Raw genomic sequence first — 57,671 nt, forward strand, 5'->3', positions numbered from 1 at the left:
TCTATGGGCTTCATCGTCCTCCCAGGACGTGCTTGCCTTTGCGGGGCCTGACATTCGGGATGCCCGATTCCATCTATGGCATCTATGCCATCAAAGACGACGCATGATGGAGACCAGAATGGCTACGGCGCCCAATGATGCCCTGATTGTCCTATGTCCGGCTTGCGCAACGGCGAACCGGTTGCCCCGCGAAAGGCTGGCCAAGGGCGGAACCTGCGGCCGATGCAAACGCCCCCTATTCTCTGGGGAGCCCGTCAAACTGACTGCAGGTAATTTCGACGCGCATGCCGCGCGGTCCGATATTCCCCTGCTCGTCGATTTCTGGGCGAGCTGGTGTGGTCCCTGTCGTCAGATGGCCCCCGCCTTCAGCGCCGCAGCCGGACAACTCGAACCCTATATGCGCCTTGGGAAACTCGATACCGAGGCGCATCAGGCGATCGCGGATCGCTATGCCATCCGGTCCATTCCCACGATGATCCTGTTTCGGGGCGGCCGCGAGATTGCGCGGCAATCGGGCGCTATGCCGCAACAGGCCATCGTTGCATGGGCGCGCGAGGCGGCACGACCGACGTGAGCCGTAAGTCCGCAGCCCACCCGTCAACGCCCGATGGCCGTTATTTTGTCGTGCGCGGCCGCCTATGGCGGCTGGCCAATCCCGCGTTGGACGAAGACGTTCGCGCTGCCCTGGTATCGGATCTGATGCAGGCGCGTAGAGCCGTGCGCGACGCCCGTAAAAACGGCGATGTATCGGCCGAGCGTGAAGCGCATGCGGCGGTGGACATTACCAAACGCGGACTTGGCGAGCGTGGCCCAGTCTGGTGGACTGATGGCGCACCTGACTATAATCGCCATATGGCGCGCAATACGCCCTATGCTGACTGGTTTGCAGCCCTCGACTGACGCGCCTTGCGCACCGGCTTGTCGGCCAGCTTAATCCAAACCGGAGCATGGTCGCTCGTCTTTTCCCATCCGCGCGGCGCTGTGTCGACCTGCGCCCATTCAAGCCTGCTCCGTGCCTTTGCGTTGAGCAGAATATGGTCGATCCGAAGGCCTGCGTTGCGCCCGAACGCCCCACGCCAATATTTCCAGAAGGTGTAGATGGTCTCATCGGGGTGCATTTCGCGCAGAGCATCGCTCCATCCCTGCTCCAGCAGATGGCGATAGGCTTCCCTCACCTCCGGCGCGAAGAGCGCATCGTCTCGCCACTGCTCGGGCGCATAAACATCCAGATCGGTTGGCATGACGTTGAAGTCCCCGGCGACCACAACCGGCGCATCGAGATCGACGAGCGAGGCAAGGTGATCATGAAGCCGCTCGAACCAGCGCAATTTGAAGTCGAACTTGGGTCCAGGGCGTGGATTGCCGTTGGGCAGATAAAGACCAGCCACCAGAACCCCGGCAACCGCCGCTTCGATGTAGCGGCTTTGCGTGTCGTCCGGATCGCCCGGCAGCCTGCGGCGCGTCTCGTGAATTTCACCGACCCGGCTCAGGATCGCAACCCCGTTCCACTGGCTTTGCCCGTGCCAGACCGCGTCATATCCCGCGTCGCGGATCGCTGTTTCAGGAAATTTATCCTGAGGCGCCTTCAATTCCTGGAGACAGACGATGTCAGGTGCGGCTTCGCCCAGCCATCGCAGCAGGACAGGCAGACGCCCGTTGATCCCGTTCACATTATAGGTCGCGATCTTCATCGTTGCGTTGACCTAGCTGGCGCGGGAGAGGCATGGGAATGGTTATAAGTCATGGATGATCCACACACTCTGCGATCAGCCTGGCGCGTCGAGCGCCAACAAATCCTGTTCCTCTGGATGGCGATCAAAATAGCCGGCGACGAATTCGCATAGCGGCACGACCTTCAATCCGTTCTCCCGCACGTCCGCCAACGCGCCGGCGATCAGCTTGCTGGCAATGCCTTGCCCTTCGAGCGCGTCAGGAACTTGCGTGTGCGTGAAGATCAATGCGCCATCGCGCCGTTCATAGGCCGCAATAGCCGTGCCACCATCGACCTTGAGTTCATAGCGGCTCTCGCCTTCATTATCGCGGACGTCCTGCGTCTCAGCCATGGTCGGTTCCTTTCTTTCGGGTCATATGCATCGGCGATTTTCGCAGAGCCGGTCGATAGATCGAACAGATGGACAATGGCGCGGTTCCGCTAGGGCTGTCTGCTGACGAATGCGGCCTGGCTTTTGCGTTCCGATGCCGTGGCAGCCACAAGCCTTGCTGGAAAAAACCGAGCTGCAGCGCTCATGAACAGCAGCTTCACCCGTCATTCATCGCAGCATGCTATTTTATGCTCTGTCGCTTCTTCCCCCCTTTGGAGCGGCACCTCCCTGAACTTCGGTCCTGCCGCGAGCCTTGCTCTGGGGCTTTTTTATGCATCCCCTGCTTTCATCACGATCGCCTTTTGGGTGTCACCTTGATGATTGCTTGTCTGCACGCGACCACCCATAGGGTCCAAATGGACCAAGAGACTTCCGAGCTCATCACGCGTGTCATTGCGCGCGCGCCGCAATGGCTTCGCCACGACCTGTCATCAAAGGACCTCAATGCCCGTGGACGGGCCGAAGAAACGCTTGCCGCCATGATCGTCGATGCGCTGTCGCACGGAACGCCGCAGGAGCCGGAAGGTTAAGCTTCGCGTGGGACCCTCCCATGGAGCATCTGTTTCGATGGGACGCCTTCTCCTCCCTGCCCTGCTTGTGGCCGCTGTTCCGACCGCAGCCTGCGCATCGAACAGCGACGCGCTGACTATCCATTGCGACAGCGGTCGAACCTTCCTTGCCGAGATCAGCCCGGATGGCGCGCTCGTAACGATCGGGAGAAGGACGGTCGCGCTCAGGCCAAGGGACTCAACGCTTGGGCGACGGTTTGAAGCAATAGGCGCTGCCCTGATCATAGATGGCGAGATGGTCGCTTTGGTACTCGATAACGATATCGATTTTCGGAACTGCCGGGTAAACCCGCCTGGTTCCCAGCTTCGGAACGCCAGATGAACTCGCCACCAGCCTGATCTCTCCTGTTTCGAGTGCTAGGAAACAGACATCTGCATCTCTTTGATCGTCCCCGATTCGGAATGCGAACACGGCGAACAGCGACCGAATGATTTGGCGATTTCGATTCGGGCATCGCCCCTCGATTTTCTCTCGCGCTCGATATTTTGTGAAATCACGATCGCGTCGCGAAACGATTCAGGGAATCCATGACGTTGGATCCGCCGGATGCCCCAAGCAGGACCTCGTTCACCCCGAAACATGCGCTGGACTAACTTGACAGTCCGGGGAGTCATGGAGAACAGAAAGGGAACACGCTGTTAGACCGATGAGACCAAGGAATGCCCCGCAATGCCATCCTCGAGGATTTGCGTTCGTCGATCGCCCATGTGACGGGCGATGGGCGCCGTCATGGCGTCCATCCTTTCGGCCTTGACGATATCGACGATCATCTGCCCGGAAATGGTCTTGCAACCGGCGCATTGCATGAGGTTCTGGGCTCTCCCGACATTTGCGACGACGCAGCCGCAACGATATTCATCGCAGGCATATTGGCGCGCATGGAAGGCCCGGTTTTCTGGTGTCTGCGCTGGCGCGATTTGTTCACCCCTGCCCTCGACCTTGCAGGCCTTCATCCTGACCGCCTGACCATCGTCGAGCCTGGCGATGACAAGGGCGCGCTGATCGCGATGGAAGATTGCCTGCGCGTGGCTGGCATCGCCGGCGTTGTGGGCGAGGTCTCGAAGCTCTCGACGACCGCGTCGAAACGGCTTCAGCTTGCTGCCGAAGGGTCCGGGGTGACTGCGTTCATCCTGCGTCGCGCCGCCAGGGCGGACGCACTGATCGAGGGCTCTGCAGCGCAGACCCGATGGCGTGTTAAGGCATCACCGAGCACAGATCTGGGCATCCCTGCCCTTGCCCGCCCGCGCTGGTCGGTCGCGCTCGAGCGCGTCCGCGGCGCAGAACCTAAAAGCTGGATAGTGGAGGCCTGCGATGCGCAGGGTCGTCTCGCTCTACCTGCCATACTGGTCGACAGACCGGATCAGCAGGAAGCGTGGCGTATCGCCGTCTGAGGCGAACGCAGCGCCATCCCGGCCGCCGCTTGTCACGGCCATAGAATCGCACGGTCGCAAGCTGATTGCCGCGGTGGACGTGCTTGGCCGCAGCCTTGGCATCACGCCCGGCATGAGCGTCACCAAGGCAAGGACCATGGTGCCCGATCTTGACGTGCTCGATGCAGACGAAGCGGCCGACGCGCAAGGGCTTGAGCGGCTCGCCTTGTGGGCAGGGCAGCGCTACGCCCCCTTCGTCGCGGTCGATTACCCCGATGGCCTATGGCTCGACATCAGCGGATGCGGCGAACTGTTCGGCGGCGAGGAAGCGCTGGTCAAGGACCTGTTCCGCCGGGTGAACGGCTCGGGCCTTACAGCACAGATCGCTGTTGCTGACACGGCAGGCTGCGCGCATGCGGTCGCTCGCCATGTCCCTGCCGGTCGCCCGGTTATCATTCTTCCTGGAGACCAGAAGAAGGCGGTCGGCCTCCTACCCCTTGCCGCCCTGCGCATCCCGGCAAAAGTGGCAAGCGATCTGCACAAGATGGGCTTCACCCGGATCGAGCAACTCATTTCCGAGCCGCGCGGTCCCATTGCGCGCCGCTACGGACATGAACTCTACCGCCGCCTCGACCAGGCGCTTGGCCATGCGCCAGAGGCGATGGCCCCGATCTTCCCGCCATCACTGCCCCAAGCGCGCCGCGGGCTTCTTGAACCCATCGGTACGGCCGACGCCATCGCGAAGGTCATCAGCGATCTCACCGACGACATTTGCGCTGCGTTGATGCGGGACGGCACCGGCGCGCGGCGCCTCGACCTCCATTGCGAACGGGTCGATGGCCAATATCAGTCTGTCAGGATCGGTATGGCGTCTCCCACCAGGGATGCCCGGCATCTGACAAAGCTCCTGGTTCCCAGGATCGAACGGATCGACCCTGGGCTTGGGATCGAGACCATGATCCTGATCGCGCCGATCGTCGAACCACTCCGCAGCGCACAGGCTGATCTTACAGGCGATACGCATCGCGGCCCGGACCTTGGTGCCCTTATCGACGCGCTAGCGAACCGTTTCGGCTATGACCGGCTGTACGGCACGACGCCCTGCTCGTCCGCCATGCCCGAACGAACGGTCAAGCGGACAACGGCGCTGCGCGAGTGCACGGATCGGCGCTGGAACGCTGTCCTGCCGCGCCCGGGCCGCATGATCGAACCGCCCGAGCCGGTCCAGGTGATCGCGATGATGCCGGACCATCCGCCTGCCCAGTTCGTCTGGCGGGGCAAGCGGCACAAGGTGGTTCAGGCCGATGGTCCCGAACGCCTCCAGGGCGAATGGTGGCGCGCCAAGGGCCTGGAAGCCGACAGCCCCTATCTCGTGCGCGACTATTTCCAGGTCGAGGTCGAGGGCGGCGGGCGCTACTGGCTGTTCCGCTTGGGCGACGGCCAATGGTCGTCGACCGGACCCATGGCCTGGTTCATCCATGGCGCCTTCGCATGAGCCTTGCCGATCAGCGCTATGTCGAGTTGCAGGCGACGAGCCATTTCAGCTTCCTGCGCGGTGCATCCTCGCCTGAAGAGCTGCTCTCGGCCGCCGCCATGCTGGGCATGCCTGCCATCGGCATCGTGGATCGCAATAGTCTGGCGGGATTGGTGCGCGCCTGGGACGCTGGCCGTGCGACGGGCGTGCGCGTCGTCAACGGCTGCAGGTTGGATCTTTCCTGTGGCACCGGCCTGCTTGTCTATCCCACCGATCGCGCAGCCTATGGCCGCCTTTGCCGACTGTTGACGCTCGGCAAATCGCGCGCTGGCAAAGGAGGCTGCGAACTCCATTGGGATGATGTCGCGACATGGAGCGAGGGGCTGATCGCCATCCTTATCCCCGATAGCGATGACGCAAAAACGCAGGCGGACCTCGTCAGCGTCTCATCCATCTTTCAGGAATGCAGCTACCTCGCGCTGACCCTGCAGCGGCAGCCCGGCGACGCGTTACGGTTGCGACGGCTCACGCAGATGGCACAGCAGGCGCGCGTCGCGACCGTCGCCACCGGCGATGTCCTCTACCACACGCCCGAGCGCCGAATGCTGCAGGATGTTATGACCTGCATCCGCGAGAAATGCACGATCGACGATCTGGGCGAGCGACGCGAGCAGATCGCAGACCGGCACCTCAAGGACGCCGAAGAGATGGACCGGCTGTTCGAGCGCTATCTTGGGGACACAGGGCCAGTTCGGCGAAGTGTCGCCATTGCCGAGCAATGCAGCTTCTGCCTTGAAGAGCTGCGCTATCAATATCCCGATGAAATTGGTAGAAGCGGGCGTACGCCGCAGCAGGAACTTGAGCGCCTTACCTGGGCAAAAGCCCCTTCTCGCTATCCAGACGGAATTGACGACAAGACAAGAGCCCAGTTGGAGCATGAACTGCGCCTCATCGCCCAGCTCGATTACGCACCTTATTTTCTGACGGTTCACGCGATCGTCAATTTCGCGCGATCCAAGGATATTTTGTGCCAGGGCCGGGGATCGGCCGCCAATTCGGCGGTCTGCTATTGCCTTGGCATTACCTCGATCGACCCGGTGCGCACCGAGCTTCTGTTCGAACGGTTCGTGAGCGCTGAGCGACGCGAGCCACCCGATATCGATGTCGATTTTGAGCATGAGCGCCGCGAGGAAGTGATCCAGTGGATCTACGAGACCTATGGCCGCAACCATAGTGCGCTGACCGCCGTCATCTCCCGCTTCCGTACCAAAGGCGCGATCCGCGAGGTCGGCAAGGCGCTCGGGCTTTCGACCGACGTTACCGATGCACTGTCAGGGCAGGTCTGGGGGTGGAGCTGCGAGGGTGTGCAGGACTGCCATGTCGCCGAGCTCAATCTCGATATGACCGATCGCCGCCTTGCTCTCACGCTGGACCTGTCGCGTCTGCTCATGGACACGCCACGCCATTCCTCGCAGCATCCTGGCGGCTTCGTGCTGACCCGCGACCGGCTCGACGAGTTGGTGCCGATTGAACCTGCCCGCATGGATGATCGCCAGATTATCGAATGGGACAAGGATGATATCGACCTCATGGGGTTCATGAAGGTCGATGTGCTGGCATTGGGCATGCTCAGCTGCATGCGACGCGGCTTCGATCTCCTGCGCGAGGAGAAGGACATCCACCTCGATCTCGCCACGATACCGGCCGAAGACCCGGCAACCTATGCGATGATCCGCAAGGCTGACACGCTTGGCGTCTTCCAGATCGAAAGCCGGGCACAAATGGCGATGCTGCCGCGTATCAAGCCAAGGACATTCTATGACCTGGTCGTCGAGGTCGCCATCGTGCGACCTGGCCCCATCCAGGGCGACATGGTCCACCCTTATCTGAGGCGCCGCGAAGGAAAGGAGGAGGTCAGCTATCCCAAGCCGGAGTTGCGCCGCGTCCTCGAAAAGACGCTCGGCGTCCCGCTCTTTCAGGAGCAGGCGATGCGGGTCGCAATTGAGTGTGCCGGGTTCACCGCCAGCGAGGCGGACCTTTTGCGGCGGGCGATGGCGACGTTCAAGCTGACCGGCGGGGTCAGCCATTTTCGCGACAAGCTCATCGGCGGCATGGTCGAGCGCGGCTATGAGCAGGCTTTTGCCGAACAGACCTTCAAGCAGATCGAAGGCTTTGGCTCCTATGGCTTCCCCGAAAGCCATGCCGCAAGCTTCGCGCTCATCGCCTATGCCTCCTCCTGGCTCAAATGCCATCATCCAGATGTATTCTGTGCAGCATTGCTGAACGCTCAGCCCATGGGCTTCTATGCGCCAGCCCAAATCGTCCGCGACGCACGCGAACATGGCGTTGAGGTCCGACCTGTTGATGTAAACCATAGCCGCTGGGACTGCACGCTTGAAGAGGGGAACCGGCGGTACAAGGCCGTGCGCCTTGGGCTGCGCATGGTCCGCGATCTTGCCAATCCGGACGGAGCGGCGATCGTCTCGGCCCGTGGCGCAGAGCCCTATGCTTCAGTGGAAGAAATCCAGCGCAGAACTGGCGTCGGCGCTGGCGCTCTCAATCGGATCGGTGATGCTGATGGCTTTGGCTCGCTCCAGCACAGCCGCCGCACTGGCCTGTGGGATGTGAAAGGGTTGCGCGACAGCCCCCTACCCCTTTTTGCCGCGGCAGACGAGCGCGAGGGAAAGCCCCGCGCCGAAGCGGTCGAACCGACGGTTGAGCTCTCGCCGATGGCGGAAGGCCGGGAAGTCGTGGAAGATTATCGCAGTGTCGCGCTATCACTCCGCGCCCACCCGGTGGCCTTTCTCAGGGCGGATTTGGTAGCTAGGAAGATGGTCCCGTGCGCGGCGCTTTCTGACATCCGCGATGGTCGCTGGGTCAATCTTGCAGGAATCGTCATGGTGCGGCAGCGACCCGGCTCTGCCAAGGGCATCATGTTCATCACTATCGAGGATGAAACCGGGATCGCAAATCTTGTAGTCTGGACCAAAATATTCGAAGCCAATCGCGGGACTGTCCTTGGCGCATCCATGCTGGGCGTGCGCGGTCAGGTTCAGAAAGAAGGCGAGGTCATTCACGTCATTGCCCAGCGGCTTGAAAATCTGTCGGGGTTGCTGGCAAGCGTGGGCGAACGGAGCGATCTTGCCAACGTCTTTCGCCCGGCGCGCGGCGATGGCGCAAAAAACGGGGGTGGACCTGATCCCCGGGACCCGGACAGCAAATTGCTCGGTCGTAAGGCACGTGAGATATACATCCCTGACCTGAGGCTGGGATCGGGCATCATTCCCGGGCAGTCGACCGAAGGCATCAAGGTGAAGCCAAGGGATTTTCGGTGAATGTTTCATCAGTGACATCGGCGCATACTGTGCGATATTGCAAGGGCGACGACCTGATCGGTTGCTCACTCACGAGCAACCGCCCTTGCGAAGAACTATTCGTTTTGTAGCGCGCCAGAATTGGTCGAAACGGAATTTTTCGGTTCCGCGGATATGCTCGATACCAGTGTCAGATCATCCGACAGCAAGAGGGGTCCTGGCGACGTCGCGCACGATGGATGGGATGCGCTGATGAAGGCAAGGCGCATATCGTGTCCGGTGGGAAAACAGGATATCGGCTGCCGTAGCGCATTTGACATCCGCGGCGATCCTGACGGAGCAGCATCGTAAGATGGGGGAACCGGGTCGGGTGATGAGGATTGCAAAGTCCATGCGGACCGATCGTCCGGGCCGTTCGTTGATCCCTATATGCTGACGCTCCGCACCCTGTCCAATGGCATCAAACAGTCTATCCGCCATCAGGTGGTTGGTATGTTCAACGACCTTGGCAAGGGCGAAACACCCGTATCAAGAAGCGCCGACGCGCTGTTCGATCCAGATTCGGTAGCATGGCGGGTGCATGGCGACGTGGCGTCGATGATGGTCGGCGGGATCGGCAGCCTGCTTATGCAGATGTTGCACCCTTCCGTACTGGCTGGCGTCTGGGATCACTCAAATTTCCGCACGGATATGCATGGCCGCCTGCGCCGGACCGCCCGGTTCATCGCGGCGACGACCTACGCCGATCGGGATTTGGCGCAGGCGACAATGGCGCGCGTCCGTCGTGTGCATGATCATGTCAGCGGCACGCTGCCGGATGGCACGGCCTATCATGCCAATGATCCGGCCCTTCTGGCCTGGGTCCATGTCACCGAAGCGAGCAGTTTCCTGAATGCCTGGATTCGCTATGGCGAACCGACCATGCCCGCCGACGACCAGAATCGGTATTTCGCGGAAATGGCGCTGATCGGTCGTGCCATGGGCGCCGACCCGGTACCAACATCGCGATCCCAGGCACGCGCCCTGGTCGAAGAGATGCGCCCGCAATTGCGAGTGGACGATCGCACCCGGACCGTCGCACGCCTGATCATGAACGGCAGCACGACCAGCCTGGCAGCCGAAGCGCCAAGACGGCTGGCGGTCCAGGCGGCGGTCGATCTGTTGCCGCAATGGGCGCGTAAGATGCACAGGATGAGCCTGCCCCCGTTGGAGCGCCCGATCGTCCGGGCAGGGACATTCGGCATCGCACAGACACTGCGCTGGGCATTCAAATGACGAAGGCTGGCGGCATCGAAGCGCTCCGGCTGGCCATGGAGGCAGCGGCTGAACGCGGCGACTTCGAAACCGCCGCGGACCTGCGGGACCGCATCAGCCTGTTGCGCAAAGCGCCTGCGGGGACGCAGGCGGCTGATTTCGATCCCACTGGGCTGGTTCGCCAGACCCCCGGCGCCATGGGCCTGGGCACGAACCGACAACGCGTATCGACCCCGCCCGGCTGGTCGCCGCCCAAGAAACCCGATCCCATGACGACGGGGCGATCCCGCCGGAGAGGCCCGCGCAAAAGCGGCACATGACGCTGATCGCGCAACCAAAGTTACGTGCCGCGCATTCCCATATTCTCCTCCCTCTCCCATCCTGGAGACATTCCTTGTCCAGCGCGTCGTCGGCATATCGGCCACTGCTTCCACCGCCCCTTGCGCTTCTTCTGTCGTTCCCAGTTGCCTTGTTCACCATCGCACTGTTCACCGACATCACCTATCTTCAGACGGCAGAGGTTCAGTGGACGAATTTCTCGTCCTGGCTCATCGTAGGGGCGCTGGTGTTCGGTGGGGTCGCCCTTGCGTGGAGCTTGATTCTGGCGATCAGGTGGCGCGGAGCACGTCTCTACGCGCTGTTGCTCGTGCTTGCGTGGATAGCGGGCCTGGTCAACGCGTTTCAGCATAGCCGCGACGCATGGAGTTCGGTCGGAACGACCGGGCTGATACTCTCCATCCTGAGCGCAGCGTTCGCCATCGCCGCAAGCTGGCTCGCGCATGGCGCCAAGTGGGAGATCGCCCGATGACCCTTTATCTCCGCCCATTCGGCGCGACGGCCGCCATCCTTGCCCTCGCCGCATGTAGTAGCAGCAAGCCGGGCATCGACCAGACCGGCGCTACCCCCGATCTGCCCGCGCAGCGCGAAACGCTGATACCACCGATCAAGATCGCCACGCCGCAGGGTTGGGATGGTGAAAAGCCGGTCGCCCCGCGCGGTTTTACCGTCACTGCGCTCGCCACCGATCTTAAAGTGCCGCGCCAGACGCTGGTGCTGCCCAATGGCGATATCCTGGTTGCAGAAGGATCGGGCGGCGCGGACGCGCCGCTGCTGCGGCCCAAGGATGTGATCGCGGGCTATATCAAGAGCAAGGGCAAGACGCCGGTCAAAGGTGCCAACCGCATCACCTTGCTGCGCGACGCCGATGGCGATGGCAGGGCTGAGGTCAGAACGATCCTGATCGACGGGCTGAACGCGCCCTATGGCCTGGCCTTCGTCGAGGGTAATCTCTACGTCGCGGATCAGGACGCGCTGCTGCGCTTTCCGTACAAGGAGGGCGACACCCGCATAGCGACCCCAGGGCAGGAGGTGACGAAGCTGCCGTCGCGCATCAATCATCATTGGACCAAGTCGCTTGCTGCCAGCGCCGATGGCACGAAACTCTATGTCGGTATCGGCTCGAACAGCAATGTGGGGGAGCGCGGCATGGCGGTTGAGGAGGACCGGGCCGTCATCTGGGAAATCGATCGCGCAACCGGCGCGCGCCGCACCTATGCCAGCGGTATCCGCAACCCCACAGCGCTCGCCATCAATCCGCAGACCCGCGCGCTCTGGTCGGTCGTCAACGAACGCGATGAACTGGGTCCACAATTGGTGCCCGATTATCTGACGTCGGTGCGGCTTGGCGGCTTCTACGGCTGGCCCTACAGCTATTGGGGGCGAAACGTCGATCCACGTGTGCATCCGCAAAATCCGAAGATGGTCGCAAATGCACAGCGCCCCGATTATGCGCTTGGCTCTCATGTTGCAGCCTTGGGTTTGAGCTTCGTATCGAGCGCGGGCTTTGGGCGGTTCTCGCAAGGCGCTTTTGTCGGTGAGCATGGCAGTTGGAATCGGCAGGACCCCTCGGGTTACAAGGTGGTGTGGATACCCTTCGTTAATGGCCGCCCGGCGGGCAAGCCGGTCGATTTTCTGACTGGCTTCCTGAAAGACGGACATGCACGGGGGCGCCCGGTTGGCGTCACCTATAATCCGGTCCATGACAGCGTAATCGTCGCGGATGACGTGTCGAACACGGTGTGGCGGGTCGCGCCAGATCGGCCTGAATCAGCGCAATGATATCGCCTTTGCAGTGGCGCGCGCCCATGGACCTCACGACTAACCCCGAATGGCAGCAACTGGCCATTTACGCGGTAGGGACCGCTGTCCTGTTGATCCTACTGTTCAATATTCCCTTTATCGGGCGGATGTTGCGTGCCCTGTTTTCGATGGGACTACTGGCCTTCTGTCTGTTCATCCTGTTCCAGCAAGCGCCATACGATCCTACGCTTGCCGGAGTGAAATCCAGGCTCGGGCTCGACGACCAGATCGTCTCTGGCAAGGATGTGCGCATCGCGATGAGCCGGGACGGCCATTTCTGGGCGCGGGTCAACATCAATGGCGTGGAACGGCATATGCTCGTCGACAGTGGCGCGACCATCACCGCCCTATCACAGGCCACTGCGGATAGCGCGTCGGTCGAGCGCAAAGCCAATATGATGCCCGTTGTCATGCAGACCGCCAATGGCGCAGTTCGCGTAGAAACCGGCTCGATTGACCGATTGCAAATCGGGTCCATCCAGGCGCGCAATCTCAAGGTGGTCATCTCGCCGGCGTTTGGACCGGTAGACATATTGGGAATGAACTTTCTGTCGCAGCTTGCCAGCTGGCGTGCGGAGGGCCGAACGTTGATCCTCGTGCCACAAAGCGTCTTGAAAGAAACCTAGCGGACAGCTTTCACCAAGACCTCCGCAACCATGGCCTTTGTGCCGTCATAACGCGTTCGAGCCGCGGATCCGCTTTATGACGCATCCATAAGTTTGTTGATTATGTGAGGAGTAGCGGCACCTTATCGCACGCCTGTGGCGCTCGAAGGCGGATGGCTTCTATTTCGCTGATCACTTGGTGCCGAACGCCAGGCCCGGCTCACTTGAAAGCCCCGTTGGAAAAGCTGAATTCAACCCAGGTGTCGACCAGTCCAAGTTATTCTACTGTGAGGAGGTGGAAGTCCGTCACTATCACAAGCGGATGCGTTCGTGTCAGCACTGCAGTTCTGATAAGTCGGCGCTATGTGAAGGTATTGCCAACATCGGACGAACAGGCGATTCCCAGTAATGCCCATCGCGTTCGGCTATGCGATGATCGAACATTCCCATGCGCCCAAAGCCTTGCCTCTCTGCCTCTGCTAACGCTGGCTTGAAGCCTTGCGCAAAAGTGCGTTGAAGGTTTCCGCCTGACTTTATACTAGCGCCGGATTGGTTCCATCAATCGCTTCGCGCTCGTCAAACGCGCCTAGTGGCATGTAGAAAAGTAGATCGTCAGGATTTTTGAGGCGTAATGAATTATCGTCATTCCTTCCATGCCGGCAATAGCGCCGACGTCGTGAAGCACTGCCTGCTTATCGCCCTCGTACGGGCATTGCAGCAAAAACCGGGCGCATTGACCCTAATCGACACCCATGCCGGCTGCGGGCTATACGACCTCCACGGCGAGGACGCCCGCCGGACCGGCGAGTCCACCCAGGGCGTGCTGCAGGCCCTTGCCGACCCGAACCCGTTGCTGGACGACTACCGCGCCGTCGTACAGGCTGTAAATACAGGAGCCGAACCGCACTTCTACCCCGGCTCGCCGGGAATTCTAGTGCAGCTTTTGCGCCCGCAGGATTTCTTAATCCTCAACGAAAAACATCCCGAAGACGCCCATACATTGCGCGGCGTGATGCACGGCACATCGGCTGCCGTGCACGAGCGCGACGCTTATGAGCTGTGGCTGGCGATGCTGCCACCCCGGACGCCTCGAGGCGTGGTGCTGGTCGACCCGCCGTTCGAGCGGACGGATGAACGCGCACGGATCACTGCCACCCTCGCCGCCATTCACCGCAAATGGGCGCATGGCGTGACAGTGATCTGGTATCCGCTGAAAGACCGCGCCGCGCATTGGCGCTGGAGGGAGCAGATGCGCAAGCTCGGTATCCCGAAATTGCTGCGAGTGGAGCATTGGTTGTACGATGGCGATCAGCCCGGAATCTATAATGGCGCGGGCCTCTATATCGTTAACCCGCCCTACGCCTTCACGCAGGCGCTGCCGCCTCTGTTGGAAGCTCTGCGCGTCGCGCTTGCGCCGGAGGGGCATAAAGGCGAGATCACAACCGATTGGTTGGGCGATTAGCCCTCATCGCCCCCCTCTCCCAAAGGAGGAATTGCTGCGCTGCAGCTCGCACGAGCAATGTAAGCGGAGGCCCCCCTTGCGCGCCTACAATGCAGCGGCACGACCGAATATCATCCAGCACCTTGGGCGTGCCGCGCATTTTCAGATAATCAGGCGACGCGCAGATGACGCATCACTGCGACCTCAGCCGCCGGGCGATAAGATTACTGGTGTCAGAAAGGGTTCCGAACCGGATGGCGAGGTCGACATCGTCGCGTAGGAGGTCGCTTGTCGCGTCCGTCAATGTGAGGCTGCGGCTCAGATCTGTATGTGCTCGAGTGATCGCCGTCAGATCGGCAGCAAAACATTGCGACCGAACACGATCAGCATGTTGATATGCACGCGGCCGCTCAATATCTGATTGCTCGCGGACAAGGCCGATTGAACCGATATGACCTCGTCGCGGCCGAACATGCCGCCAGACACGCCTCTCCATCGGCCGTCAGTCGCATGTGCCCGGTTGTACGATTGCACGGCCTGAAGCCAAGCCGCTCTTCAAGACGCGCGATCGTCTTTCCCACCGCGGATTTGGCAGTCCCAGCCGCTCTGCGGCAAGCGGGTCAAAGCATCTATCAACGCGCGATCATCTTGATCGCCAGCCTCCCTACCCCTTCGCTTCGTGCGGCTGGTCATGCTCTGACCAGTTGTGTCCTGCGCAAGCCAATAACCTGACTTTCAGTTGGTTTTATATCCTTTTAGTTTAAAGGTCTTCCCTGTCTCACAACCGACTTCGCGTGACGGCGATTGACCAGCAGGACTAAGACCGCCTTGACTAGTGACGAGGGTAACGAACTAAACCGGAGGCGTCGCGGGCTGGCGCTCGAAGAAGCCATTCTGGATGCTGCATGGTCAGAATTGTCTACCAACGGCTATGCGAAGTTTACCTTCGAAACTGTCGCTCGCCTGGCCGGCACGAGCCGTCCAGTACTTTACCGACGTTGGCCAACGCGCGCGAGTCTCGCTTCCGCCGCGATCGTGCGGCACATGAACCGTAACCTCATAATTGTCCCCGACCTTGGCAACCTGAAAGATGAACTCCAATGCGCCATGCGGAAGTTTGCTGATCGCGCGCCTCCTAGTCTCATGAGGCTTGTGTTCGAAATGCACGAGGACATGGCTTCAGGAGAGGTGAATTTCACGGATGCGCGTTTCAGCGAGAACCCGATCGGCGATGTCATCGCACGCGGTGTAGAGCGTGGAGAGATAGATCCCGAGCGACTAAACGCTCGCGTCATGCGCGCGCTACCCAGCCTTGTGATGCACGAGATCATCGTGACCGCGCAGCCCATTTCGGACCAGACCATATCGGAAATCATCGATCAGATCTTTATCCCGTTGACGATGCCCCTGCCCGGTCCAACGCGCCACTCAGAGATTACTTAAGATACAATCTGTTTCTTATTGACGACAAAGCATGACATCGGCGATATGTGCGATGCGGGATTAAGGGCATGTGCCCGGAATCGAAGACGCGGACATTTCATTCGGTGGAGCGATCGGCTCGATGAACAAACTCATGAAGTTAAGTGCTAAGCCACTCTGCGCCGTTGGCATGATCTGGTTCGGCGCCTCGGCGCAGGCCCAGGATCGAATCGTTTTTGGTACAGGAGTTGCGGTCGCGCCGACCTATCAAGGGTCTGGAGACTACCGGGTGCTGCCGTTGCCGGCGATCGACATCAAGAAGGGGACGTTCTTCGCGAACCTGCGTAATGGCATCGGGATCGAGCCAATTGATACAGGGGTGATATCAGCAGGTGTCAGCGCTGTATTTGTCCAGGGCTATCGGCGTCGCGACGTTCCAATCGGAATATCGAAACTGCCTGATGGCCTGGGTGCTCGCGCATATACAAATGTGCGCTCCAGTGGCGTGATTGGTACCTTCGGCGTTACAAAAGTCATATCGGGCGGGACAGGCGGGATTATCGCTGATGCCAGCGTCTCCTATCCTGTCAGCATATCCTCAAAATTTTCCCTCACGCCAACAGTAGGGGCCACCTGGGCGAATCGGGAGCATAACAGTCAGTATTTTGACGTAGGCAATCTGGAAGCATCTGCTTCTGGGCTTTCCCCTTTCTCTACGGGGGCGGGATTTAAGGATATCTCAGGCACCCTCACAGCGACCTATCGATTGACGGACCGAATTGCATTGAGCGCAACCGGTGGTGCGACTACCTTGCTCAACAAAGTGAACGAGAGCCCCCTGGTTGGCCGTGCGACCCAGCCCTTTGGAATGGTCGCGCTTACTTACCGTCTCTAGCAACGCTGCGGCAGCGGGGCGCTTTTGTCTCTCTACATACGTCGATCAGCCAACCAGATCTCATTGCCCTTCTACTGTGATTGCGGCATAGTCAGGCCTGGCGGGCAGACCTTCTGAATAAGGGTTGGCCATGAAGTCTGACATATCTCAATTTTCTGTAGGCCCGGCGACTTCTGCGGATGCAGAGCCGATCTATCGAAAGGACCGCCGGTCAGACCGGCTCTTGCGGACACCTGATGTCACCGCAAGAACCGGGATGTCCGTCTCAGCTATCTATAGGTTAGAAACAGCCGGTCGCTTCCCTCGCCGCCGCCGTATCGGATTGCGCTCTGTCGCCTGGTACGAAAGCGATATCGAGGAATTCGTTGCTAATCCGTCAGGCTAACGTACAGATACCGGCTGACCACTTCATGTGCCGGCCGCAGCCCGGCGTCCGACCATGTGCTTCTCGATAAATGTAGTTTCAGTTGGTTGCGGTAGCATGATCCGACATTGCAACAACAGTGGGAAGAATTCCGTCAGGTTCAGATGCACTTAACCGATTTGATCTTGCAGAAGAAATACGTAGTGGTACTATCCTATCTGCGGGCAGACCAAGAAGGAACTTGGTTTGTATGTTTGAATGTAGCAAAAAATGCGGGGTTTCCCATGGCTGAAACTCTGCAAGGTGCGGCCGGGCGTCGCGCTTCAGAATCTGTAACGGTTGATTTTTCCACGCAGATGATAACGGTCGTTGATTTTGCGCGTCTTGCTCGACTGTCGCGACGTCAAATCGATAGGTTGCGGCAGCGCCGTCCAGGAAATTTCCCCCGCGAGTTTGAATTGGGAACAGGGCACACAAAATATCGCCGTTGTCCCCGATTTCGATTATCAGAGGTTCAGGCTTGGCTCGACAGTAGAGCACTGTGGTGAACGATGTTCGTATGCATGCGGACAGCTATGGCACGGTCGTCGTTAATCCAATTTATCGGCACTTTCTCCAAGGGTCGCTGCACAGGTTTCGAAAGACAGGAGGGTCAGCGGCCGTCGCGTATACACATCGTCCCAGCAGCGCCGATGCGGCGGCGCTGGACGGCCGAGGTCAAGGCGCGCATCATCACCTCGATTTTGAACCCAGCGCCGACATCGCGGAAATTGCGCGAACGCCTGGACTGCTGCCGCAGCAGCTCGACGCTTGGCGGCATAACAGCATTACGGGCAACAGCCTGCTCCACCAGTACTTCCTGAAGGGACCGATCTCAGCCGGCACTCTATAAGGGAACTCGAAGCAGTTGCTCACGCCATTAATATGCGACTGCGAGAGGCGCTCAGATGGAGGGCGCCTGCAGAAGCCCATGACCATTCCCCCCCACCCCGCGGTATGAAGTCGGTGTTGCGCCGACCGTTTGAATCCGGAGGATATGTCTCAATCCGATACTCGGAGCGCCTTGCCGAAGTCGAGATCGAACCCTGGGTTGGTAGCGTAGGCGACTGCTATGCCAGTGCTTTGACCGGAAAGATCAACGGCCTTTAGAAGGCGGAGGTGATCCACCGCAGAGGACCGTCGCGACCCTCTAAGGCCGTTGAATACGCCAAGCTTGAATGGTTGAAATGGTTCAACAGCCGATGCCCGTACGAACCCATCGGCGATATCCCACCTGCCGAAGCCGGGCACGATATTACGCCATGCTGGACGACGTCTCCATGGCTGCATGACTTAAACCAAACGGCCTCCGGTAGACTTGGTACGGTTCAATCGACACGTTCGGCGCGTCGGTGAGTGTTCGAGCAGTTTGATTACAATGCCGTCTATCGCGATTTTTATCGCGGTTTCGTTTGAAGAGTTGAAGCTTATGTGCCAAGTCTCAGAAACCGACGGAAATCCGTGGGTTCTGGCTACGTAAATTCTAACGCCAATGTCCGCTGCAATGTTACGAATTCATTCGAATTCAGCATTTTCAGAATACCGTAAAGCGTTGGGGCGTCCGCCTCTCTCGCCCTCGATTTTCACGCTTTTCGCAGCTGCTCCACGATCGCCGCTATGTCGCGTTCCCCCTCGCCGGCCGCATCGGCTTCCGCGAAGCGTTGTCGCGCTGCCTGGGCTATGGCGGAGGGGATGCCGGCATCGGCCAGGGCCTGGGCGGCATAGCCCAGATCCTTGGCCATCAATGGCACCAGAAAATGCGGCGCATAATCTCGATCAAGCATCCGGCGACCCACCCCCTTCACCATCGGGCTGGCGGGCGCGCCGTCGAACAGGATCGACATCGCCTGCTCCATGTCGAGGCCGCGCCTTTCGAACAGGGCGATGGCTTCGGCCAGGCTGGCGGCCTGCACGCCGCACAGATAATTGTTGGCGAGCTTGACCGTCGCGGCGCTGCCCATCGGACCGAGATGGACGAGTGCGCTGCCCATGGCGTCGAAGGCAGGGCGTGCGGCGTCGATCGCATCGGCGTCGCCGCCGACAAGGAAACGAAGTATGCCCTGCGCTGCCTGGTCCCGGCTGCCCGTGACCGGAGCCTCGATGAAGCGCACGCCATGCGCGACGGCGTCCCGCGTCAGTTCCAATACCCAATCGCTGGTCAGGGTGCTGGATTCGATCGCGATCGCGTCCCGATCCATGACGGCAAGGGCGCCGTCGTCGCCGGTCCAGACAGTCCGCGATACATCATCATTGGCCAGCATCGCGACGACGATCGATGCGCCGCTGGCCGCGTTTGCCGGCGTTTCGGCGATCCGCGCGCCGGCCGCGCCCAGTGCCTCCGCCTTTTCGCGGCTACGATTCCACACCGCCACCTCGAATCCGGCGGCGATCAATCGCCGCGCCATGCCGGACCCCATAATGCCCAGTCCCAGAACGGCGACTTTCCTGTTCATCATCCGATCACCTTGAAGCGCGAGAGGGCGGCCTCGTCTATTTCGAGGCCCAGACCGGGGAGAGTGTCGTCCAGATCGATATAGCCGTCCACCGCCTGCGGTTCGCCTTTGAAAATATACCAGAAGAGTTCGTTGCCGACCTCCACATCGACCATCGGGAAATATTCGGCGATGGGGCTGTTCAGGCTGGCCATCACGACATGATAATTGTGCATCTGCCCGGCATGGGGAACGACGGGGATGGAATAGGCCTCAGCCAGCGCCTGGATCTTGCGGGCGGCGGTGATGCCGCCCACGCGGTTGGTGTCGAACTGGAAATAGTCGAGCGCCTTCGCCTCGATCATCTGGCGGAAGCCGTAGCTGGTGAACTCATGTTCGCCCGCCGCGATCGGCGTCGTGCCGAAGCGGCGCAGCTCATGATAGCCGTTGATGTCGTCGGGGATGATCGCCTCCTCCAGCCAGCGCAGGTTGAAGGGTTCGATCAGGCGCATCATGCGTTTGGCATAGTCCAGGCTCCAGCCCATATAGGCGTCCGCCATGATGTCGATGTCGTCGCCCACGGTTTCGCGCACGGTGCGGATCAATTCCACGTTGCGCGCCATGCCCGCGGCCCCGTCGATCGGCCCCCAGCCGAAGCGCAGCTTCATCGCCTTATAACCTTGCGCTTTGTAGGCGGCGGCTTCCTGCGCCAACTCATTCAGCGGGATCGAATAGAGGCGGCTGGCATAGACCGGGATCTTCGCCTTGGTCCGGCCACCCAGCAGGCGAAACACGGGTTGTTTGGCAGCCTTGCCCATCAAGTCCCAGATAGCGATGTCGAGCGCGGAGATCGCGACCAGCGCCACGCCCTTGCGCCCGAACGCCATGGTCTTGCGATACATATGTTGCCACAGGAACTCGCTGTCCCACGGGTTCTGGCCAATCAGCAGGGGGCTGAGATACTGGTCGATCATCTGCTTGGTCACGAGCGGCGCGAGCGCGGCGTTGCCGATGCCGACCAGACCTGCGTCCGTAAAGATTTCCACGATCAGCCAGCCATGGAAAGTGAAGGTGCCCATCGTCTCGGGCGACAGCATCGGCGAGACAAGATCCATCGGGTTCGTGCAGAAATGCGGCGGCAACGGCACGGTCTCGCCTTCCCACTGGACGACGCGGGTGCGGATTTCGGTGATTTTCAAGGAACGGCCTTTCGCATGAAGGTGATTGGGACGATGCGGGGAATGGCGATGCAGATCAGCGCGAAGGCGATCAGGTGCAGGGTCGCGGCGACGGTCAGGACCAGGGTGTAGCCAAGCCCGGCGTCGAGCGCCCAGCCGGCCGCCTGCCCCATGACGATGCCGCCGAACGCGCCGCCAAGGCCGACCAGGCCGGCGAGACGGCCGAGCGCGCTGCGTGGAGCAAGGTCGGTCGGCAGGGTCATGACCAGGGTGGACCAGCTTTGCTGCCCAAAAAAGGCGAGACTGAAGATCGCGATGATCGCGGCGATCGACCCGGTCGTGGGCGCGAACATCACCCAGGGCATACAGGCGGCGCTCAGCCCCAGGGCGATCTTGCGCGCGGCATCGACCGAGCGGCCGGACGACAGAAGACGACTGGAGAGCCAGCCACCGCAGAGACTCCCGACGCCCGATGCGGCATAGGGTATCCAGCCGATCGTCGCAGCCTGCTTCAGGTCGAAGCCATGTGCCTCGAACAGATATTTGGGCAGCCAGAAAAGGTAGAAATACCAGGCGCCGTCGCTCAGGAACTTGGCGGCGACCAAGCCGCGCACTTCCCGGCGCGCCAGCAGCATAGCGATGGTCGGGGCGGGGCCGTCTGCTTCATGCGTGTCGCTGTCCGCGACCGGCGGCGTGCGATAGGTCGCGAACCACCAGAGCGCCCAGCCCAGCCCGAAAGCGCCGGTGACAAAGAAGACCCAGCGCCAACTCGACAAGCCGAACCAGTCGCCATAGGCCAATATGCCTGCGATCAGCGGCGGGGCCATCACCGCGCCGGCCGCCGTCCCGGCATTGACGAGGCCCATGGCGGCGGCGCGGCGTTCGGCGGGAAACCATTCGGCGATGGCGCGGGTAGCGGCGGGGAAGCCCCCGCCCTCCCCTACGCCCAGCAGCAGTCGGCTGACCATCAACGCCGCGATGCCGCTGGCCAACCCGTGGCTGGCGCAGGCGAGCGACCAGAAGATCATGATCGCCAGAAAGCCGCGCCGGGTGCCCCACCGATCCAGCAGCCAGCCACCGCCCAGATACATGAGGCCATAGGTGGCGAGGAAGGCGGAATCGAGAAACGCCTTGGTTTGGTTGCCGATCGGAATATCGGCCTCGATATATTTGATCGCCCAGGGCAGGGTTTGGCGGTCGAGATAGCTGATGGCGATGGCGACGGCAATCATCGCCGCGATCGCCCAGCGTCCCGCGTAGGACCGCGTCCCCGCTCGCTTCATGGCCGCCACCTTTTGCCCTTACTGGCCATCGAGGATGATAAGGGCGACGCCCTGGCGCGGCAGGCGCAAGTCGATGCTGGCGCCGCCGCGCTGGCCTGTGGCTACAGGCAGGGTTTCGGCGCGCATAACCGATGCGGCTTCCAGTTGCTTATACTGGTCCTGATCGGGGGATTGGGGCGACCCCATTTTTTTCCAGGCGGTAAAAGCGTTGGCATGATCGCCATCGACCCGCCACAGCTTCGCCTGTGCAGGCTTGCCCTTAATGCCGTTCAGGCTGAACTTGACCTGCGCGTCCGGCCCGGCGACGTCGTCGTCATGATAGTGCCAGACGAGCAGCGCTATCTTGCCGTCGGCGGTGCGGGTGGCGATGGAGCCGATGTCGGCATCCCCCTGCACGCCATGCTGCATCAGCGCGTCCAGCGGCACCTGGGCATTGTTGGTCGTGGTCAGTTTTGTTTCACCCAATTGCGCGAACAGGCGAAAGACGTTGAGCACTGGCAGGTCAACGCCATTGGTGGAAAGCTGGCGATAGCCCGCGAACCAGGGCTGGTCCTCAAACTCGAAGGACCAGGACACGACGCCTTCCAGATTGACCTTCCGCCTTTCGGCCAATTCCCAGATGCGCGCGAAGCTGGCGGCGGTGTAGCTGCTATACATGGTGCCGTTGCGATAGGCGTTGGCCGGTCCCGGACAGGCGGCGCAACCTTCGGGGTCGCTTTCGCCGATGACGACGGGTTTATTGGCAAGCGAGGGGATCGACAGGACTTTGGTGAAGCCGCCATCGGTTTCGCGCAGATGGGTGGCGATGCCCATGCGGACATGGCCATCGACAAAGGTCGGCCGCCCCTTTGCATGGAAGGACAGGAAGTCGGTCGGCGTGCCGGTCCGGCCGGTCGCATAGTTCTTGCCTGACGAGACATGCTTCAGAAAGCCGTCCATGAAGGCGCCGCCCGGCCCCGCGACATCCGGTCCACCGACGCGCGCGGTGGGCAGCGCCTTGCGCACGGCGGCGATGGCATAGTCGTGCAGCTTGTAGAATTCTTCGGGACTGGCGCTCCAGTAGAAGGCGCTGTTGGGTTCGTTCCAGACCTCGAAATACCATTTCTCGACCTCGGCCCGGCCATAGCGCTCGATATTGTGGAGCGTCCATTGATGGATCAGTTCGGCCCATTTCTCATAGTCCTTGGGCGGATAGGTCCAGCCTGTCGCGATCAGATTATAGGCGAAGCCCGGACGCCAGCTATGGCGATAGGGCGTGCCGGCCGGCGCGTTCGCCATGGCCTCTGGCGTGAAGCCGATCTGGAGATAGGGACGGATGCCCTGTTCCAGATAGGCGTCGATGATGCCATCGACGATTCCCCAATTATAGACCGGCCTGCCGTCCGTTGTCTCCGTATAGGCGTTAGTGCTGCCCCATTTGAAGGCGGCGGTGCCATCTCCGCTGCTCAGCAGATTATGGGCGCGGAAATAGACCTGCCCCTTTTTCAGTTCGCCCAGTTCGACGAGCAGCTTGCGGCCGTCCTTCATCGTCGCATAATTGGGTTCGTCCGCGCCGAAGAAGCGCCAGATCGGGGGCAGTTTGCCCACCGGTTTGGCCGCGTCCACGCTGATCGCGACCTGTCTGGCTTCCTGCGCCTGGGCGGCGTGGGGCAGCGCCATCAATATGGACAGCGAAGCGATCACCCTGGAAATCGTCATATGGCATCCTCTCGATAGGAACATCAGATCTTCGCCCGGAACCCGACCGCGAAAGTGCGCGTGTAGAGAACGGTGTCGCGCGGGTAGAGGCCGGGGTCTTTGAACGAGGTCTGGTAGAGATTTTTGAGTATATTGGTCGCGTCGGCGACGATGGTGAAGTTGGGATTGATCTCATAGGAGAAGGACAGGTCAAGATTGCTGATCTGGCCGTTGGTGATGAAATTGGGATTGACGCCGGTGAAGTGCAGGCCGGCATTGTAGGTGTCGCGCCAGACATAGGAGGCGCGGGCGGAAAAGCCGCCCGTTTCATAGATGAAGGTGCCGGTGGCGGAATATTTGGACACGTTTTGGAAAGGGATGTCCATAAAGCCGGTGACGCCCGGCAGCGGCGAGAGCGCCTTGTTCTTGCCGTCGATATAGGTGCCGTTGGCGCTGATGCCGATGCCGTCCAGCCAGGTCGGCAGTCCCTTGGGGAAAAAAGTGAAGCCGCCCTCTATCCCCTGCAACTTGCCTGACCCCGAATTTTCCGGCCGGGTGATCTGATAGACGCCATTGTCCGCGCCCAGATAGTCGATGTCGAAATTGCTGGTGACCGACTGGATGAAGCCGCTAACGTCGCGGCGGAAGATCGTCGCGGTGATCGAACTGGACCGATCGATATACCATTCGAGCGAGAGGTCGTAATTGTCCGACCGCACCGGCTTCAGGTCGGCATTGCCGCTGGAGCCGCGGCCGAAGGGCTGCTGCCCCGGCACCGGCGGGGTCAGGGTGAGCGCCGGATTGAGCTGGGCGAAGCTGGGGCGGGTGATCGTCTTGCTGGCGGCGAAGCGCAGGAAGAGATTGTCCTTCAGCTTGTAGCGCAACGCCAGGCTGGGGAGAATGTCGGTGCTCCTGTTGCGGATGGTGACGGGCGATGTCGCGCCACGCAGGACCAGGAAGGCGTTGGAGGTGATGTCGGTGCGGATGACGCGCACGCCGATCTGGCCGTCCAGTCGGCCGACTTCCACATTGGCCTGACCATAGCCGGCGTAATTCTTCTCCTCGATGTCGAAATGTTGGGTATCCTGAAAGGCCGGATCGCCCGGCGCAAGGCCGAACAATTGGCGTAAGGAGCCTATGTTGTTCAGCAGATAATCGGTGGTGGGCGTTGCCCATTGGCGCACGAATTCCCGCGTGCCGGTGTAAAAGTCGCCGGGCGTGACCGTCATGAGGCCGGGCAAGCTGGCCGCCTTGATGCTGTAGCATTGGACCGCACCGGTCGCGGAGCAGTTGATGGTCTGGGTGAAGCTGTCGGATTTGGCGTTGCGCTTGCTGAGACGGATGCCGGCGTCGAGGCCGGAGAAGATGAGGAAGGGCGCGCGCCAGGACAGGTCGCCGCGCCAGGCCAGTTCCTTGCCATCGCCGATCGTGCGGGTGGTGGACAGGCGCGAGAGATAATAGCGCGACGGGTCGGCCATATCGTCATTGGGCAGGGTGAAACGGGGCGCGCCAGATCCGTCGTTGAACACCGCATCGGTGCGCGAGGCGATGAAATCCACGTCCAGATTGTTGCCGATGTCGGTCGCCTTCGACCGCGTATAGGAAAACTCGGTCGATGCCTTCCAGTCGCCGCTGGTCCAGTCGGCGCCCAGCGCGCCCTGCCAGCGGTCCGCCTTATTCTTGTACGCGCCGCCGAAATTGGCGACGCGGCCATTGGCGATGCTGAGCGACTGGACCAGTTTTGTATCACCCACGAAAACCAGCGGCGACAGCAGAGCGCCGTTCATCGAGGTGAAGTTCTGGTTGCTGTTGCCGCGTTCACGATAGCCGTAAAAGAGTCCGTCTGCGTGGATGGTCAGCCGGTCGTCGGGCGCCCATTGCAGCGTGGCGTTGATCGCCGGGCGGGTGCGCGTGCCGATGCGGTCGAAAGCGCCGATGACGTCGGTGCGGAAAACCTTGGGATCGGTCGGGCTGGCGCCGCGCGGATCGAGCGGAACGCCGGGGGTATAGGGCGCTCGGCTATTGTCGAGATTATAGCCGAAATAGCCGCCGCTATAGATGGTTTCGTCGCGATAGCGGGTCTTGTGATAGGACAGGCTGACCAGCGCGCCGATTTCGCCGATGCCGGTCGACCAGCGGTTGCTGATCAGCGCGCTGGCATAAGGATCGATCCTGTCGGGCTGTTCGCTATAGACTTCGCGACCGGCCAGCGCGAATTCGAAGCCCTTGAAGTCGAAGGGGCGGCGGGTGCGGACGTTGATGAGGCCGGCGATGCCACCTTCCAACTGATCGGCGGAGCGCGATTTGTAGACGTCCACGCCGGCAACGAGGTCGGCGGGCACGTCCGCCAGCGAGAGCGAGCGGCCGGTGGTGCTGAAGATGTTGCGGCCGTTGACCAGCGTCACCACGTCGGGAAGGCCGCGGATCAGCACGGTCGCGGACTCGCCGCGGGCGCGGGGCGATACCTGGATGCCTGGCACGCGCTGGAGCGCCTCCACCACATTATTGTCTGGCAGCTTGCCGATATCCTCGGCCACGACGGAATCGACCAGTTGCTGCGCGTTGCGCTTGATATTTTGCGCCGACGAAAGGCTGGCGCGCATACCGGTCACGATGATGTCGCCATCGCTCACCGACTTGGCGCTCTGGTCCTCGCCCGCCTGGGCCAAGGCGGACTGCGCCGCCAGCAGGGCGAACAGCGATATGGACAGTTGCACGCTATTTTTCATGACATCATCCCCTCCGAGTCATTTTTTATTTCTCATACTAGATTACGAATGTTTGAAACCAATTCAAGCCATAAATTGACGGAGTAATGAATTAGGCCCAAAAGCTGACTATTTTCCTCAGACCAATGATCCGACTGGCTTGGATCGGACTTGACGACCATGTTGATAGGGCTGACGAAGGCTGCATGATGCAAGCAGACGACCATCCCCTGGCCCGCGCCTCCAGTCCGGCGCAACGCGCAGTCCATGACCGGATCGCCCATGATCTGGGCGTCGCGATAGTCGGCGGGCGCTATCAGCCGGGCGATATTCTGCCGGGCGAGGAGCGGTACAGCGCCGAACAGGGCGTGTCGCGCACCGCCTATCGGGAAGCGGTCCGCGTCCTGTCCGCCAAGGGCATGGTGTATAGCCGAACCAAGAGCGGCACACGCATCAACGACAGGTTGCGGTGGAACATGCTGGATCTGGATGTCCTCGCTTGGATGTTCGAGGCCGGGCCGACGCCGGAATTTCTGCGCGATATCTTTGAGTTGCGCATCGTCGTGGAGCCGGCGGCGGCGGAGTTCGCGGCGTTGCGCCGTGACGGGCAGGATATTTCGCGCATGGGTCACGCGCTGGAGGAAATGCGGCGCTTCGGCCTGCAAACCGCGGAGGGGCGCGCGGCCGACCAGAGTTTCCATCGCCTGATCCTGCTCGCCACTCGCAATGAATCGCTCATCACCTTGGCCACCTCGGTCACGGCGGTGGTCGCCTGGACCACGCGCTTCGCCCGTGACGAGCGCAAGGAATCGCGCGATCCCATGCCGGACCATGACGCCGTGTTCGACGCGATCATGCGCGGCGAAGGCGAAGAAGCCCGGCGGAAGATGCTGGCGTTGATCCGCAACGCATCGGCCGACGCAGGAATGCTGTAAGCGATATTGATCTATTTCTCATACTAGATTATGGCTTTTAGAGACGCGGCGGCAGACCGCCATCGCCCCTGCTTTTCGAAACAGGATTTGCATGACGCTCAAAAGCCTTTTCCCTGTCGCCATCCTATGCGCTCTTGCCGCCCTTGGCGGTTGCTCCGATCATTTGGCCGCGCCTGAGCGGGCTGATGCAGGCTGCGCCGAATTGTCGGGCGGCCTGACGCTGCCGCCCGGTTTTTGTGCCGAGATTTTCGCCGACAAGCTGGGCCATGTGCGCCACCTGGTGGTGGGGGTGGACGGAACCGTCTATGCCAACAGCGCGCCCGACCGCGAAGACGGGCAGGTCGCATCCGGCCTGATCCTGTTGCAGGACCGCGATGGCGACGGCCGCGCCGATCATGTCGAGCGCCCTTTCCCCGGCCAGACCGGCGGCACCGGCATAGCCATCGATCGCGACAGACTGTTCTTGGAGGATGGCGATCATATCCTACGCTATCGGCTGGACGGCGCCACCCGCAGGCCCATGAATGCGGTCGAGCGGGTAGTCGTCGGATTGCCCGCCACCGGCGATCATGACAGCCACAGCATCGCCCTGCGCGCGGACGGCAGCCTGTTCGTCAACAGCGGGAGCTCCACCAATGCCTGCCAGATCGATAATCGACAAAGCGGGTCGCCGGGCCAGACGCCCTGTGCCGAAAAGACGCTGCGTGCGGGCATCTGGCGTTTCGATGCGGCCGGCAAGGAACAGCGCTTTGGGCCCGCCGCGCGTTTCGCATCGGGCATCCGCAACGCGGTAGGTCTCACCGTGGATGGTAAGGGGCGCGTGTTCGCGACCCAGCATGGCCGCGACCAGTTGCATGAAAATTGGGGTCATCTCTATTCGGCCATCCGAGGGCAGGAATCGCCGGCCGAAGAACTGATCGAGGTCGCGGCGGGCGCCGACTATGGATGGCCGGAATGCTATTTCGACCCCCGTGCCAAGCGCCTGGTGCTGGCCCCCGAATATGGCGGCGATGGCGGAAAGGCGATTGGCCCTTGCGCCGGGCGACGCGGGCCGGTCGCTACGTTTCCCGCTCATTGGGCGCCCAATGCGGTGATATTCTATGCCGGGACGCTGTTCCCTACGGCCTATCGGGACGGCGTCTTCATCGCCTTCCATGGCTCCTGGAATCGCGCGCCGGGGCCGCAACAGGGCTTCAACATCCTGTTCCAGCCGATGAAGCAAGGTCGTGCGTCAGGCGGTCCCATATTGTTCGCGGATGGCTTTGCCGGCCCTGAACGCGCCAGCGGCAAGGCAGACTATCGGCCGACCGGCCTCGCCATCGGGCCGGACGGCTCTCTCTATATATCGGACGACAGGCAGGGTCGTGTCTGGCGGGTCCGCTATCGCGGCGACAAGGCTGCGTCCCTGATCGCGGCCAAAGCGGCGGACGGTGGACTGCTGTCGGTCAGTGGAGGCGAGAGCGACGGACAGGCCAAGAACGCCGACTCCGCAAAGGTCGCGCTTGGCCGACGCCTTTATGCAGGGGAAATTGCCGGCGCGCCTTGCGCCGGATGCCATGGTCCCGCAGGCGAAGGTACGCCCGTAGGTCCGAATCTGATCGACCGGGAATGGTTATGGGGCGATGGTGGCGTGGCCGACATTCGCGCGACCGTCCTCAAAGGCGTGCCCCGCCCCAAACAATTCCCGACGCCAATGCCGCCGGGCGGTGGCGCAGCGCTGACGAACGATCAGGCCGATGCGATGGCCGCTTATATCGTCTCGCTGGCGCAGTAGGATCCACGATATCGTTGAAGCCCATAAAGCGGACATGGATGCCAGCCAGCTTCCGCTCGCCCCTGAAGGGCGCCGACCGACGCGCGAATTGCGCAGGCGTTCACATGCGCGCTCATTGCGCATCTTCATGACATGGTTGGCGGCCGGGATGGAGACGAAACATCGTTTGTTCATGAAACCAGTCCGTGCCTGAATGCTTGTAGCGGTACAGCCTACCGCAAGTCGGGGAACGGAGGCTCCACTCGTTAGAGAGGAATGCCTGCATGAAGATCGCGCAAATCGCCCCATTGGCCGAAAGTGTCCCACCCAAATTCTATGGCGGCACCGAACGTATCGTTTCCTACCTGACCGAAGAACTCGTCCACCAGGGGCATGATGTCACCCTGTTCGCCAGCGGCGATTCTCAGACACAAGCCGAACTGGTGCCGATCACCGACATGGCGCTTCGTCTTAATCCGGCCGTGTCCGACACCATTCCCTATCATATGATGATGCTGGAGCAGGTCCGCCGCCGCGCCGACGAATTCGACGCGCTGCACTTTCATATCGACATGCTGCACCTGCCGATGGTTCAGGACTTTATCGGACGCACCGTCACCACCTTACACGGTCGGCTCGACCTGCCAGACCTGCCGCCCTTTTACCGCGTCTTTCCCGATCATAGTCTGGTGTCGATATCCGACCATCAACGACTGCCCATGCCGCCGGTTAATTGGGGCGGCACCATATATCACGGCCTGCCTGCCGATCTGCTGGCGCCACGTTTGGGACCGGGCGACGATTATCTTGCATTTCTGGGCCGCATATCGCCGGAAAAGCGGCCAGACCGGGCGATCCGCATCGCGGCGCGATCGGGCCTGCAACTGAAGATCGCGGCCAAGATCGACAATGTCGATCGCGCTTATTGGGAAAGCGAGATCGCCCCGCTCGTCGAACATTATCCCAATGTCCATTATATCGGCGAGATCAATGAGCAGCAAAAGGCGCGGTTTCTGGGTCAGGCGAGCGCACTGCTGTTTCCCATCGACTGGCCAGAGCCGTTCGGCCTGGTGATGATCGAGGCCATGGCCTGTGCGACGCCGGTGATCGCCTTCCGCTGCGGATCGGTGCCCGAAGTGATCGAGCACGGCGTGTCCGGCTTCATCGTCGAGAGCGAAGATGAGGCTGTGGCGGCCATTGCGGCCTTGCCGCATCTCGACCGCCGCCGGGTGCGTGGCGCATTTGACGCACGCTTCACGGCGCAGCGCATGGCGACCGACTATGTCGCGCTATACCATGATTTGCCCGGCGCGCGGACGGACGCCGCCCGACTACGCCGGCAGCGGGGCGAAGACGCCGAATTGCAAATCGTCGCATAGGAGACGCCATGACGCAGATCCAGCCAGACACGCCCGGCATCGCGGGAGGACAGGCCCTGTCTCAGGCGCAAACTCAATTCTTCATCCCGGCGACAGCCTCGCTGCATGAACGCAGGCCGCGCACGCTCAAACATGGCGACAGTTTCGCCGTGTTCGACCATAGCGGTGACGCGATATCCGGCCCCGGCAGCCCGGAAGGCCTCTATCATCGCGACACACGACATCTTTCGCACCTCTATTTCACTGTCAACGACATGCGGCCGATCCTGTTGAGTTCGGCGTTGCGTGACGACAACGCCATGCTGACATGCGACCTCGCCAATCCCGATTTTTTCGGTGACGATGGACGGGTGGCGGTGGAGCATGACCTTATTCATTTGCGCCGCACCCGTTTCCTCTGGAAAGATGCGTTGTACGAGCGGATCACCCTTCGCAATTTTGATACGGAAACGCGCCAGATCAGCGTCGACCTGAGCTTTGCCGCCGACTTCGCCGACCTGTTCGAGATACGCGGCATGACCCGCTTGCGGCGCGGGGCGATGCGCGAGGCGCAGGTCGGCGCGGCGGACGTCCTGCTCGGTTATCTTGGACGGGACGATCAGGAACGACAGACCCACCTGCATTTCGATCCCATGCCAACCGAATTGACGGACAGCCATGCGCGCTTCGATGTCACAGTGCCGCCGGGGGCGCGTTGCGCCCTGTTCACCCGCATCTCCTGCAGCAAGATCGATGTCCGCGACGGATTGCCCAAGCAATTCCTCAAGTCCTTGCGCGAAGCGATGCAGGCGTTGCGATCCGCGCGTAAGCGCGGGGCGACCTTGCATTCGTCCAACGACCTGTTCAACGAAGTGGCGCGGCGGTCGGTCGCAGACATCTCCATGCTGTCCACCGATACCGAATTTGGCACCTATCCCTATGCCGGCATCCCCTGGTTCAGCACCGTGTTCGGGCGCGACGCCATCATCACCGCGCTCGAAACCTTGTGGATGGACCCTGCGATCAGCCGGGGCGTGCTGGGGTATCTGGCCGCGCATCAGGCGACCGGCTTCGATCCGGCGGCCGATGCCGAACCGGGCAAGATATTGCATGAGGTGCGCCACGGCGAGATGGCCGAATTGGGCGAAGTGCCATTCCGCCATTATTATGGCAGCATCGATTCCACGCCGCTGTTCGTGATGCTGGCGGGCGCCTATCTCGAGCGCACCGGCGACATGGCTTTTCTAAAGACGATCCTTCCCCATATTGAGGCGGCGCTCGCCTGGATCGACCTGCATGGGGACCGCGATGGCGACGGTTTCGTCGAATATGGACGCCTGACCGATCAGGGCCTGCAAAATCAAGGCTGGAAAGACAGTCATGATTCCATTTTCCACGCCGATGGGAGCATTGCGCGCGGCCCGATCGCCCTGGCGGAGGTCCAGGCCTATGTCTATGGCGCGTGGCGTACGGCGGCAGCGCTGTTCCGTGCGGTCGGCGACGATGTTCGCGCGGCGGATTATCGGGATCGCGCAGGTCAGTTGCGCGATCGGTTCGACGCCGCCTTTTTCGACGCCGCGCTGGGCACCTACGTTCTGGCGCTCGATGGCGACAAGAGGCCATGCCGGGTGCGATCATCCAATGCCGGACACGTCCTTTATACCGGGCTGGCGCGGGAAGAGCGCGCCGAAGCAGTCGTCCGCACCCTTATGGCGCCGGCGTCCTTTTCCGGTTGGGGGGTGCGCACGATCGCCTCGACCGAAAAACGCTACAATCCCATGAGCTATCATAACGGTTCAATCTGGCCTCACGACAATGCGCTGATCGCAAGCGGTTTTTCGCGCTACGGCTATCAGCGCGAGGCAGCGCAAATATTCGAGGGCCTGTTCGCCGCCGCGACCTATGTCGATATGATGCGGCTGCCGGAACTATTCTGCGGTTTCCCACGGCGCCGCTCTCAAGGCCCTACTTTCTATCCGGTCGCCTGCAGCCCGCAGGCCTGGTCGGCCGCCGCGCCACTGGCGCTGATCCAATCCAGCCTGGGGCTGCGTTTCGATGTGTCGGCAAAGCAGATTTCGTTTCACAAGCCTACTTTGCCGCATTTCCTTCAGAGCCTGACGATAAGCAGCCTGGGCATCGATGCGGCCAAAGTCGACATCGCATTCGATCGCATGGGCGATCAGGTTGTCGTTAAGCCGATGCCGCATGACAGCGGAGCGCAGATAGTGACGATCGCCTGAGCACCAGGCCCATTGTGACGAATAGAAATGATAGCAGGCCGCAATGCGCACGCGCGCTATCAACGCCTGGGCCGCTCTGTTTTTTGCAACGATCCGTTGAAGTCATTCTATTGGATCGGTAGGGGCAAGGCGAGCATAAGGCCGGCATGGCGCGCCCGACCCTTGCTATCCTGCGGATTGACCCGTTTCTCTTGTGGCTGGTCGCGACGGTCGGCGCAGCGTCGCTGTGGCCGGCCAGGGGGCAGGCCGCGGGCTGGATCGATATACTGGCCGATATCGCGATAGCGCTGTTGTTCTTCCTTCATGGCGCAAAACTGTCGCGCGCGGCGATTCTGCAGGGGGCGGGCAACTGGCGGTTGCATCTGCTGGTCTTTGCATCGACCTATCTGTTGTTCCCGGCCGCCGGCATCGCGATGACATCGCTGATGCGGGGCTGGGCCGATCCGGTGCTCATGTCGGGCCTGCTCTATCTGACCCTGTTGCCCTCCACGGTCCAGTCGTCGATCGCCTTTACCGCGATGGCGGGCGGCAATGTCGCCGCCGCCCTGTGCAGCGCGTCGCTGTCCAACCTGATCGGCATCCTGCTAACGCCGCTGCTCGTCACCTTGACCCTGAATGTAGAGGGACATGGCGGCACGGCCACGATCCATTCCGTCCAGAATATCGCCCTGCAACTGTTGGTCCCCTTCGTCGCGGGTCATTTTCTGCGCCCCTATATCGGCGGCTTTATCGACCGGCGTAAGGGGCTTTTGATGCCGGTTGACCGGTGCGCGATATTGCTGGTGGTCTATTCCGCTTTCAGCGCCGCCGTCGCCGGCGGCATATGGACGCAGGTCGGCGTAGGCGACCTGATGTTGCTGCTGGGCCTCAGCGCGCTCGTCCTGGCTATCGTCATGAGCGTGAATATGGGCGTTGCGCGGCTGGCCGGGTTGGCGCGCCAGGATGCGATCGTGCTGCTGTTCTGCGGGTCCAAGAAAAGCCTGGTGTCCGGCGTTCCAATGGCCGGGGCGCTGTTCCCCCCGGCGCAAGTCGGCCTGCTGATCCTGCCGCTGATGATATTCCACCAGTTGCAACTTCTTATTTGCGCGGCGCTGGCTGGGCGGTTCGCGCGGCAGGCTTCTGTCCTCATTTCGACACCTGCCCCCCCGCTGCCCCGCAGCGAAGCGGACATTCATCGGGCCGCGGACGCCATCGGCCTGCCGATCCCAGCCGCCTGTATGCCCGGCGTGGTCGCGAACATGGCGCTGCTCGATCATCATGCCGGCCTGTTGCTGGACCGGAATGAAGGCGCCGCGCCATGACGGGAGCCATGGCGATCGCCCAGTCCGTGCGCAGCGGTCAGCAATCCGCCACGCAGTTGCTCGACCAGTGCCTGACGGCGCTGGCGAAGGAAGCAGCGCCGCTCTGCGCCGTCACCCGCATTATGGCCGGCCCGGCGCGCAGGGATGCGGCGAGGATCGACGCGCTGGTCGCCGCCGGTCGCGATCCGGGGCCGCTGGCGGGCGTGCCTTTTGGCGTGAAGGATCTGTTCGACATCGCCGGCCTGCCCACCACCGCCGGATCGCGGCTCTATGCCGATGCGCCGCCAGCCACGCAGGATGCCGAAGCGATCCGTCGCCTGAAGGCGGCCGGCGCCATATTGGTGGCCAGCCTCAACATGGACGAGTTCGCCTATGGCTTTGCAACGATCAACGCGCTGCATGGCACGACCCGCAATCCGCATGACCTGACCCGCTTAGCCGGCGGGTCGTCGGGCGGGTCGGCGGCGGTGGTCGCGGCCGGGCTGTTGCCCTTTTCGCTGGGGTCGGACACCAATGGGTCGATCCGGGTGCCGGCCAGCCTGACCGGCCTTTATGGGTTGAAACCGACCCATGGCGCCCTGCCGATGACGGGCGTCTTTCCCTTCGCCGAAAGTTTCGACGATATCGGCCCGTTCACCGCGTCGCTGGCCGACATGGTGACGATATGGGAAGTACTGGCCGGCCGATCCGCGCAGGATGACGGCGCGCCGATCCGCCTCGCCCAGTTGGGCGGCCGCTTCGCCGAGAATATCGATCCCGAACAGAGCGCAGCGATCGACGCCATTGCGCCGGATTCGCCGGTCGTGACCGTGCCAGATATCGCCCGCGCGCGTTCCGCCGCCTTCCTGATAACGGCGAGCGAAGGCGGGCGACTGCACCGTGCGGCGCTGGCGCGCGATGCCATGGCGTTCGATCCGCAGGTGCGAGACCGGCTGATCGCCGGCGCGCTGTTGCCCGATGGCCTGTATGCGGAAGCGCAGGCGTTCCGCGCCAGATTCCGCGCCACCATGCTGGACTTAATCGCGCCTTATGACGTGCTGATCGCACCGGCGACGCCCTGCACCGCGCCGCCGATCAACGATCCCCGCATCCTGATCGACGGGGCGATGGCGCCGGCGCGCGCGGATCTGGGCATCCATAGCCAGCCGATCAGTTTCACGGGCTTCCCTTCGTTCAGCATTCCGCTCTATCGTCCGGGGCGGCTGCCATTGGGGCTGCAACTGATCGGCAAGCCGGGTGGCGAGCCGACCTTGTTCCGGCTGGCAGCCATGCTGGAGCAACGGGGCATCACCGGCGTCGCCATGCCGGGACATCCATATTCGGGGGACATCGCATGACGCCATCGCAGGTCGCGGATCACCATCCGCCAGAAGCGCCGACAGGCGGGCTGGACCGCTATTTCGCGCTCAGCCAGCGCGGCACATCGGCGCGAACGGAGGTGCTGGCCGGGATCACCACCTTCCTGACGATGGCCTATATCGTGCTGGTCAACCCGGCGATCCTGGGATCGACCGGGATGCCTGTCGCATCGGTCGCGGCGGCCACCTGCTTCGCCGCCGCCTTCGCCTCGATCCTGATGGGCCTGACCGCCAATGTCCCGCTGGCGTTGGCGCCGGGCATGGGGTTGAACGCCTATTTCGCCTTCACCGTGGTCGGGCAGATGGGCGTGCCATGGCCAATCGCACTGGGCTGCGTCTTCCTGTCCGGCGTCGCCTTCCTGATCCTGACGCTGACCGGCGTGCGGCAGTTGATCGTGGCGGTCATCCCCACCTATTTGTTCGCGGCGGTGGCGGGCGGCATCGGTCTGTTCATCGGCTTCATCGGCCTGAAAAATGCCGGGATCGTCGGGGCCAATCCGGCGACCTTCGTGGCGCTGGGCGACCTGAAAGCCCCCGGCGCCGCGCTGGCGCTGCTAGGGCTTTTGGTCATCGGCACGCTCAGCGTGTGGAATGTGCGCGGCGCGATGCTGATCGGCATCGTCGCCACCACGATCGTCGGCTGGCTGACCGGCATGGTGACGGTCAAGCCCGAACCCTATAGCCTGGAGGCGTTGACCGGCACCGCCTTTCAGCTCGACCTGCCCGGCGTGTTCGGCCTGACCGGCAGCCATGGCCTCGGCCTGCTGGAAATCCTGTTCGTTTTCCTGTTCGTCGACCTGTTCGACAATATCGGCACATTGGTCGCGGTGACGAAGCGCGCGGGCCTGATGGACGCGGCGGGGCGCATCCCCGGCCTCAACCGCATATTGATGACCGACGCGGTCGCCACCATCGTCGGGTCGATGGCGGGCACCAGCACCGTCACCTCCTATGTCGAGAGCGCGGCGGGCGTGCAGGCGGGCGGGCGCACTGGCCTGACCGCCGTCGTTACCGGCATCCTGTTCCTGCTGACCATGTTCGTCGCCCCCTATGCGCAACTGGTGCCGCTGGCCGCGACCGCGCCCGCCCTCATCATCGTCGGCGGCTTGATGCTGCTGCCACTGACGGAGGTGGAATGGGAAGACCCGATGTCGGCTATCCCCGCCTTCCTTACCGTGGCGATGATTCCGCTGACCTTCTCGATCGCCAATGGCCTGGCCTTCGGCATCACCGCTCATGCGGCGCTCAAAGCGCTGCGCGGCACGGCCACGCGCAAGGACTGGCTCCTGTTCCTGCTGGCCGGTCTTTTCGTCATTCGCTTCGTCTGGATGGGAGCAGCCTGATGCGATTCTTCGCCCTCGCGCTGCTGGCGCTCGCCCTCCCCACCCCGGCCATGGCGCGCAAGGCGGACAGCACGCCGCGCACCGTGGTCATGACCGCCTTCCTCCCCGAATGGGATGCGCTGGTAAAGTCGGTCGACAAGCCCAAGCGGCACCAGATCAACGGCATGACCTTTCTGACCGGCCGGATGGCGGGCAAGCCGGTGCTGCTGATGCAGAGCGGCGTGTCGATGGTGAACGCCGCGATGAACACGCAACTGGTGCTGGACCGCTTCACCGTGCGGCGGATCGTCTTTTCAGGGATAGCGGGCGGGGTCGATCCCGGCCTGTCGATCGGCGACGTCATCGTGCCGCAGGACTGGGCGCAATATCTGGAAGTGTCCTTCGCCCGCAAAAATGGCGATGGCTGGACGGTACCCGAAGCTGTCGATGCGGACGCGCCCGCCAATTGGGGCATGATGTTCCCGCGCGGCGTGCGCATCGGCAATGCGAACGAGCCGGTGAAGCGCCATTATAGCTTCGGCGTCGATCCCGCCTTGCTGCGACTGGCGCAGAAGGTGGCGGGCGACGTCAAGCTGGAACGCTGCGTCCAGAATGAGGGTACGGCCCCGGCCTGCCTGCCGCATGATCCCAAGATCGTGGTCGGCGGCACCGGGGTTTCGGCGGGCGTCTTCGCTGACAATGCCGAATTTCGCGACTATCTGAGCAGCGCGTGGAAGGCGCGCGTGCTGGACATGGAAAGCGCCGCGGTGGCGCAAGTCGCCTATGCCAATGGCGTGCCGGTCATCGTGTTCCGCAGCCTGTCCGACTTGGCCGGAGGTGATGCGGGCGAGAATCAGATGGTCGCCTTCATGGCTCTGGCGTCGGTCAACAGCGCTCATGTCGTGCGCGCCTTCGTCGCGGCGCTGCCCGACTGATGGCGCTTTCGACCGTATCTGGCCGACACGGCATGGTGACCGCGCCGCATCATCTGGCGAGCGCGGCGGGCCTCAGCGTGTTGCGTGACGGCGGCAATGCGGTGGAGGCCTGCGTCGCGGTGGCGGCGGCGCTGGCGGTGGTCTATCCCCACATGACCGGCATCGGCGGCGATGGCTTTTGGGTCATCCGCGAGCCGGAAGGGCGCGTTTATGCCATCCATGGCTGCGGCGGCGCGGCGGCCAAGGCGGATCTGCCGCTCTATGCGGGACTTGAAGCAGTACCGACGCGCGGGCCGCTGGCGGCGAACACGGTGGCGGGGACGATTTCGGGCTGGGCGGCGGCGCTGGAGAGCGGCACGCTGCCGCTGGCCCGACTGCTGCGCGATGCGATCGGCCATGCGCGGGCGGGCGTCGCCGTCACGGCGGGCGGCGCGGCCATCGCCGCGGCCAAGGGCGACGAGTTGCGCGGCCAGCCCGGCGCCTATGCGACGGTCTTCGAAGCTGACAGCCGTCCGCTGCGCGAAGGCGATCTGCTGCGCCAGCCCCTGTTGGCCGACACGCTGGAACGGCTGGCAACGGAAGGTCTGGACAACTTCTACACAGGGGCACTGGCCGCTGACATAGCCGCCGATCTGGAAGCGCTGGGCAGCCCACTGACCGCCGCAGATTTGGCCTCGCACGACGCCTTTACATCGACACCGTTATACACACGGATCAGCGGCGCGACCCTCTATAACAGCGCGCCCCCCACGCAGGGCTTCGCCTCGCTGCTGATCCTCGCCCTGTTCGATCGGCTGTGCGCAGAGGCCGTCGATGGATTCGACCATGTCCATGGGCTGGTCGAAGCGACCAAACAGGCCTTCCTGATCCGCGATATGCATGTCGGCGACCCGGCTTTCCACGATTATGACTGGCAGGGACTGCTGGACGATCCCGGCGCGCTGGATGCGCTGGCGGCGAAGATCGATCCGGCCCGCGCCCTGCCCTGGCCGCAGCCGCCACAATGGGGCGACACCTGCTGGTTCGCGGCGGCCGATGGCGATGGGCGGGTCGTATCCTGCATTCAGTCCACCTATTTCGAGTTCGGATCGGGCCTGGTGCTGCCGCGCACCGGCATCACCTGGCAGAATCGCGGCAGCAGCTTCCGATTGGCGGAAAGCGGCTGGAATGCGCTGAAGCCGGGCCGCAAGCCGTTCCACACGCTCAATCCCGCGCTCGCCTGTTTCGATGACGGGCGGGTCATGGCCTATGGCACGATGGGCGGCGAAGGCCAGCCGCAGACGCAGGCGGCCTTGTTCACCCGTTATGCGCGCTATGGCATGGATTTGCAGGAGGCGATCAGCGCGCCGCGCTGGCTGCTGGGACGTACCTGGGGCGACCAGTCGACCACGCTCAAGCTGGAAGACGGGTTTGACGACGGGCTGTATGCCGAACTGATCGCGGCCGGTCATGACGTCGAACAAGTCGGGCCAATCACCGCGACCATGGGCCATGCCGGGGCGATCGTGCGCTATCCTGATGGCAGGCTGGACGGCGCGACCGACCCGCGCAGCGACGGCGCGGTGGCGGCATGGTGAGCGGCGGAGCGAGAGCCGTCGCGCGATGCGATGCGCTGGGCGTCGCGCCCTATAGCGACATGGCGGACGGCCTGTATCGGGGCTATCTCACACCGGCCTATGCCCATGCGCAGGCGGCGCTGGCCGGGTGGATGGAAGAGGCCGGCATGGCCGTGCGGCGCGACCCCGCCGCCAACCTGATCGGCCGCTATGAAGGGCTGGACCCGGCCGCCCCGGCGCTGCTGATCGGCAGCCATATCGACAGTGTCAGGGATGCGGGGCGCTATGACGGGCCGCTGGGCATCATGCTGGGCGTGGAGGCGGTCGCGGCGCTGCACCGCGCCGGGCGTCGCCTGCCCTTCCCGATCGAGGTGATCGCCTTTGGCGACGAGGAGGGATCGCGCTTTCCCGCCGCCATGCTGACCAGCCGGGCGGTGGCGGGCACGCTGGCGGCCGAGGCGCTCGATCTGCGCGACGGCGATGGCCTTGCCTTGGCGGATGCCGGCGTCGATGTCCGCACCTATCTCTCCGCCGCGCGCCCGGCCGGCGCCACCCTCGCCTATCTCGAAGCGCATATCGAACAGGGGCCGGTGCTGGAGGCGCAGGGGCTTGCGCTCGGCACCGTCACCGGCATCGCCGCGCAACTGCGCTATCAACTGACGCTGCGGGGCATGGCTGGCCATGCCGGCACGACGTCCATGCCCTTGCGCCGCGATGCGCTGGCGGGCGCGGCGGAGGCGATGCTGGCGATCGAGACACTAGCGCGCGATGCCGCATCCGACCTTGTCGCCACGGTGGGGCGGATCGAGGCGTTGCCGGGCGCGCCCAATGTCATCCCCGGCGAGGTGCGCTTTACGCTCGACGTGCGATCGGGCGATGCGGGGCGGCGCGATCGCGCGGCCGAGGCGATGATCGAGGCGATTGCCGCCATCGCCGATCGGCGCGGGCTGGATTGGGCGACGACGCTGGTCCACGACCTGCCCGCCAGTCCGTGCGATTTCCAACTCATGGCGATCATGGATGCCGCTGTCGCTGCAACCGGACAGCCTGCCTTCCGCCTCGTATCCGGCGCGGGTCATGACGCGATGGTGATGGCGGCGCTGTGCCCGACCGCGATGCTCTTCATGCGCTGCAAGCACGGGATCAGCCATCATTCGGCCGAACATGTCGATCCAGCCGATGCCGACGCCGCATTGCAGGCTATGCTGGGCTTCATAGACAGATTGGGAGAGTATGTTGCCGCCGCTTGATGATCTTTTGGCTTCCGGCTTATTCGGCGAGATCGATCCGCCCCAGCGGCTGTTGATGGGGCCGGGGCCGGTCAACGCCCATCCCCGCGTGCTACGCGCCATGTCGGCCGATCTGCTGGGCCAGTTTGATCCGGAAATGACGGGTTACATGAATCAGGTCATGGCGCTTTATCGCCCGATCTTCGGCACGCAGAACCCGTGGACGATGCTGGTCGACGGCACGGCCCGCGCGGGAATCGAGGCGGCGCTGGTCAGCTTGGTCGCGCCGGGCGATACTGTGCTGGTGGTGGATTTCGGTCGCTTTGGCCTGCTGCTGACGGAGATATTGGGGCGCATCGGCGCGCGGATCGAAACGGTCGAAGCGCCGTGGGGCGAAGTCGTGCCGATGGACGCCATCGCCGCCGCGATCGAACGGGTGCAGCCCAGCGTCGTCGCCACCATCCATGGCGACACCTCCACCACCATGGCGCAGCCGCTTGACGGCCTGGGCGCGCTGTGCGCGGCGGCGGGCGCGCTGCTCTATGTCGATGCGACCGCGACGATCGGCGGCATGGAGCTGGCCGCCGATCGCTGGGGCGCGGACATCGTCACCGGCGGATTGCAGAAATGCCTGGGCGGACCTTCCGGCTCGGCGCCGATCACCATTTCCGATCCGGCGGCAGCGCTGATTCAGGGGCGCAAACATGTCGAGGCGGGCATCCGTCGCGACGACATCAGCGACGGCGCAGGCCCGCGCATCGGCTCCAACTATTTCGACCTCGCCATGATTATGGATTATTGGAGCGACAAGCGCCTCAACCACCATACCGAAGCGACGTCGATGCTCTATGCCGCGCGGGAATGTGCGCGGATCATGCTGGGGGAAGGGCTTGAGGCCCGCTATGCCCGGCATGAAGCCGCAGGGCGCGCGATGACCGCAGGCCTGCGCGCCATGGGGCTGACCATCTTTGGCGACGACGCGCATCGCATGACCAATGTGACCGGCGTCTTCATCCCGCAGGGCGTGGACGGCGAGCGCGTCCGCACGATGATGCGAAATGCGTTCGAGATCGAAATCGGCACCGCCTTTGGTCCGCTCCAGGGCCGGATCTGGCGGATCGGCGCGATGGGCTATAACGCGATGCAGCATAAGGTTCTGATCACGCTCGGCGCGCTGGAGGCCTGCCTGCGGCAGGAGGGGTTTGCGCTGCCCGCTGGCGAAGCCGTCCGCGTGGCGATGGAGGCGTGGGACGCATGACCTCGCCCCGTGACCTTATCGGCTATGGCGCGTCCCCGCCCGATCCGCGCTGGCCCGGTGGCGCGAAGGTCGCGGTGCAGTTCGTCGTCAATTATGAGGAGGGCGCGGAAAACAACGTCCTCAATGGCGACAAGGGCTCCGAAGCCTTCCTGTCCGAAATGGTGGGCGCGCAAAGCCATGCCGATCGGGCGATGGCAATGGAAAGCCTGTATGAATATGGCGCGCGCGCCGGTTTCTGGCGGCTGCACCGGATTTTCACGCAGCGCGCCCTGCCCGTCACGGTCTTTGGCGTGGCGAAGGCGATGGCGATGAACCCGGCCGCGGTCGAGGCGATGCTGGCGGCCGACTGGGAGATCGCCAGCCACGGCCTGAAATGGATCGACTATCAAACTGTGCCCGAAGATGTCGAACGCGCCCATATCACGCAAGCGATCGCGCTGCACACCAGCCTGACCGGCCGCCGCCCGCTGGGCTGGTATCAGGGTCGCACATCGCCCAACACCGCCCGGCTGGTGCGGGAAGAAGGCGGCTTCGTCTATGATGCGGACAGCTATGCCGACGACCTGCCCTATTATGATCGGGGTCAGTTGATCGTCCCCTACACGCTCGACGCCAACGACATGAAGATGGTCGCCTATAACGGCTTTACCGAGGGCGAGCAGTTCTTCCGTTATCTGCGCGACACGTTCGATCAGTTGCGGGAGGAAGGCGGGCGGATGATGTCGGTCGGCCTGCATGGCCGCATCGCCGGACGCCCCGCCCGCGCGCGCGCGCTGGCCCGCTTCCTCGATCATGTCATTGCATCTGGCGACGCCTGGGTCGCCCGTCGCATCGATATCGCCCGCCACTGGATGGAGCTTCACCCCGCATGACGATAGACGATCCCATATTGCTCGCCGAAATCACCGCCGCCTTCGCCGCATATGAGCGCGCGCTGATGGCGGACGACGTGCCCGCCATGGATGCGCTGTTCCACGATGCGCCGACCACCAACCGCTATGGCGTGGGCGAAGTGCTGTACGGCATCGAAGAGATACGGGCATTTCGCAAGGGGCGGGGCGGATCGCCGCAGCGCAAGCTGGGGAAGGTCGCGATCACCGTCTATGGCGCCAATGAAACCGGAGCCTTCGCCACCGCCGACGCTGAATTTTTCCGCGAGAATAGCGACCGGCGCGGCCGCCAGACGCAAAGCTGGGTCAAGTTCGCCGATGGCTGGAAAGTCGTGTCGGCGCATGTCTCGCTGGAGGGGAACACGCATTGACCGGCCCCAAAGAAGCCTTGTTCGAACATAGCCCCTGGATCGAGGCGCGGGCCGACGCGCGCCCGTCGTCCGGCGACCGCTGGGCGGACCTGATGGCGGTGGTCCGCGGCGCCAGCGGCGAGGAGCAACTGGCCCTGATCCGCGCGCATCCCGAACTGGCGGGCAAGGCGGCGATCGACCGGACGCTGACCGACGCATCGGCGGCGGAACAGGCGTCGGCCGGGCTGGATCGGCTGACGCCACAAGACTATGCGCGCTTCCATGCGCTCAACGCCGCCTATCGGGCGCGCTTCGGTTTTCCCTTCATCATCTGCGTGCGGCTGACCGACAAGGCGGGTATATTGGCGGCCATGGAAGCGCGTCTGCGCCACGAGCGGGACGAGGAGATCGCCACCGCCATCGCCCAGATCGGCGAGATCGTCCGCCTGCGCCTGAAGGATATGGCGGCATGAGTGGCCTGCCCGACCTGGAAGCGGACCTCGCCCGCCAACTGTCGCTGATCGGTTTCGGCGGCGCGGACTGGACCCGGCCGCGCGGCCATCCCGATGGTCCTGTTCATGACGTGGTGATCGTGGGCGGGGGGCAGAGCGGGCTTGCCGCGGCCTTCGGCCTGTTGCGCGAGCGCGTGTCCAACATCCTGATCATCGACGAAAGCCCGGCGGGTCTGGAGGGACCATGGGACAGCTATGCGCGGATGATCACGCTGCGCACGCCCAAGATGCTGAACCCGATCGATTTCGGCGTGCCTGCGCTGACCTATCGCGCATGGTGGGAGGCGCAGCATGGCGCGGCGGGCTGGGACGCGGTCGACAAGATCGCGCGCGGCGACTGGATGGCCTATCTGCGCTGGTATCGACGGGTGCTGGCGCTGCCGGTGCGCAACGATACGCGGTTGACGCTGATCGAGCCGCTGGCAGGTGGACTGCACCGGCTGCATCTGGACGGACAAGCGCCTCTGCTGGCGCGCAAGGTCATATTGGCGACCGGGATCCAGGGCGGCGGGCAATGGCACACGCCGGCGATGATCCGCGACGCCCTGCCCCGCCATCTCTACGCCCACACCAGCGAGCCGATCGACTATGCCGCGCTGGCGGGCAAGTCGATCGGCATATTGGGCGGCGGTGCGTCGGCCTTCGACAATGCCCATGCGGCGATGCGCCTGGGCGTGGCGGCGGCACATGTCTTCATTCGTCGGAAAAACCTGCCGCGGATCAACCCCATTCGCTTCATGGAGCGGGTCGGCTTCACCGGCCGCTATCCCGCACTGGACGACGCGACCAAATATCGGGTGATGGCGAGTTTCCTGGGCCATAACCAGCCGCCCACCAACGACACATTCGATCGCGCGGCGGCCTGGCCCGGTTTCGCGCTGCATCTGGGCGCGCCGTGGCTGGATGTGAGACAAGAAGATGGACAGGTCTGCGTGCGTACGCCGCAGGGCGAACAGATGTTCGATTTCGTGGTGCTATCGACCGGCCTGATCAGCGATCCCGGCCTGCGCCCTGAACTGGCTGGGCTGGCGCCGCATATCGCGCGATGGGCCGATCGCTTCACCCCGCCGCCGGGCGAGGGCAATGCGCTGATCGACGCGCATCCCTATCTCGGCCCCGGCTTCCAACTGCTGCCGCGCGATGAGGCGGGCGCAGCGGCGCTACACGGCCTGTTCGCCTTCAATTATTCGGCGCTTATCAGCCTGGGCCTCTCCGCCTCGGCGCTGTCCGGGTTGCAGACCGCCCTGCCCCGGCTGGTGCGCGGCGTCACCGACCAGCTGTTCCTGGACGACGGGGATGCGCTGGTCGCCGACCTGATCGCCTATGACGAAGCGGAATTTGTCGGCCAATGGCCGCGTCAGGAGGCGACGGCATGACCAGCCTGTCCACCCATGTTCTCGACACTGCTTATGGCTGCCCGGCCGAAGGCGTGGCGATCCGGCTGCTGTCGGCGCAGGGCGCGCTGCTGTTTGCAGGGAAGACAAATGCCGACGGCCGCTGTCCCGGCCTGCCGCCGATCGAACCCGGCCAATATCAGCTGACATTCGCGGTCGCGGCCTATTATCGAGCGCGCGGGACCATATTGTCCGACCCGCCTTTCCTTGACGTTATAACTGTCCAGTTCGGTGTCTCCGACGATGGCCATTATCATGTGCCGTTGCTGGTATCGCCCTATGGCTATTCGACCTATCGGGGCAGTTGAGATGAGCGGCGTGCGCTTCCTGCTGGACGGCGTCGTAGTGGAGATCGCGCAGGTTGATCCCACCGCCACCCTGCTCGATCATCTACGCTATCGCCTTGGGCGGACGGGCGCGAAGGAGGGCTGCGCCGAGGGCGATTGCGGCGCCTGCACCGTGCTGGTGGGCGAACTGGATGGCGACGGCATCGCGTGGCGGGCGCTTAACAGCTGCATCCTCTTCCTTCCGATGCTGCATGGCAAGGCGCTGCTGACGGTCGAGAGCCTGGGTGACGATAGCGCGCTCACCCCGTTGCAGACCTGCATGGCGGCGAACGGCAGTTCGCAATGCGGTTTCTGCACGCCCGGCTTCGTCATGTCGCTGCATGGCCGCTGCATCGGCGCGCGGGGCCATGACCTGCCGGTCGCCGATGTGCTGGCGGGCAATCTGTGCCGCTGCACAGGCTATGGGCCGATATTGGACGCGGCGGAAAGCGTGCCGACGCTGCCGCGCGAGGATGCGGGCATGGTTGCGGCTTTGCGGGCCATCGCATCGGACCAGACTATCGCGGGCGGCGATGGCGCGCGGCGCTGGTTCATCCCCCGCACCGCCCAAGCGCTGGCCGAGCTGCTGGCCGCCCATCCTGACGCGCGGCTGGTGGCGGGGGCGACCGATGTCGGCCTGTGGGTGACGAAGGGGCTGCAAACGCTGGAGACTTTGATTTTCATCGGCGACATTGCGGAATTGCAGACGATCGCGGAAGGGCCGGACGGGCTGACCATCGGCGCGGGGGTGCGCTATGCCGACGCCCATGCCGCCTTCGCCCGGCTGCACCCCGACCTTGGCGAACTGGTGCGTCGGATCGGCGGATTGCAGGTGCGCAATGCGGGAACCGTGGGCGGCAACATCGCCAACGGATCGCCGATCGGCGACGGGCCGCCGGCGCTGATCGCGCTGGGCGCCAGCCTGACGCTGCGCAGCGCCGTGGGACGGCGCACGATGGCGCTGGAGCAGTATTTCCTGGCCTATGGGCAGCAGGACCGGCGGCCGTTCGAATTTGTCGAGAGCATATATGTGCCGCGTCCCGCGCCGACCGACATCATCCTGATCGGCAAATTGTCCCGCCGGTTCGACAGCGATATTTCGGCGGTGTGCGGCGCGATCCGGCTAAGGATGGAAGGCGAGCGGATCATTGAGGCGCGGGTCGCCTTTGGCGGCATGGCGGCGACGCCGCGGCGCGCCGCGGCTTGCGAGGCAGCCCTAACCGGCGAATCTTTGACACGGACGACGATCGCGGAGGCGGTGGCCGCGCTGGGTGGGGATTATGATCCGCTCAGCGATGTGCGCGGCAGCGCCGCCTATCGGATCAAGGCTGCGGCCAGCCTGTTGTGGCGGCTGTTGCATCGGGAGTCGGGTGCGGCGGTATCGCTGCTGGCGCTGGAGGCGGAGCATGGCTGAGCGCGATCCCGGCCTGCCAGCGCTGGCGAAGCCATCCAACCCGCATGACAGCGCGGCGCTGCATGTGAGCGGCCTCGCCCGCTATGCCGACGATCTGCCGGAACCGGCGGCGATGCTGCATCTGGCTTTCGGTCAAAGCAAGGAGGCCCATGCGCGGATCACGGCCATCGACCTGACCGCCGTGCGCGCCGCGCCGGGCGTGGTCGCGGTCTATACCGCCGCCGACATTCCCGGCGCCAATGACGTCAGCCCGGTCGCGGGCGACGACCGGCTGCTGGCGGATGGCGAGGTCATCTGCATCGGCCAGCCGATCTTCCTGGTGGCGGCGACCAGCCAGCGCGCCGCCCGGCAGGCGGCACGGTTGGGCGAGATCGCTTACGAACCGCTGCCCGCGCATCTGACGATCGCGGACGCCCGCGCGGCCGCGTCGCTGATCGAGCCGACCCAGCGCATGGCGCGCGGCGACGCGGCCGCAGCGCTGGTGCAATCGCCCCATCGTCTGACCGGTGGTTTCGACATGGGCGGGCAGGATCATTTCTATCTGGAGGGGCAAGTCGCGATCGCGACGCCGGGCGAGGATGGGCAGATGCATCTCTTGTCCTCCACCCAGCATCCCAGCGAAGTGCAGCATCTGGTCGCCCATATGCTCTGTCGCCGTTCCGCCGACGTGACGGTCGAGGTGCGACGCATGGGCGGCGCGTTCGGGGGGAAGGAGACGCAGGCCGCCCTCTTCGCCGCCGCCGCCGCTCTGGTGGCGGACAAGGCCGGACGCCCCGCCAAGTTCCGCTGCGACCGCGACGACGACATGGTGATGACCGGCAAGCGCCATGACTTTCGGGTCGATTATGAGGCGGGATTCGACGCGGAGGGGCGCATACGCGCGCTCAAGCTTGGGCTTGCCTCGCGCTGCGGCGCGACGGTGGACCTTTCCCCCGCGATCAACGACCGTGCGATGTTCCATGCCGACAATTGCTATTATTTACCCGCAATCGAGATCGTTTCGGAGCGGCTGAAAACCCACACAGTCTCCGCTACTGCCTTTCGCGGCTTTGGCGGGCCGCAGGGGATGCTGGCGATCGAGCGGATCATGGACGATGTCGCCGCACATCTGGGCGTCGACCCGCTGGATGTGCGGATCGCCAATCTTTACGGCCCCGGCCGCGACGTCACCCCCTATGACATGCCGCTCACGGACAATATCGCGCCGCAACTGATCGCCCGGCTGCGCGCGGACGCCCGCTATGATGCAAGGCGGCAAGCGATCGCCGCGTTTAACGCACGCAATCCGGTGCTGAAGAAGGGGATCGCGCTGACCCCGGTCAAGTTCGGGATCAGCTTCACCACCACCCACCTCAATCAGGCGGGCGCCCTGGTCCATGTCTATGCCGATGGCAGCATCCAGATCAATCATGGCGGCACAGAGATGGGCCAGGGCCTCTATATCAAGGTGGCGCAGGTGGTGGCCGACGTGTTCGCCGTGCCGGTGGGGCAGGTGCGGATCACCGCGACGCGGACCGACAAGGTGCCCAATACCTCCGCCACGGCGGCGTCATCGGGCGCGGATTTGAACGGCATGGCAGCTTATAACGCCGCGATGACGATCCGCGACCGGCTAACCGAATTTGCCGCGCGCAGTTTCGGTTGTGCAGAGGAAGAGGTGCGCTTTGTGGCCGGCGACGTCCAGATTGGCGCGGAGCGACTGGGTTTCGGCAATCTGTGCCGCAAGGCGCATATGGGGCGCATCTCGCTCTCCTCCACCGGCTATTACGCCACGCCCGACATCGCCTATGACCGCGCCGCGCATAAGGGCCGTCCCTTTTATTATTTCGCCTATGGCGCGGCGGTGGCGGAGGTCGCGATCGACACGCTGACCGGCGAGCATCGGGTGCTGGCGGTCGATATCCTGCATGATGTCGGCCAATCGTTGAACCCTGTGATCGATATCGGCCAGATCGAAGGCGGCTTCCTTCAGGGGCAGGGCTGGCTCACCACCGAGGAACTGGTCTGGGATGACAAGGGCCGGCTGCTGACCCATTCGCCCGCCACCTACAAGATCCCGACCGCATCGGACCGGCCGCGCCATCTGTCGATCCAGCTATGGGATGGGGAGAATGTCCAGCCGACGATCAACCGGTCCAAGGCGGTGGGCGAGCCGCCCTTCATGCTGGCGATTTCGGTCTTTTCCGCGCTCCATCAGGCGATCGCCGCGGTCGCGTCCGACACGCGCGCCCTGCCCCCGCTCGACGCCCCGGCGACGCCGGAGCGCATATTGCGCGCCATCGCGGATCATCGCGCCGCATGAGCGACTGGCTGGCATGGATGAAGGATGTGGCGTCGAGCGAACCGGCCGCGCTGGTGAGTGTGCTGGCGAGCGAGGGATCGGCGCCGCGCGGCGCGGGCACGCGGATGCTGGTCAGCGCCGACCGCTTGTTCGGGACGATCGGCGGGGGCCAACTGGAACATCGCGCGATCGAGCAGGCGCAGGCCATATTGGCATTGCCGCCGGGCAACTGGCGTGTGCAGGATTATCCGCTGGGACCATTGCTGGGCCAATGTTGCGGCGGGCGGGTGCGGTTGCTGATCGAGCATGTCGATCCCGCAGCGCTCGACTGGTTGGCCGATGCGGCGGAGGAGCGGGTGTTGGTGTCCACGCTCACGCCCGGCCGGATCGAACGCCATGTCAGCGCGCAGGCCGCGCCCATCGCCCTGTCAGCGCGGGGCGATCGGCCGCGTGAGGGCGCGACCTTCGCCGAGATGATCGGCCAGCGCCGTCGTCCGCTCTATCTGTTCGGTGCGGGCCATGTCGGGCAGGCGATCGCCCGCCATGCGCAGGCGCTCCCCTTCCGCCTCGCCTGGTTCGACACGCGGCCCTTGTTCGAGACGATCGACGGCGTGGCCATCGTGCCGGAAGATGCCATCGCCCAGTGCGTCGCCGAAGCGCCCGATGACGCCGCGCTGTTGATCCTGACCCATGACCATGCGCTCGATTATCGGCTGACCCGCGCGGCGCTGGAGCGGGGACCGATCGCCTTTGTCGGCCTTATCGGATCGCAGACCAAGCGCGCACGCTTCCATAGTCGGCTAGATCGCGACGGTGTGGGCGAAACGGCCCGCGCGCGGCTGACCTGCCCGATCGGGGTCAGCGGCGTGACCGGCAAGGAACCGGATGTGATCGCCATCGCCGCGCTGGCCCAATTGCTGCAACTGGAGCGGCCATGACCATCCAGGCCTTTCGCGGCGAAATCCTGTCGGTGGCGCATGATCCGCTGACCTGCGCCGAAGCGGTGCGACATGAGCCGGACGGGTTGCTGGTCGTGGAGGACGGTATCATCGTCGCGCGCGGTGCCTATGCCGACCTTGCGCCGCGTCATGCCGACGTGCCGGTCGAAACGCTGCCGGGGCTGATCGTGCCGGGCTTCATCGACGCCCATGTCCATTATCCGCAGATGGACCGGATCGCCTCCCATGGCGAACAGCTGCTCGACTGGCTTGATCGCCATATCTTTCCGGCGGAAAAGGCGTTCGCCGATCGCGCCCATGCCGACCTGATCGCCGGGCTGTTTCTGGACGAGCTGCTGCGGAACGGCACCACCAGCGCCTTGGTCTTCCCGACCGTCCATGCCCATTCGGTAGATGCGTTGTTCGATGCGGCGTTGGCCCGGAACATGCGGATCATTTCCGGCAAGGTACTGATGGATTTGGGACCTGAAGGGTTGGCCGACACGCCGGAAACGGCGCGTGGCGAGAGCGAGGCGCTGATCGGCCGGTGGCGCGGCCAAGGGCGGCTGGGCTATGCGGTGACGCCGCGTTTCGCGCTGACCTCGTCCGACGCGCAATTGCATGTCGCCGGTGCTTTACTGGCGGATCACGCCGATGTGCTGCTCCACACCCATCTGGCGGAGAATATACGCGAATGTGCGGCGGTGGCGGCGCGTTTCCCCGATGCGGCCGACTATCTGGACGCCTATGACCGCTTCGGACTGGTGAGTGCGCGGTCGGTCTTCGCCCACGGCGTCCATCTGTCCGATCGCCAATGCGCCCGGATGGGGGAGAGCGGCGCGGGAATCGCGATCTGCCCGACCTCCAACCTGTTCCTGGCGTCGGGCCTTTTCGATTTCGCGCAGGCGGAGCGCCATGGGCTGAAGCTTGGCTTGGGCACCGATGTAGGCGCGGGCACCAGCTTTTCGATGTTGCACACCGCCGGAATCGCCTATCAGGCGGCGCTGATGCGCGGGCATCGGCTCGATCCCTTCCGCGCGCTCTACCTGGCCACGGCGGGCAGCGCGGCACTGCTGCATATCGGCGACAAGGTCGGCGGGCTGCTGCCAGGGCAGGAGGCCGATTTCGCGGTGCTGGACTGCGCCGCCACGCCACTGCTGGCGCGGCGCACCGCCGACGCGGACCTTGCCGAACGGCTGTTCGCATTGCAGATATTGGGCGATGACCGGGCCGTCGCGCGCACCTATATTATGGGGCGGCGCGTCGCCTGTGGATGATGGCGCGCATGATGGAAAGACGATGACGATCAAGCTTATCTGCCTCGATGCCGACGACACGCTCTGGCACAATATGCGCCATTTCAATGCCACCGAAGAAGCGCTGGTGGCGATGTTGCAGCCCTTCGCCGACGATGAAGTCACGCGCGACCGGCTGATCGCCTGCGAGACGCGCAACCTCAAACTTTATGGCTATGGCGCCAAGGGCTTTACTTTGTCGATGATCGAGACGGCGGTGGACCTGGCGGGCGACAATCTGTCCAAGTCGCTGGTGTCTGACATTCTTGCCGCGGGACGTACCCTGCTCGCCCATCCGGTCGAGCTGTTCGATGATGTGCTGGAGACGCTGGAGGCGTTGTCACATCTGGGCAAGGTCGTGCTGGTGACGAAGGGCGACCTGCTGCACCAGGAAAGCAAGCTGGCGGCGTCGGGCCTGGGCGACCTGTTCAGCGGGATCGAGATCGTCAGCGACAAGAGGCCGGACACCTTCACCCGCATCTTCGCTCAATATGGCGTTGCGGCGGACCAGGCGGTGATGGCCGGCGATTCGCTGCGGTCGGATATCAACCCCGCGCTGGAGGCAGGCGCCTGGGCCGCCTATATCCCGCAGGAAGGGGCCTGGGCGCATGAAATGGGCCGGGTGCCGGACGACCATCCCTGCTTCCATATGCTCGACCGGCTGGGCGACTTGCCGGAATGGGTGCGATCGATCTGATGCGCGCGACCCAGCCTATGACAACCCTGTGTTCCCGCGCAGGCGGGAATCCAGTCGCACCGTCAGAACTGCGTTCGTGCCTGCGCGGGAACATGGTGCGCTTTTTATGGACCATGCCATGACCGATCTCGACACCTTCATCGCTGGCCTGCCTAAGGCCGAACTCCATCTGCATATCGAAGGCAGCCTGGAGCCGGACCTGATGTTCGCCCTCGCCCGACGCAATGGAATCGCGATCCCCTATGCGGATGTGGAGGCGGTGCGCGCCGCTTATGCGTTCGGCAATCTCCAGGATTTCCTTGACATCTATTATGCCGGTGCCGACGTGCTGCGGACGCGACAGGATTTCCATGACCTTGCCGCCGCCTATTTCGATCGCGCGGCGGCCGACGGCGTGGTCCATGCCGAGATCATGTTCGATCCGCAGACGCACACCGCGCGCGGCATCCCTTTCGCCGCGGTGATCGAGGGGCTGTTGTCCGCTTGTGCCGAAGCAGAGGCGCGTCATGGCATGACCAGCCTGCTGATCCTCAGCTTCCTGCGCCATCTGAGCGAGGAGGAGGCGTTCGCGACGCTGGCGGAAGCCGAACCCTGGCTCGACCGGATCGCAGCGGTAGGCCTCGATTCCTCGGAAATGGGCCATCCGCCGGAGAAATTCGCGCGCGTCTTTCAAGCAGCGCGGGATAAGGGACTGAAACTGGTCGCCCATGCGGGGGAGGAAGGGCCGCCCGCCTATGTTTATGAGGCCCTTGATCTGTTGAAGGTCGATCGGATCGACCATGGCAACCGGGCGCTTGAAGACAAGGCGCTGGTCGAACGACTGGCGCGCGAAGGCATGACGCTCACCGTCTGCCCGTTGTCCAACCTCAAACTCTGCGTGATCGATGCGATCGAAGATCATCCGATCGACCACATGCTGGCGCTGGGCCTGAAAGCCACGATCAATTCGGACGATCCGGCCTATTTCGGCGGCTATATCGCGGACAATTACCGTGCGGTGGCGGCCGCGCGCGGGCTGGACCGGGATCAGCTGGCGACACTGGCGCGCAACAGTTTTACCGGCTCGTTCCTGCCGGAAGAGGCGGTGGCGTCGAATCTGGAACGGCTGGCCAAATGGCTGGCGGATAATGTCTAGTCCGCTCCTTTCGCGTTATTGCCTAAACATCACCGTCGCCCAGCCAATGTTCTGTCCGGGGCGGCAGATATTGCGCGATGCGGTCGAGCATCACTGAGGGGTCGCGCTCGATCAGCAGCATGGCGCGATGTTCGGGCTTGAGGAAACCTTCCGCCACGACATGATCGATGAAGCCCGACATGCCACTGTATAAGCCGTTGACGTCCAGCATCCCGACTGGCTTTTCATGATAGCCCAGCTGCGACCAGCACCAGGCTTCGAACATCTCCTCGAACGTGCCGATGCCGCCTGGCAGCGTCACGAATCCGTCCGCCAGCTTCGCCATCAGCGCCTTGCGCTCATGCATGGTCTGGACGACATGCAGTTCGCTGATCCCCTGATGGTCATGTTCGCGCGCGCGCAACGCTTCGGGGATGACGCCGATCACTTCGCCGCCCGCGGCGCAGGCCGCATCGGCGACCACGCCCATCAGCCCGACCGTGCCGCCGCCATAGACCAGGCCGATGCCGCGCTGCGCCAGCAGGGTCCCGAACTGTTCCGCCGCCTCACGATAGACGGGCAGCCGCCCCGGCGAGGAGCCAAGGAAGACGCAGATCCGCATCCGTCCATCTCTCTTGGCATCGCGGCCGCTTTTGTCCCCGCTCAGGACAGGCGCTCAGGCACGGACAGCGCCTCCTCCACGATATCGTCGCTGGCGCCGACCGATTCCCAGGGGAAGACGAACCAGCGCTTGTCGCTGTCGCGATCGATCATGCTCGCCCAATAATCGACCGTCTGCCGCGACCGGCTGTTGGACATCAGCACGGCGAAGCGCAGGTTGCCAGCATCGCAGCGATTGTCGGCCAGCAGGCGGCGGATATAGTCGATCGTGCCGCCGCTGTCGTTGATGTCATCGACGAACAGCAGCTTTACCCCTGCCGCGCTCTTGGCCGCGACCTTGCCCAGCAATTCGTCGGCAAAGCCGGGCACCTTGCTGCTATGGTCGATGGAAAGCATCGGCAGCTTGAGCTGGTGCGAGATATAGACGGCCGGAACCAGCCCGCCGCGCCCGATGCCGATGATGAAGTCGGGCGTCCAGTCGCCCTCCCCCACCTGGCGCGCGACGGTCTGCACGTCGGCCAGGAAGGCGTCATAGCCGATGTAGAAAAGTTCGGGTTCAGCGGTGCTGCTCATGAAAAGCGAATCCAGTTGGCAGGGAATGGACATGACCATGCCGATTATCCCGCCCGCGCCAAGGGGGCAATCGGCTGCGAGTCGGATCAGAGGTCGGCGCGCTCGATCGAAACGGGATAGCTGAGTTGCGCAAAGCCGCTCTCTATCTCGCCCAGCACGATCCCCGCCGCATAGGAAGGGGTGCGCGCCGCCGCGGTGCAGAGCGCCAGCGTCATCGGCCGCAGGATCGGATCGGAAATGCGGGTGAAGGAAAGGGTGCCGCGCTGCACTTCCGTGATCACGTCGAGCGAGGTCAATATGCCGATGCCTACGCCTTGCATGACCAGCGAGGTGATCATCTGGATATTGTCGGAACTAGCCGTGCGATCGATCTGGAGGCCGCTGGTCCCTTCCAGCACGGCGATCTGCTGGCACACCGCCAGAGGCTCGGCCGGGACGATCAACGGTGATCCGGCGCAGGCGGAGAAACGCGCTTCGCGCTGGTCGCCAAAAGGATGGCCAGCGGGCGTGAGGAAGCCCAGGACGACCTCGACAAAGGAGCGCACGGTCAGGTCGCGATAGGATTGCGGTTCGAACAATATGCCGAAATCCGCTTCGCCGCTGGCGATGGCGTCGCGCACCCGGTCGTTTTCCAGCACCCGCACGCCGATGGTGATGCCCGGATATCGGCTCTGAATCGCGCGGATCGCGCCGGGAATATAGCCTTTGGCCAGCGCGTCGATGATGGCGATATCGACATGGCCGCGCTTGAGGCCGCGCAAATCCTCTATCTGGGCGCGCACGTCGCTCAAATTCTTTTGCCAGCGCCCTCCCGCCGCCATCATGATCTCCCCCGCGGCGGTCAAGCGCAGGCCGGTCGGCAGCCGCTCGAACAGCGGCATTCCCAGGTCCGCCTCCACATTCAAAATCTGCCGGTCGATGGCGGAAGCGGAGATATTGAGTTCGTCCGCCGCCTTGCGGATCGAACCCAGTCTTCCAACCGCCATGAAGTAACGCAGAAAACGCGAAAATGCCGGCATAGACCCACCCTAATTTTTGCAACACTCCGTAGGATTCATTGCGTTTGATCGCGTCAGGTCAAGCCCCTACGCGCTCTGCAGGGCGAAATAATGGGATGCAACGGTGGCAGGATCCGCAAGACAGGCATTGGTGGCGATGGCCGCGACGGTTGCCGCGCTGGCCGGTCCGTCCTTTGTCCTTGCTTCCGAACCGCCCGTTCCGATGCTGCCGTCGGTCAAGCCGATCCCGGTCAAAGTCATCGTGGTCGCCAATTTCGAGCCGGGCGCGGATATGGGCGATGCGCCTGGCGAGTTTCAGCTCTGGGCCGAGCGCGAGAAGCTGACCGAGGTCATCCCGATCAGGGGCGCGCTGCACCCGCTGCGCCGCAATGCGGCAGGTCTATATGGCATGTGCTGGGGCAGCCCGGACACGATGCTGGGCGGCGTCGCCGAACAGTTGATGAGCCTGTTGCTCGATCCGCGTTTCGATTTCAGCAAGACCTATTGGCTGTTTACCGGCATATCGGGGGTCGATCCGCAAATCGCATCGGTCGGCAGCGCGGCCTGGTCGCGTTGGGTGGTGCAGGGCGACACGCTGCGCGAATTTGACGACCGCGAAGTGGCGAAAGACTGGCCCTATGGCCTGTTCGCGATCGGCGCCGACGCGCCCAACACACTGCCCCACAATACCGAGAGTTTCGCTGGCTTCACCGATACCGGCAAGCTGACCATGTCGGTGAAGCTGAACCAGAGCCTGGCGCAATGGGCCTATGATCGCACCAAGGATGTGACCATTCCCGACAGCCCGGCGTTGCAAAAGGCGCGCGCGGCCTGGGCGGGCTATCCCAATGCGCAAAAGCCGCCTTTCGTGCTGATGGGCGAGACGCTGGGGTCGGTGCGCTATTGGCATGGCCCCGGCCGCACCCAATGGGCGCGCGACTGGGTGAAGCTGTGGACCGGCGGCAAGGGCCGTTTCGCCATGACCAACATGGAAAGCCAGTCGCTGGCCGGCGCCATGGCGATCGCCGCGAAACAGGGGCTGGTCGATCCGGCGCGGGTGCTGGTGCTACGCACCGGCAGCAACCCGTCCATGCCGCCGCCAGGCCGATCGGCGGTCGAAAGCGTCGCCGACGAAGGCGCTGGCCAGGTCGCGGCGTTCGAAGCCAACTATCGCGTCGGCGTGCCGGTGGTGCATGAATTGCTGAGCCATTGGGACAGCTACAAGGATCATGTGCCAGGAACCGGTCCGCAATGAAGCGTGGCCTGGCCCTCATGACCTCGCTGGCCGTGCTGTCGCCGGCTGCGGCGCAGACGACAAGCGGGGAAGCGGCCGCGGCCGCTCTGTTCGACAGGCTGGCGGACAGCCCGCCCGCGCTGCGGCTGTTCCTCAAAGCGATGCCCAAGGGCGGCGACCTGCACAATCATCTGGGCGGCACGCCCTATGCGGAGGATTATCTGCGCTGGGCGGCGCAGGCGGGGCTGTGCGTGGACGACAGCGGCGCCCGCATCGTCGCGCCGCCCTGCCCGCAAGCCCAGACGGTGAAGCGGATGAGCGAACAGACGCCCTTCGCCTTCGCCCGGCTGGTCGACGCCATGTCGACGCGGGGGGTGCAGCAGGGCGTGGGCGCCAACGACGCATCGGGCCATACGCAATTTTTTGGAAGCTTCGACCGATTAGGTCCGACCAGCCCGTCGGTTGAGGCCGGCGCGCTGGCCGTTGCACGGCAAGTCGCGGCGGGCGATCGGGTCGGCTATCTGGAACTGATCCACAATCCGCAAGCGCTGATCGCGGCGACGCTGGGCGCGGCGGACATGCCGTTGGACGCCAGCGGCCTGGCCGCTTTCTACAGCCGGACGATCAAGGACGCCAAGCCCGTCATCGACCGGGCGATCGCGGAACTGGATGCGAACGAGGCGGCGGCGGGCAAGGCGCTGGCCTGTGGTGGCGCAAAGCCCGACCCCGGCTGCGGCGTCGCCATCCGCTATCTCGCCTGGGGATGGCGCGACCTGCCCCCGGCGCAGGCCTTCACCTCGCTGATCCTCGCCTTCGCCCTGGCCGATCGCGATCCACGCTATGTCGGTATCAACATCGTCCAGCCGGAAGATTGGGTGATCGCGCTGCGCGACTATGACCTGCACATGGCGATGCTGCGTTTCCTGGCGGAACGGCATCCGCGTGTGCATCGCACACTCCATGCGGGCGAACTGGCGTTCGGCCTCGTGCCGCCCGCTGCCTTGCGCCACCATATCGCCAAGGCGCTGGAAGCCGGGGCGGAGCGGATCGGCCATGGCACCGCCATCGCTTATGAGGACGACGCCGTCGCCACCCTCGCGCGCATGGCGCGCGATGATATTGCAGTGGAAATCAACCTGACCAGCAACGCGGTGATTTTGGGGGTGAAGGGCGACGATCACCCGCTGCGCCTCTATCGCCGGGCGGGTGTCCCGACGCTGCTGTCGACCGACGACCAGGGCATATTGCGCACCGACATGACCCAGGAATATCAGCGCGCCGCGCGCGAGCAAGGCATGGGCTATGCGGACCTCAAGCAGATGGCGCGCACCAGCCTGGAGCAGGCGTTCATCGACGGGACGAGCATCTGGGCGGACAGGCATGTGAGCGCGCGCGTCTCGCCTTGCACGGCAGGGTGGACCGACGATCGCTGCCGCAGCCTCGCACGATCCAGCGCCAAAGCCGCACTTCAAGTTCAATTGGAGGAAGATTTCCAGATTTTCGAAGATGTTACCGTGCTCAA

The 57,671-nt window shown here is 63.4% G+C and carries 52 protein-coding genes and 1 pseudogene (1 of these 53 only partly in view); 42 read left to right on the plus strand and 11 right to left on the minus strand.

Annotated features, from left to right (window positions below; translation table 11 throughout):
• The first annotated feature begins 118 nt into the window (after positions 1–118).
• The gene (gene trxC, locus sphantq_RS21855; RefSeq protein WP_272800370.1) at positions 119–574 is read left to right on the plus strand and encodes a thioredoxin TrxC; all 456 of its coding nucleotides are present in this window, start codon (positions 119–121) and stop codon (positions 572–574) included.
• On the plus strand, positions 571–900 hold the full coding sequence (locus sphantq_RS21860; protein WP_272800371.1) for a hypothetical protein: 330 nt from the start codon (positions 571–573) through the stop codon (positions 898–900). Before trxC ends, sphantq_RS21860 begins: the two co-directional genes overlap by 4 nt.
• Here the strand turns inward: sphantq_RS21860 and xth are convergent.
• On the minus strand, positions 870–1,691 hold the full coding sequence (xth, locus tag sphantq_RS21865) for an exodeoxyribonuclease III (protein WP_272800372.1): 822 nt from the start codon (positions 1,689–1,691) through the stop codon (positions 870–872). The two genes, sphantq_RS21860 and xth, sit on opposite strands and share 31 nt — an antisense overlap.
• 75 nt (positions 1,692–1,766) lie before the next feature.
• Positions 1,767–2,063: a GNAT family N-acetyltransferase gene (locus sphantq_RS21870; RefSeq protein ID WP_272800373.1), complete on the minus strand. Its 297-nt coding sequence runs from the start codon at positions 2,061–2,063 to the stop codon at positions 1,767–1,769.
• 395 nt (positions 2,064–2,458) lie between these two features.
• Here sphantq_RS21870 and sphantq_RS21875 point away from each other — a divergent pair, with 395 nt between their 5' ends.
• The 10 genes from sphantq_RS21875 (at position 2,459) to sphantq_RS21920 (ending at position 14,290) form a co-directional block, all read left to right on the plus strand.
• Positions 2,459–2,632 (plus strand): DUF6771 family protein, encoded by a 174-nt coding sequence (locus sphantq_RS21875; protein ID WP_272800374.1) that lies wholly within the window; start codon positions 2,459–2,461, stop codon positions 2,630–2,632.
• Positions 2,633–3,331: 699 nt separating this feature from the next.
• On the plus strand, positions 3,332–4,063 hold the full coding sequence (locus tag sphantq_RS21880) for an ImuA family protein (RefSeq protein ID WP_272800375.1): 732 nt from the start codon (positions 3,332–3,334) through the stop codon (positions 4,061–4,063).
• The gene (locus sphantq_RS21885) at positions 3,984–5,537 is read left to right on the plus strand and encodes a Y-family DNA polymerase (protein WP_272800376.1); all 1,554 of its coding nucleotides are present in this window, start codon (positions 3,984–3,986) and stop codon (positions 5,535–5,537) included. Before sphantq_RS21880 ends, sphantq_RS21885 begins: the two co-directional genes overlap by 80 nt.
• Positions 5,534–8,851, plus strand: a complete 3,318-nt coding sequence (locus sphantq_RS21890; protein WP_272800377.1) for an error-prone DNA polymerase — start codon at positions 5,534–5,536, stop codon at positions 8,849–8,851. Before sphantq_RS21885 ends, sphantq_RS21890 begins: the two co-directional genes overlap by 4 nt.
• A gap of 408 nt (positions 8,852–9,259) precedes the next feature.
• Complete coding sequence (locus sphantq_RS21895; RefSeq protein ID WP_169571354.1) at positions 9,260–10,105, plus strand: oxygenase MpaB family protein; 846 nt, start codon at positions 9,260–9,262, stop codon at positions 10,103–10,105.
• On the plus strand, positions 10,102–10,404 hold the full coding sequence (locus tag sphantq_RS21900) for a UvrB/UvrC motif-containing protein (protein WP_169571353.1): 303 nt from the start codon (positions 10,102–10,104) through the stop codon (positions 10,402–10,404). Before sphantq_RS21895 ends, sphantq_RS21900 begins: the two co-directional genes overlap by 4 nt.
• A 74-nt stretch (positions 10,405–10,478) precedes the next feature.
• A complete protein-coding gene (locus tag sphantq_RS21905) occupies positions 10,479–10,892 on the plus strand; it encodes a DUF2231 domain-containing protein (protein WP_169571352.1) in 414 nt (137 codons plus the stop codon).
• Positions 10,889–12,202: a PQQ-dependent sugar dehydrogenase gene (locus sphantq_RS21910; protein WP_169571351.1), complete on the plus strand. Its 1,314-nt coding sequence runs from the start codon at positions 10,889–10,891 to the stop codon at positions 12,200–12,202. Before sphantq_RS21905 ends, sphantq_RS21910 begins: the two co-directional genes overlap by 4 nt.
• A 26-nt stretch (positions 12,203–12,228) precedes the next feature.
• Entirely contained in the window at positions 12,229–12,849 is a 621-nt protein-coding gene (locus tag sphantq_RS21915) for a retropepsin-like aspartic protease family protein (RefSeq protein ID WP_169571350.1), read from the plus strand.
• A 610-nt stretch (positions 12,850–13,459) separates the two neighbouring features.
• Entirely contained in the window at positions 13,460–14,290 is an 831-nt protein-coding gene (locus tag sphantq_RS21920; protein WP_169571349.1) for a 23S rRNA (adenine(2030)-N(6))-methyltransferase RlmJ, read from the plus strand.
• A gap of 327 nt (positions 14,291–14,617) precedes the next feature.
• On the opposite strand, the gene sphantq_RS21925 is transcribed toward sphantq_RS21920, so the two are convergent.
• The gene (locus tag sphantq_RS21925; RefSeq protein ID WP_272800378.1) at positions 14,618–14,755 is read right to left on the minus strand and encodes a hypothetical protein; all 138 of its coding nucleotides are present in this window, start codon (positions 14,753–14,755) and stop codon (positions 14,618–14,620) included.
• Between the two features lie 342 nt (positions 14,756–15,097).
• On the opposite strand from sphantq_RS21925, the gene sphantq_RS21930 reads away from it, so the two are divergent.
• The 6 genes and pseudogenes from sphantq_RS21930 to sphantq_RS21955 form a co-directional block, all read left to right on the plus strand.
• Complete coding sequence (locus sphantq_RS21930; RefSeq protein WP_169571347.1) at positions 15,098–15,712, plus strand: TetR/AcrR family transcriptional regulator; 615 nt, start codon at positions 15,098–15,100, stop codon at positions 15,710–15,712.
• A 121-nt stretch (positions 15,713–15,833) separates the two neighbouring features.
• Positions 15,834–16,586: a MipA/OmpV family protein gene (locus sphantq_RS21935; protein ID WP_169571346.1), complete on the plus strand. Its 753-nt coding sequence runs from the start codon at positions 15,834–15,836 to the stop codon at positions 16,584–16,586.
• A gap of 256 nt (positions 16,587–16,842) precedes the next feature.
• The gene (locus sphantq_RS21940; protein WP_235954936.1) at positions 16,843–16,971 is read left to right on the plus strand and encodes a helix-turn-helix transcriptional regulator; all 129 of its coding nucleotides are present in this window, start codon (positions 16,843–16,845) and stop codon (positions 16,969–16,971) included.
• Between the two features lie 107 nt (positions 16,972–17,078).
• Complete coding sequence (locus sphantq_RS21945) at positions 17,079–17,498, plus strand: helix-turn-helix transcriptional regulator (RefSeq protein ID WP_272800379.1); 420 nt, start codon at positions 17,079–17,081, stop codon at positions 17,496–17,498.
• Entirely contained in the window at positions 17,495–17,842 is a 348-nt protein-coding gene (locus sphantq_RS21950; protein WP_169571343.1) for a hypothetical protein, read from the plus strand. The genes sphantq_RS21945 and sphantq_RS21950 overlap by 4 nt, the downstream gene beginning before the upstream one ends.
• 140 nt (positions 17,843–17,982) lie before the next feature.
• Positions 17,983–18,281, plus strand: a pseudogene (locus sphantq_RS21955) (IS3 family transposase); the annotation flags it as partial.
• Positions 18,282–18,572: 291 nt separating this feature from the next.
• Here the strand turns inward: sphantq_RS21955 and sphantq_RS21960 are convergent.
• From sphantq_RS21960 to sphantq_RS21980, 5 genes are read right to left on the minus strand one after another with little or no spacing between them, the layout of a single operon-like run.
• The gene (locus sphantq_RS21960) at positions 18,573–19,445 is read right to left on the minus strand and encodes an NAD(P)-dependent oxidoreductase (RefSeq protein ID WP_272800380.1); all 873 of its coding nucleotides are present in this window, start codon (positions 19,443–19,445) and stop codon (positions 18,573–18,575) included.
• The gene (locus tag sphantq_RS21965) at positions 19,442–20,620 is read right to left on the minus strand and encodes an L-rhamnonate dehydratase (RefSeq protein WP_066608138.1); all 1,179 of its coding nucleotides are present in this window, start codon (positions 20,618–20,620) and stop codon (positions 19,442–19,444) included. The genes sphantq_RS21960 and sphantq_RS21965 overlap by 4 nt, the downstream gene beginning before the upstream one ends.
• Positions 20,617–21,882: an MFS transporter gene (locus sphantq_RS21970; RefSeq protein WP_242495948.1), complete on the minus strand. Its 1,266-nt coding sequence runs from the start codon at positions 21,880–21,882 to the stop codon at positions 20,617–20,619. The genes sphantq_RS21965 and sphantq_RS21970 overlap by 4 nt, the downstream gene beginning before the upstream one ends.
• Before the next feature lie 18 nt (positions 21,883–21,900).
• Positions 21,901–23,580 (minus strand): GH39 family glycosyl hydrolase, encoded by a 1,680-nt coding sequence (locus sphantq_RS21975; RefSeq protein ID WP_272800381.1) that lies wholly within the window; start codon positions 23,578–23,580, stop codon positions 21,901–21,903.
• A 23-nt stretch (positions 23,581–23,603) separates the two neighbouring features.
• Positions 23,604–26,288, minus strand: coding sequence for a TonB-dependent receptor (locus sphantq_RS21980; RefSeq protein ID WP_272800382.1), 2,685 nt, complete (start codon positions 26,286–26,288; stop codon positions 23,604–23,606).
• 185 nt (positions 26,289–26,473) lie between these two features.
• On the opposite strand from sphantq_RS21980, the gene sphantq_RS21985 reads away from it, so the two are divergent.
• The 22 genes from sphantq_RS21985 (at position 26,474) to sphantq_RS22090 (ending at position 52,744) form a co-directional block, all read left to right on the plus strand.
• A complete protein-coding gene (locus tag sphantq_RS21985; protein WP_066608751.1) occupies positions 26,474–27,202 on the plus strand; it encodes a FadR/GntR family transcriptional regulator in 729 nt (242 codons plus the stop codon).
• A 91-nt stretch (positions 27,203–27,293) separates the two neighbouring features.
• Positions 27,294–28,976 carry a PQQ-dependent sugar dehydrogenase gene (locus sphantq_RS21990; RefSeq protein ID WP_272800383.1) on the plus strand — a complete coding sequence of 561 codons (1,683 nt, stop codon included), beginning with the start codon at positions 27,294–27,296 and terminating at the stop codon, positions 28,974–28,976.
• A 263-nt stretch (positions 28,977–29,239) separates the two neighbouring features.
• Entirely contained in the window at positions 29,240–30,334 is a 1,095-nt protein-coding gene (locus tag sphantq_RS21995) for a glycosyltransferase family 4 protein (protein ID WP_272800384.1), read from the plus strand.
• Positions 30,335–30,342: 8 nt separating this feature from the next.
• The gene (locus tag sphantq_RS22000; RefSeq protein WP_272800385.1) at positions 30,343–32,553 is read left to right on the plus strand and encodes an amylo-alpha-1,6-glucosidase; all 2,211 of its coding nucleotides are present in this window, start codon (positions 30,343–30,345) and stop codon (positions 32,551–32,553) included.
• 146 nt (positions 32,554–32,699) lie between these two features.
• The gene (locus tag sphantq_RS22005) at positions 32,700–33,854 is read left to right on the plus strand and encodes a bile acid:sodium symporter (RefSeq protein ID WP_272800386.1); all 1,155 of its coding nucleotides are present in this window, start codon (positions 32,700–32,702) and stop codon (positions 33,852–33,854) included.
• On the plus strand, positions 33,851–35,191 hold the full coding sequence (locus sphantq_RS22010) for an AtzE family amidohydrolase (RefSeq protein ID WP_272800387.1): 1,341 nt from the start codon (positions 33,851–33,853) through the stop codon (positions 35,189–35,191). The genes sphantq_RS22005 and sphantq_RS22010 overlap by 4 nt, the downstream gene beginning before the upstream one ends.
• Entirely contained in the window at positions 35,188–36,555 is a 1,368-nt protein-coding gene (locus sphantq_RS22015; protein ID WP_272800388.1) for an NCS2 family permease, read from the plus strand. Before sphantq_RS22010 ends, sphantq_RS22015 begins: the two co-directional genes overlap by 4 nt.
• Positions 36,555–37,469, plus strand: a complete 915-nt coding sequence (locus sphantq_RS22020; protein ID WP_443021575.1) for a 5'-methylthioadenosine/S-adenosylhomocysteine nucleosidase — start codon at positions 36,555–36,557, stop codon at positions 37,467–37,469. Before sphantq_RS22015 ends, sphantq_RS22020 begins: the two co-directional genes overlap by 1 nt.
• Entirely contained in the window at positions 37,469–39,046 is a 1,578-nt protein-coding gene (locus tag sphantq_RS22025) for a gamma-glutamyltransferase family protein (RefSeq protein WP_272800389.1), read from the plus strand. The genes sphantq_RS22020 and sphantq_RS22025 overlap by 1 nt, the downstream gene beginning before the upstream one ends.
• A complete protein-coding gene (locus sphantq_RS22030; RefSeq protein WP_272800390.1) occupies positions 39,040–40,275 on the plus strand; it encodes an allantoate amidohydrolase in 1,236 nt (411 codons plus the stop codon). Before sphantq_RS22025 ends, sphantq_RS22030 begins: the two co-directional genes overlap by 7 nt.
• The gene (locus sphantq_RS22035; RefSeq protein WP_443021576.1) at positions 40,259–41,512 is read left to right on the plus strand and encodes a pyridoxal-phosphate-dependent aminotransferase family protein; all 1,254 of its coding nucleotides are present in this window, start codon (positions 40,259–40,261) and stop codon (positions 41,510–41,512) included. The genes sphantq_RS22030 and sphantq_RS22035 overlap by 17 nt, the downstream gene beginning before the upstream one ends.
• Positions 41,509–42,384, plus strand: coding sequence for an allantoinase PuuE (gene puuE, locus sphantq_RS22040; protein WP_272800391.1), 876 nt, complete (start codon positions 41,509–41,511; stop codon positions 42,382–42,384). Before sphantq_RS22035 ends, puuE begins: the two co-directional genes overlap by 4 nt.
• On the plus strand, positions 42,381–42,773 hold the full coding sequence (gene hpxZ / locus sphantq_RS22045; RefSeq protein WP_066608100.1) for an oxalurate catabolism protein HpxZ: 393 nt from the start codon (positions 42,381–42,383) through the stop codon (positions 42,771–42,773). The genes puuE and hpxZ overlap by 4 nt, the downstream gene beginning before the upstream one ends.
• Positions 42,770–43,225, plus strand: coding sequence for a 2-oxo-4-hydroxy-4-carboxy-5-ureidoimidazoline decarboxylase (gene uraD, locus sphantq_RS22050; protein ID WP_066608097.1), 456 nt, complete (start codon positions 42,770–42,772; stop codon positions 43,223–43,225). Before hpxZ ends, uraD begins: the two co-directional genes overlap by 4 nt.
• The gene (locus tag sphantq_RS22055) at positions 43,222–44,640 is read left to right on the plus strand and encodes an FAD/NAD(P)-binding protein (RefSeq protein ID WP_272800392.1); all 1,419 of its coding nucleotides are present in this window, start codon (positions 43,222–43,224) and stop codon (positions 44,638–44,640) included. The genes uraD and sphantq_RS22055 overlap by 4 nt, the downstream gene beginning before the upstream one ends.
• On the plus strand, positions 44,637–44,966 hold the full coding sequence (gene uraH / locus sphantq_RS22060) for a hydroxyisourate hydrolase (protein WP_066608750.1): 330 nt from the start codon (positions 44,637–44,639) through the stop codon (positions 44,964–44,966). The genes sphantq_RS22055 and uraH overlap by 4 nt, the downstream gene beginning before the upstream one ends.
• A 1-nt stretch (position 44,967) precedes the next feature.
• Positions 44,968–46,398, plus strand: a complete 1,431-nt coding sequence (gene xdhA / locus sphantq_RS22065) for a xanthine dehydrogenase small subunit (RefSeq protein WP_272800393.1) — start codon at positions 44,968–44,970, stop codon at positions 46,396–46,398.
• The gene (gene xdhB / locus sphantq_RS22070; RefSeq protein ID WP_272800394.1) at positions 46,391–48,700 is read left to right on the plus strand and encodes a xanthine dehydrogenase molybdopterin binding subunit; all 2,310 of its coding nucleotides are present in this window, start codon (positions 46,391–46,393) and stop codon (positions 48,698–48,700) included. Before xdhA ends, xdhB begins: the two co-directional genes overlap by 8 nt.
• Positions 48,697–49,617 carry a xanthine dehydrogenase accessory protein XdhC gene (xdhC, locus tag sphantq_RS22075; RefSeq protein ID WP_066608084.1) on the plus strand — a complete coding sequence of 307 codons (921 nt, stop codon included), beginning with the start codon at positions 48,697–48,699 and terminating at the stop codon, positions 49,615–49,617. The genes xdhB and xdhC overlap by 4 nt, the downstream gene beginning before the upstream one ends.
• Entirely contained in the window at positions 49,614–50,894 is a 1,281-nt protein-coding gene (gene guaD / locus sphantq_RS22080; protein ID WP_272800395.1) for a guanine deaminase, read from the plus strand. The genes xdhC and guaD overlap by 4 nt, the downstream gene beginning before the upstream one ends.
• 22 nt (positions 50,895–50,916) lie before the next feature.
• Complete coding sequence (locus sphantq_RS22085; protein WP_272800396.1) at positions 50,917–51,609, plus strand: HAD family hydrolase; 693 nt, start codon at positions 50,917–50,919, stop codon at positions 51,607–51,609.
• A gap of 118 nt (positions 51,610–51,727) precedes the next feature.
• Entirely contained in the window at positions 51,728–52,744 is a 1,017-nt protein-coding gene (locus sphantq_RS22090; RefSeq protein WP_272800397.1) for an adenosine deaminase, read from the plus strand.
• Between the two features lie 22 nt (positions 52,745–52,766).
• Here sphantq_RS22090 and sphantq_RS22095 read toward each other — a convergent pair whose 3' ends face one another.
• The 3 genes from sphantq_RS22095 to sphantq_RS22105 form a co-directional block, all read right to left on the minus strand.
• Positions 52,767–53,345, minus strand: a complete 579-nt coding sequence (locus sphantq_RS22095; protein WP_272800398.1) for a TIGR00730 family Rossman fold protein — start codon at positions 53,343–53,345, stop codon at positions 52,767–52,769.
• Positions 53,346–53,386: 41 nt separating this feature from the next.
• On the minus strand, positions 53,387–53,917 hold the full coding sequence (locus sphantq_RS22100) for a phosphoribosyltransferase (protein WP_066608741.1): 531 nt from the start codon (positions 53,915–53,917) through the stop codon (positions 53,387–53,389).
• An 86-nt stretch (positions 53,918–54,003) separates the two neighbouring features.
• Entirely contained in the window at positions 54,004–54,936 is a 933-nt protein-coding gene (locus tag sphantq_RS22105) for a LysR family transcriptional regulator (RefSeq protein WP_129925781.1), read from the minus strand.
• Between the two features lie 103 nt (positions 54,937–55,039).
• Here sphantq_RS22105 and sphantq_RS22110 point away from each other — a divergent pair, with 103 nt between their 5' ends.
• Both sphantq_RS22110 and sphantq_RS22115 read left to right on the plus strand, forming a co-directional pair.
• The gene (locus sphantq_RS22110) at positions 55,040–56,170 is read left to right on the plus strand and encodes a purine-nucleoside phosphorylase (RefSeq protein WP_272800399.1); all 1,131 of its coding nucleotides are present in this window, start codon (positions 55,040–55,042) and stop codon (positions 56,168–56,170) included.
• Positions 56,167–57,671: the 5' portion of an adenosine deaminase family protein gene (locus sphantq_RS22115; protein WP_272800400.1), read on the plus strand. The gene runs 25 nt beyond the window's last position; 1,505 of the gene's 1,530 nt are visible here — the first part of the coding sequence; its start codon is at positions 56,167–56,169; the stop codon falls past the right edge of the window. The genes sphantq_RS22110 and sphantq_RS22115 overlap by 4 nt, the downstream gene beginning before the upstream one ends.

It is taken from the genome of Sphingobium sp. AntQ-1, from assembly GCF_028538045.1.
Taxonomy (GTDB): Bacteria; Pseudomonadota; Alphaproteobacteria; order Sphingomonadales; family Sphingomonadaceae; genus Sphingobium; species Sphingobium cupriresistens.

What these genes read in the sequence shown, in the direction of transcription:
- trxC (WP_272800370.1), top strand. Translation starts at nt 119, where the DNA reads ATGGCTACGGCGCCCAATGATGCCCTGATTGTCCTATGTCCGGCTTGC.
- xth (WP_272800372.1), bottom strand. Translation starts at nt 1,691, where the DNA reads ATGAAGATCGCGACCTATAATGTGAACGGGATCAACGGGCGTCTGCCT.
- sphantq_RS21870 (WP_272800373.1), bottom strand. Translation starts at nt 2,063, where the DNA reads ATGGCTGAGACGCAGGACGTCCGCGATAATGAAGGCGAGAGCCGCTAT.
- sphantq_RS21875 (WP_272800374.1), top strand. Translation starts at nt 2,459, where the DNA reads ATGGACCAAGAGACTTCCGAGCTCATCACGCGTGTCATTGCGCGCGCG.
- sphantq_RS21880 (WP_272800375.1), top strand. Translation starts at nt 3,332, where the DNA reads ATGCCCCGCAATGCCATCCTCGAGGATTTGCGTTCGTCGATCGCCCAT.
- sphantq_RS21885 (WP_272800376.1), top strand. Translation starts at nt 3,984, where the DNA reads ATGCGCAGGGTCGTCTCGCTCTACCTGCCATACTGGTCGACAGACCGG.
- sphantq_RS21890 (WP_272800377.1), top strand. Translation starts at nt 5,534, where the DNA reads ATGAGCCTTGCCGATCAGCGCTATGTCGAGTTGCAGGCGACGAGCCAT.
- sphantq_RS21895 (WP_169571354.1), top strand. Translation starts at nt 9,260, where the DNA reads ATGCTGACGCTCCGCACCCTGTCCAATGGCATCAAACAGTCTATCCGC.
- sphantq_RS21900 (WP_169571353.1), top strand. Translation starts at nt 10,102, where the DNA reads ATGACGAAGGCTGGCGGCATCGAAGCGCTCCGGCTGGCCATGGAGGCA.
- sphantq_RS21910 (WP_169571351.1), top strand. Translation starts at nt 10,889, where the DNA reads ATGACCCTTTATCTCCGCCCATTCGGCGCGACGGCCGCCATCCTTGCC.
- sphantq_RS21915 (WP_169571350.1), top strand. Translation starts at nt 12,229, where the DNA reads ATGGACCTCACGACTAACCCCGAATGGCAGCAACTGGCCATTTACGCG.
- sphantq_RS21920 (WP_169571349.1), top strand. Translation starts at nt 13,460, where the DNA reads ATGAATTATCGTCATTCCTTCCATGCCGGCAATAGCGCCGACGTCGTG.
- sphantq_RS21935 (WP_169571346.1), top strand. Translation starts at nt 15,834, where the DNA reads ATGAACAAACTCATGAAGTTAAGTGCTAAGCCACTCTGCGCCGTTGGC.
- sphantq_RS21940 (WP_235954936.1), top strand. Translation starts at nt 16,843, where the DNA reads ATGTCCGTCTCAGCTATCTATAGGTTAGAAACAGCCGGTCGCTTCCCT.
- sphantq_RS21960 (WP_272800380.1), bottom strand. Translation starts at nt 19,445, where the DNA reads ATGATGAACAGGAAAGTCGCCGTTCTGGGACTGGGCATTATGGGGTCC.
- sphantq_RS21970 (WP_242495948.1), bottom strand. Translation starts at nt 21,882, where the DNA reads ATGAAGCGAGCGGGGACGCGGTCCTACGCGGGACGCTGGGCGATCGCG.
- sphantq_RS21975 (WP_272800381.1), bottom strand. Translation starts at nt 23,580, where the DNA reads ATGACGATTTCCAGGGTGATCGCTTCGCTGTCCATATTGATGGCGCTG.
- sphantq_RS21980 (WP_272800382.1), bottom strand. Translation starts at nt 26,288, where the DNA reads ATGAAAAATAGCGTGCAACTGTCCATATCGCTGTTCGCCCTGCTGGCG.
- sphantq_RS21985 (WP_066608751.1), top strand. Translation starts at nt 26,474, where the DNA reads ATGATGCAAGCAGACGACCATCCCCTGGCCCGCGCCTCCAGTCCGGCG.
- sphantq_RS21990 (WP_272800383.1), top strand. Translation starts at nt 27,294, where the DNA reads ATGACGCTCAAAAGCCTTTTCCCTGTCGCCATCCTATGCGCTCTTGCC.
- sphantq_RS21995 (WP_272800384.1), top strand. Translation starts at nt 29,240, where the DNA reads ATGAAGATCGCGCAAATCGCCCCATTGGCCGAAAGTGTCCCACCCAAA.
- sphantq_RS22000 (WP_272800385.1), top strand. Translation starts at nt 30,343, where the DNA reads ATGACGCAGATCCAGCCAGACACGCCCGGCATCGCGGGAGGACAGGCC.
- sphantq_RS22005 (WP_272800386.1), top strand. Translation starts at nt 32,700, where the DNA reads ATGGCGCGCCCGACCCTTGCTATCCTGCGGATTGACCCGTTTCTCTTG.
- sphantq_RS22010 (WP_272800387.1), top strand. Translation starts at nt 33,851, where the DNA reads ATGACGGGAGCCATGGCGATCGCCCAGTCCGTGCGCAGCGGTCAGCAA.
- sphantq_RS22015 (WP_272800388.1), top strand. Translation starts at nt 35,188, where the DNA reads ATGACGCCATCGCAGGTCGCGGATCACCATCCGCCAGAAGCGCCGACA.
- sphantq_RS22020 (WP_443021575.1), top strand. Translation starts at nt 36,555, where the DNA reads ATGCGATTCTTCGCCCTCGCGCTGCTGGCGCTCGCCCTCCCCACCCCG.
- sphantq_RS22025 (WP_272800389.1), top strand. Translation starts at nt 37,469, where the DNA reads ATGGCGCTTTCGACCGTATCTGGCCGACACGGCATGGTGACCGCGCCG.
- sphantq_RS22030 (WP_272800390.1), top strand. Translation starts at nt 39,040, where the DNA reads ATGGTGAGCGGCGGAGCGAGAGCCGTCGCGCGATGCGATGCGCTGGGC.
- sphantq_RS22035 (WP_443021576.1), top strand. Translation starts at nt 40,259, where the DNA reads ATGTTGCCGCCGCTTGATGATCTTTTGGCTTCCGGCTTATTCGGCGAG.
- puuE (WP_272800391.1), top strand. Translation starts at nt 41,509, where the DNA reads ATGACCTCGCCCCGTGACCTTATCGGCTATGGCGCGTCCCCGCCCGAT.
- hpxZ (WP_066608100.1), top strand. Translation starts at nt 42,381, where the DNA reads ATGACGATAGACGATCCCATATTGCTCGCCGAAATCACCGCCGCCTTC.
- sphantq_RS22055 (WP_272800392.1), top strand. Translation starts at nt 43,222, where the DNA reads ATGAGTGGCCTGCCCGACCTGGAAGCGGACCTCGCCCGCCAACTGTCG.
- uraH (WP_066608750.1), top strand. Translation starts at nt 44,637, where the DNA reads ATGACCAGCCTGTCCACCCATGTTCTCGACACTGCTTATGGCTGCCCG.
- xdhA (WP_272800393.1), top strand. Translation starts at nt 44,968, where the DNA reads ATGAGCGGCGTGCGCTTCCTGCTGGACGGCGTCGTAGTGGAGATCGCG.
- xdhB (WP_272800394.1), top strand. Translation starts at nt 46,391, where the DNA reads ATGGCTGAGCGCGATCCCGGCCTGCCAGCGCTGGCGAAGCCATCCAAC.
- xdhC (WP_066608084.1), top strand. Translation starts at nt 48,697, where the DNA reads ATGAGCGACTGGCTGGCATGGATGAAGGATGTGGCGTCGAGCGAACCG.
- guaD (WP_272800395.1), top strand. Translation starts at nt 49,614, where the DNA reads ATGACCATCCAGGCCTTTCGCGGCGAAATCCTGTCGGTGGCGCATGAT.
- sphantq_RS22085 (WP_272800396.1), top strand. Translation starts at nt 50,917, where the DNA reads ATGACGATCAAGCTTATCTGCCTCGATGCCGACGACACGCTCTGGCAC.
- sphantq_RS22090 (WP_272800397.1), top strand. Translation starts at nt 51,728, where the DNA reads ATGACCGATCTCGACACCTTCATCGCTGGCCTGCCTAAGGCCGAACTC.
- sphantq_RS22095 (WP_272800398.1), bottom strand. Translation starts at nt 53,345, where the DNA reads ATGCGGATCTGCGTCTTCCTTGGCTCCTCGCCGGGGCGGCTGCCCGTC.
- sphantq_RS22100 (WP_066608741.1), bottom strand. Translation starts at nt 53,917, where the DNA reads ATGAGCAGCACCGCTGAACCCGAACTTTTCTACATCGGCTATGACGCC.
- sphantq_RS22105 (WP_129925781.1), bottom strand. Translation starts at nt 54,936, where the DNA reads ATGCCGGCATTTTCGCGTTTTCTGCGTTACTTCATGGCGGTTGGAAGA.